This window comes from Halorubrum sp. SD626R (assembly GCF_001261915.1).
GTDB lineage: Archaea > Halobacteriota > Halobacteria > Halobacteriales > Haloferacaceae > Halorubrum.
The window spans coordinates 1-54,923 of record NZ_CVRT01000076.1; the positions used below are offsets into that span (position 1 = coordinate 1).

55 protein-coding genes, 1 tRNA gene and 1 pseudogene are annotated in these 54,923 nt (G+C 65.8%); 17 read left to right on the forward strand and 40 right to left on the reverse strand.

Annotated features, from left to right (window positions below; all coding sequences use genetic code 11):
• From SD626R_RS08020 to SD626R_RS08030, 3 genes are all read right to left on the reverse strand, one after another.
• A partial coding sequence (locus SD626R_RS08020) for a DUF63 family protein (RefSeq protein WP_092565481.1) occupies window positions 1-1,073 on the reverse strand: 1,073 nt, incomplete at its 3' end.
• 64 nt (window positions 1,074-1,137) lie between these two features.
• On the reverse strand, window positions 1,138-1,587 hold the full coding sequence (locus tag SD626R_RS08025) for an Lrp/AsnC family transcriptional regulator (RefSeq protein ID WP_092565483.1): 450 nt from the start codon (window positions 1,585-1,587) through the stop codon (window positions 1,138-1,140).
• Between the two features lie 92 nt (window positions 1,588-1,679).
• The gene (locus SD626R_RS08030) at window positions 1,680-2,444 is read right to left on the reverse strand and encodes a phosphopantothenate/pantothenate synthetase (protein WP_092565485.1); all 765 of its coding nucleotides are present in this window, start codon (window positions 2,442-2,444) and stop codon (window positions 1,680-1,682) included.
• A 112-nt stretch (window positions 2,445-2,556) separates the two neighbouring features.
• Here SD626R_RS08030 and SD626R_RS08035 point away from each other — a divergent pair, with 112 nt between their 5' ends.
• Complete coding sequence (locus SD626R_RS08035; protein ID WP_092565487.1) at window positions 2,557-2,793, forward strand: DUF7999 family protein; 237 nt, start codon at window positions 2,557-2,559, stop codon at window positions 2,791-2,793.
• A 46-nt stretch (window positions 2,794-2,839) separates the two neighbouring features.
• On the opposite strand, the gene SD626R_RS08040 is transcribed toward SD626R_RS08035, so the two are convergent.
• From SD626R_RS08040 to SD626R_RS08085, 10 genes are all read right to left on the reverse strand, one after another.
• Window positions 2,840-4,540 carry an acyl-CoA mutase large subunit family protein gene (locus SD626R_RS08040; protein ID WP_092565489.1) on the reverse strand — a complete coding sequence of 567 codons (1,701 nt, stop codon included), beginning with the start codon at window positions 4,538-4,540 and terminating at the stop codon, window positions 2,840-2,842.
• Window positions 4,541-4,672: 132 nt separating this feature from the next.
• Entirely contained in the window at window positions 4,673-5,521 is an 849-nt protein-coding gene (locus SD626R_RS08045) for a universal stress protein (RefSeq protein ID WP_092565491.1), read from the reverse strand.
• 15 nt (window positions 5,522-5,536) lie between these two features.
• Window positions 5,537-5,980, reverse strand: coding sequence for a universal stress protein (locus SD626R_RS08050; RefSeq protein WP_092565493.1), 444 nt, complete (start codon window positions 5,978-5,980; stop codon window positions 5,537-5,539).
• Window positions 5,981-6,055: 75 nt separating this feature from the next.
• On the reverse strand, window positions 6,056-7,624 hold the full coding sequence (locus SD626R_RS08055) for a TrkH family potassium uptake protein (protein ID WP_092565495.1): 1,569 nt from the start codon (window positions 7,622-7,624) through the stop codon (window positions 6,056-6,058).
• A 140-nt stretch (window positions 7,625-7,764) separates the two neighbouring features.
• The gene (locus SD626R_RS08060; protein ID WP_092565497.1) at window positions 7,765-9,267 is read right to left on the reverse strand and encodes a TrkH family potassium uptake protein; all 1,503 of its coding nucleotides are present in this window, start codon (window positions 9,265-9,267) and stop codon (window positions 7,765-7,767) included.
• Between the two features lie 7 nt (window positions 9,268-9,274).
• Window positions 9,275-10,612: a Trk system potassium transporter TrkA gene (trkA, locus tag SD626R_RS08065; protein WP_092565499.1), complete on the reverse strand. Its 1,338-nt coding sequence runs from the start codon at window positions 10,610-10,612 to the stop codon at window positions 9,275-9,277.
• 74 nt (window positions 10,613-10,686) lie between these two features.
• A complete protein-coding gene (locus SD626R_RS08070) occupies window positions 10,687-11,601 on the reverse strand; it encodes a mechanosensitive ion channel family protein (protein ID WP_092565501.1) in 915 nt (304 codons plus the stop codon).
• Window positions 11,601-11,846, reverse strand: coding sequence for a YhbY family RNA-binding protein (locus tag SD626R_RS08075; protein ID WP_092565503.1), 246 nt, complete (start codon window positions 11,844-11,846; stop codon window positions 11,601-11,603). Before SD626R_RS08075 ends, SD626R_RS08070 begins: the two co-directional genes overlap by 1 nt.
• 56 nt (window positions 11,847-11,902) lie before the next feature.
• Window positions 11,903-12,604, reverse strand: coding sequence for an HD domain-containing protein (locus SD626R_RS08080; RefSeq protein ID WP_092565505.1), 702 nt, complete (start codon window positions 12,602-12,604; stop codon window positions 11,903-11,905).
• A 103-nt stretch (window positions 12,605-12,707) separates the two neighbouring features.
• A complete protein-coding gene (locus tag SD626R_RS08085; RefSeq protein ID WP_092565507.1) occupies window positions 12,708-14,126 on the reverse strand; it encodes a DUF7289 family protein in 1,419 nt (472 codons plus the stop codon).
• A gap of 154 nt (window positions 14,127-14,280) precedes the next feature.
• Between SD626R_RS08085 and SD626R_RS08090 the strand changes: the two genes are divergently transcribed.
• Both SD626R_RS08090 and SD626R_RS08095 read left to right on the forward strand, forming a co-directional pair.
• Entirely contained in the window at window positions 14,281-15,234 is a 954-nt protein-coding gene (locus SD626R_RS08090) for a cation diffusion facilitator family transporter (protein WP_092565509.1), read from the forward strand.
• Between the two features lie 82 nt (window positions 15,235-15,316).
• On the forward strand, window positions 15,317-16,006 hold the full coding sequence (locus SD626R_RS08095) for a YqjF family protein (RefSeq protein ID WP_092565511.1): 690 nt from the start codon (window positions 15,317-15,319) through the stop codon (window positions 16,004-16,006).
• Between the two features lie 530 nt (window positions 16,007-16,536).
• Here the strand turns inward: SD626R_RS08095 and SD626R_RS08100 are convergent.
• Window positions 16,537-17,847, reverse strand: a complete 1,311-nt coding sequence (locus SD626R_RS08100) for a Glu/Leu/Phe/Val family dehydrogenase (protein WP_092565513.1) — start codon at window positions 17,845-17,847, stop codon at window positions 16,537-16,539.
• A 184-nt stretch (window positions 17,848-18,031) separates the two neighbouring features.
• Here SD626R_RS08100 and SD626R_RS08105 point away from each other — a divergent pair, with 184 nt between their 5' ends.
• Window positions 18,032-18,496 (forward strand): PH domain-containing protein, encoded by a 465-nt coding sequence (locus SD626R_RS08105; RefSeq protein WP_092565515.1) that lies wholly within the window; start codon window positions 18,032-18,034, stop codon window positions 18,494-18,496.
• Window positions 18,493-20,433, forward strand: a complete 1,941-nt coding sequence (locus tag SD626R_RS08110; protein WP_092565517.1) for a PH domain-containing protein — start codon at window positions 18,493-18,495, stop codon at window positions 20,431-20,433. The genes SD626R_RS08105 and SD626R_RS08110 overlap by 4 nt, the downstream gene beginning before the upstream one ends.
• Before the next feature lie 18 nt (window positions 20,434-20,451).
• Here the strand turns inward: SD626R_RS08110 and SD626R_RS08115 are convergent, their stop codons facing one another.
• Window positions 20,452-21,642, reverse strand: a complete 1,191-nt coding sequence (locus SD626R_RS08115; RefSeq protein ID WP_092565519.1) for an acyl-CoA dehydrogenase family protein — start codon at window positions 21,640-21,642, stop codon at window positions 20,452-20,454.
• Window positions 21,643-21,838: 196 nt separating this feature from the next.
• Here SD626R_RS08115 and SD626R_RS08120 point away from each other — a divergent pair, with 196 nt between their 5' ends.
• Entirely contained in the window at window positions 21,839-22,906 is a 1,068-nt protein-coding gene (locus SD626R_RS08120) for a phytoene/squalene synthase family protein (RefSeq protein WP_092565521.1), read from the forward strand.
• A gap of 21 nt (window positions 22,907-22,927) precedes the next feature.
• Here the strand turns inward: SD626R_RS08120 and SD626R_RS08125 are convergent, their stop codons facing one another.
• From SD626R_RS08125 to guaB, 3 genes are all read right to left on the reverse strand, one after another.
• Complete coding sequence (locus SD626R_RS08125) at window positions 22,928-24,898, reverse strand: DEAD/DEAH box helicase (protein WP_092565523.1); 1,971 nt, start codon at window positions 24,896-24,898, stop codon at window positions 22,928-22,930.
• Between the two features lie 122 nt (window positions 24,899-25,020).
• Window positions 25,021-25,608 (reverse strand): HalX domain-containing protein, encoded by a 588-nt coding sequence (locus tag SD626R_RS08130; protein WP_092565525.1) that lies wholly within the window; start codon window positions 25,606-25,608, stop codon window positions 25,021-25,023.
• 135 nt (window positions 25,609-25,743) lie between these two features.
• Window positions 25,744-27,231, reverse strand: a complete 1,488-nt coding sequence (gene guaB, locus SD626R_RS08135; RefSeq protein WP_092565527.1) for an IMP dehydrogenase — start codon at window positions 27,229-27,231, stop codon at window positions 25,744-25,746.
• A 408-nt stretch (window positions 27,232-27,639) separates the two neighbouring features.
• On the opposite strand from guaB, the gene SD626R_RS08140 reads away from it, so the two are divergent.
• The 7 genes from SD626R_RS08140 (at window position 27,640) to SD626R_RS08170 (ending at window position 31,953) form a co-directional block, all read left to right on the forward strand.
• Complete coding sequence (locus SD626R_RS08140; RefSeq protein ID WP_092565529.1) at window positions 27,640-27,846, forward strand: DUF8099 family protein; 207 nt, start codon at window positions 27,640-27,642, stop codon at window positions 27,844-27,846.
• Window positions 27,847-28,872 (forward strand): DUF5794 domain-containing protein, encoded by a 1,026-nt coding sequence (locus SD626R_RS08145; protein ID WP_092565531.1) that lies wholly within the window; start codon window positions 27,847-27,849, stop codon window positions 28,870-28,872.
• Between the two features lie 75 nt (window positions 28,873-28,947).
• A complete protein-coding gene (locus SD626R_RS08150) occupies window positions 28,948-29,169 on the forward strand; it encodes a DUF5795 family protein (protein WP_092565533.1) in 222 nt (73 codons plus the stop codon).
• A 137-nt stretch (window positions 29,170-29,306) separates the two neighbouring features.
• Window positions 29,307-29,481 (forward strand) — tRNA-Trp (locus SD626R_RS08155).
• 81 nt (window positions 29,482-29,562) lie between these two features.
• Window positions 29,563-29,778 (forward strand): hypothetical protein, encoded by a 216-nt coding sequence (locus SD626R_RS08160; RefSeq protein WP_092565535.1) that lies wholly within the window; start codon window positions 29,563-29,565, stop codon window positions 29,776-29,778.
• Window positions 29,775-30,113 (forward strand): hypothetical protein, encoded by a 339-nt coding sequence (locus SD626R_RS17195; RefSeq protein WP_241996620.1) that lies wholly within the window; start codon window positions 29,775-29,777, stop codon window positions 30,111-30,113. The genes SD626R_RS08160 and SD626R_RS17195 overlap by 4 nt, the downstream gene beginning before the upstream one ends.
• 172 nt (window positions 30,114-30,285) lie before the next feature.
• Complete coding sequence (locus tag SD626R_RS08170; RefSeq protein WP_241996619.1) at window positions 30,286-31,953, forward strand: winged helix-turn-helix domain-containing protein; 1,668 nt, start codon at window positions 30,286-30,288, stop codon at window positions 31,951-31,953.
• A 482-nt stretch (window positions 31,954-32,435) separates the two neighbouring features.
• Here SD626R_RS08170 and SD626R_RS08175 read toward each other — a convergent pair whose 3' ends face one another.
• From SD626R_RS08175 to SD626R_RS08235, 14 genes are all read right to left on the reverse strand, one after another.
• Window positions 32,436-32,699 (reverse strand): hypothetical protein, encoded by a 264-nt coding sequence (locus SD626R_RS08175; protein ID WP_092565537.1) that lies wholly within the window; start codon window positions 32,697-32,699, stop codon window positions 32,436-32,438.
• On the reverse strand, window positions 32,699-35,575 hold the full coding sequence (locus tag SD626R_RS08180) for a hypothetical protein (RefSeq protein ID WP_092565539.1): 2,877 nt from the start codon (window positions 35,573-35,575) through the stop codon (window positions 32,699-32,701). Before SD626R_RS08180 ends, SD626R_RS08175 begins: the two co-directional genes overlap by 1 nt.
• A gap of 220 nt (window positions 35,576-35,795) precedes the next feature.
• Window positions 35,796-37,055 (reverse strand): hypothetical protein, encoded by a 1,260-nt coding sequence (locus SD626R_RS08185; RefSeq protein WP_092565541.1) that lies wholly within the window; start codon window positions 37,053-37,055, stop codon window positions 35,796-35,798.
• 19 nt (window positions 37,056-37,074) lie between these two features.
• A complete protein-coding gene (locus SD626R_RS08190; protein WP_092565543.1) occupies window positions 37,075-37,845 on the reverse strand; it encodes a hypothetical protein in 771 nt (256 codons plus the stop codon).
• Window positions 37,832-39,517, reverse strand: a complete 1,686-nt coding sequence (locus SD626R_RS08195) for a hypothetical protein (protein WP_092565545.1) — start codon at window positions 39,515-39,517, stop codon at window positions 37,832-37,834. Before SD626R_RS08195 ends, SD626R_RS08190 begins: the two co-directional genes overlap by 14 nt.
• Window positions 39,518-39,664 (reverse strand): hypothetical protein, encoded by a 147-nt coding sequence (locus SD626R_RS16800; protein WP_158298331.1) that lies wholly within the window; start codon window positions 39,662-39,664, stop codon window positions 39,518-39,520. It abuts the gene before it with no gap.
• On the reverse strand, window positions 39,664-40,002 hold the full coding sequence (locus tag SD626R_RS08200; RefSeq protein ID WP_092565547.1) for a hypothetical protein: 339 nt from the start codon (window positions 40,000-40,002) through the stop codon (window positions 39,664-39,666). The genes SD626R_RS16800 and SD626R_RS08200 overlap by 1 nt, the downstream gene beginning before the upstream one ends.
• Window positions 40,003-40,004: 2 nt before the next feature.
• Window positions 40,005-40,337 (reverse strand): hypothetical protein, encoded by a 333-nt coding sequence (locus tag SD626R_RS08205; protein ID WP_092565549.1) that lies wholly within the window; start codon window positions 40,335-40,337, stop codon window positions 40,005-40,007.
• On the reverse strand, window positions 40,338-40,730 hold the full coding sequence (locus tag SD626R_RS08210; protein ID WP_137782476.1) for a hypothetical protein: 393 nt from the start codon (window positions 40,728-40,730) through the stop codon (window positions 40,338-40,340).
• Window positions 40,731-40,769: 39 nt separating this feature from the next.
• Window positions 40,770-41,069 carry a hypothetical protein gene (locus SD626R_RS08215; protein WP_092565553.1) on the reverse strand — a complete coding sequence of 100 codons (300 nt, stop codon included), beginning with the start codon at window positions 41,067-41,069 and terminating at the stop codon, window positions 40,770-40,772.
• A gap of 6 nt (window positions 41,070-41,075) precedes the next feature.
• Window positions 41,076-41,723: a hypothetical protein gene (locus SD626R_RS08220; RefSeq protein ID WP_092565555.1), complete on the reverse strand. Its 648-nt coding sequence runs from the start codon at window positions 41,721-41,723 to the stop codon at window positions 41,076-41,078.
• On the reverse strand, window positions 41,716-42,078 hold the full coding sequence (locus SD626R_RS08225; RefSeq protein WP_092565557.1) for a hypothetical protein: 363 nt from the start codon (window positions 42,076-42,078) through the stop codon (window positions 41,716-41,718). Before SD626R_RS08225 ends, SD626R_RS08220 begins: the two co-directional genes overlap by 8 nt.
• A 3-nt stretch (window positions 42,079-42,081) precedes the next feature.
• The gene (locus SD626R_RS08230) at window positions 42,082-42,531 is read right to left on the reverse strand and encodes a hypothetical protein (RefSeq protein WP_141651427.1); all 450 of its coding nucleotides are present in this window, start codon (window positions 42,529-42,531) and stop codon (window positions 42,082-42,084) included.
• 1 nt (window position 42,532) lies between these two features.
• Window positions 42,533-44,044, reverse strand: coding sequence for a hypothetical protein (locus SD626R_RS08235; protein ID WP_137782474.1), 1,512 nt, complete (start codon window positions 44,042-44,044; stop codon window positions 42,533-42,535).
• A gap of 433 nt (window positions 44,045-44,477) precedes the next feature.
• Here SD626R_RS08235 and SD626R_RS08240 point away from each other — a divergent pair, with 433 nt between their 5' ends.
• Window positions 44,478-44,663 carry an AbrB/MazE/SpoVT family DNA-binding domain-containing protein gene (locus tag SD626R_RS08240; protein WP_092565563.1) on the forward strand — a complete coding sequence of 62 codons (186 nt, stop codon included), beginning with the start codon at window positions 44,478-44,480 and terminating at the stop codon, window positions 44,661-44,663.
• Between the two features lie 564 nt (window positions 44,664-45,227).
• On the opposite strand, the gene SD626R_RS17385 is transcribed toward SD626R_RS08240, so the two are convergent.
• The 4 genes from SD626R_RS17385 to SD626R_RS08260 form a co-directional block, all read right to left on the reverse strand.
• The gene (locus SD626R_RS17385; RefSeq protein WP_092565565.1) at window positions 45,228-45,833 is read right to left on the reverse strand and encodes a site-specific integrase; all 606 of its coding nucleotides are present in this window, start codon (window positions 45,831-45,833) and stop codon (window positions 45,228-45,230) included.
• On the reverse strand, window positions 45,830-46,279 hold the full coding sequence (locus tag SD626R_RS17490; RefSeq protein ID WP_137782473.1) for an HNH endonuclease: 450 nt from the start codon (window positions 46,277-46,279) through the stop codon (window positions 45,830-45,832). Before SD626R_RS17490 ends, SD626R_RS17385 begins: the two co-directional genes overlap by 4 nt.
• 110 nt (window positions 46,280-46,389) lie before the next feature.
• Window positions 46,390-46,641: a type II toxin-antitoxin system HicA family toxin gene (locus SD626R_RS08255; RefSeq protein ID WP_092565569.1), complete on the reverse strand. Its 252-nt coding sequence runs from the start codon at window positions 46,639-46,641 to the stop codon at window positions 46,390-46,392.
• Window positions 46,642-46,902: a type II toxin-antitoxin system HicB family antitoxin gene (locus tag SD626R_RS08260; protein ID WP_092565571.1), complete on the reverse strand. Its 261-nt coding sequence runs from the start codon at window positions 46,900-46,902 to the stop codon at window positions 46,642-46,644.
• A 97-nt stretch (window positions 46,903-46,999) separates the two neighbouring features.
• Between SD626R_RS08260 and SD626R_RS08265 the strand changes: the two genes are divergently transcribed.
• On the forward strand, window positions 47,000-48,049 hold the full coding sequence (locus tag SD626R_RS08265; protein ID WP_092565573.1) for a Cdc6/Cdc18 family protein: 1,050 nt from the start codon (window positions 47,000-47,002) through the stop codon (window positions 48,047-48,049).
• Window positions 48,050-48,110: 61 nt separating this feature from the next.
• Here SD626R_RS08265 and SD626R_RS08270 read toward each other — a convergent pair whose 3' ends face one another.
• Window positions 48,111-49,373, reverse strand: a complete 1,263-nt coding sequence (locus SD626R_RS08270; protein WP_092565575.1) for a pentapeptide repeat-containing protein — start codon at window positions 49,371-49,373, stop codon at window positions 48,111-48,113.
• A gap of 271 nt (window positions 49,374-49,644) precedes the next feature.
• Between SD626R_RS08270 and SD626R_RS08275 the strand changes: the two genes are divergently transcribed.
• A complete protein-coding gene (locus tag SD626R_RS08275) occupies window positions 49,645-49,962 on the forward strand; it encodes a hypothetical protein (protein WP_092565577.1) in 318 nt (105 codons plus the stop codon).
• Complete coding sequence (locus tag SD626R_RS08280) at window positions 49,962-50,750, forward strand: DNA adenine methylase (RefSeq protein WP_092565579.1); 789 nt, start codon at window positions 49,962-49,964, stop codon at window positions 50,748-50,750. The genes SD626R_RS08275 and SD626R_RS08280 overlap by 1 nt, the downstream gene beginning before the upstream one ends.
• A gap of 46 nt (window positions 50,751-50,796) precedes the next feature.
• Here the strand turns inward: SD626R_RS08280 and SD626R_RS08285 are convergent, their stop codons facing one another.
• From SD626R_RS08285 to SD626R_RS17215, 3 genes and pseudogenes are all read right to left on the reverse strand, one after another.
• Window positions 50,797-53,757, reverse strand: coding sequence for a type I restriction endonuclease subunit R (locus tag SD626R_RS08285; RefSeq protein ID WP_092565581.1), 2,961 nt, complete (start codon window positions 53,755-53,757; stop codon window positions 50,797-50,799).
• Window positions 53,757-54,401 carry a restriction endonuclease subunit S gene (locus SD626R_RS17390; RefSeq protein WP_255511530.1) on the reverse strand — a complete coding sequence of 215 codons (645 nt, stop codon included), beginning with the start codon at window positions 54,399-54,401 and terminating at the stop codon, window positions 53,757-53,759. The genes SD626R_RS08285 and SD626R_RS17390 overlap by 1 nt, the downstream gene beginning before the upstream one ends.
• 165 nt (window positions 54,402-54,566) lie before the next feature.
• Window positions 54,567-54,863: pseudogene (locus SD626R_RS17215) on the reverse strand (restriction endonuclease subunit S); the annotation flags it as partial.
• Window positions 54,864-54,923: the final 60 nt, after the last annotated feature.

Here is a 54,923-nt window from a genome sequence, read left to right on the forward strand (position 1 = left end):
GTGTACCGCGGCGACTCCTCGAACATCTCGCCGTTGAACACCCAGACGACGAACGAGGCGGCGACGAGCTTCACGAGCAGGAACGGCCACGCGTCGCCCGTGACGGCGACGACCGAGTCCGGGAGGAGCCGCCCGGTCCAGTTCACGATCAGCGCGTTGACGACGTGTTTCGGGACTAGGTTCGCGGTCCCGGTCAGCGCCGGCATCCAGTCGAGCCCGATCACGTTGGCGGCGCCGTCGACCGCGTGGCCCCAGATGATGACGATCCCGGCGACGCCTGTCCCCTGCCGGATCGTCGGCTCGTACGCGGTCGCGAGCTTCCACGTTATCGCGGTCGCGACGCAGGCGACGACCAGGGTCAACGCCGGCACCTGCGGGTAGAACTCCACGTAGTCGGTCGCGGCCGCGAGGTACGAGAGGTAGCCGACAGAGGCCGCGAGCGCGACTGCCCCCATCGCGAACAGCGGCCGGGCGTAGTCGTCGACGATCCCGCGGTTCGCCAGGCCGTACGCCGCGAGGACGCAGGCGAGGGTGAATCCGAACGCGGTGAAGTAGATGAACGGGCTGATCAGCAGCGCGCTCGCGGGGAAGGGGATCAGGGGCTCGACGCCGGCACGGAGCGCGGCGACCCCCGAGTCCTCGACGGTGCGGAGCGCGCCGCCGAGGAGCATGAACGGGAACAGCGCGAAGAAGAACCGCAGCTCCTCGCCGATCTCCAGCCGGCGGAGCAGGAAGACGACGCCGACCAGCATCGCGAGCAGGACGACCACGTAGCTCACGGTCGAGACGGTGGTGTATCCCGGGGACGCGACGACCTCGCCGGCACCGATGGCCGCCTGGCACGCCGACGAGCTCCCGAGCAGCTCCGTGCCGCCGGCGTCCCGAACGGCGCACTGCGCGCCCCGGCCGTCGGCGACGACCGGCCCCCAGAAGTACCGCCAGACGAAGCGGTCGTACACGGCCCGCGGGAAGACGGCCGACCCGACCGCCAGGAGGAGCGCGAACCCGCCGACGACCGCCGCCCACGCCCGCTCCGGTGATAACCCGAACCGCCGATCGACCCGTGTGCTCATGGTTCCCGTTCGTGGTGTTCCCGAGTTTAGCGTTCCGGTCCCGACTCGGCGCTCCGGAGCCGACTCAGATCGGCGGGCCGTCGGCGTCGAAGTCGGTGCCGAGGATGATCATCGTCTGCGAGCGCGAGAACCCGTCCATCTCCGCGATCTCCTCGAACATCAGCTCTCGGAGGCTGTCGGTGTCGGCGGCGACGACCCGCAACATCACGTCCCACTCGCCGGTCGTCAGGTGGATCTCGCTGACGCCGCCGATGTCGCGGAGCCGCTTCAGCGCGTCCTCCTCGCGCCCCTGTTCGACGCGGAGTCCGACGAACGCGCTGACCCCGTAGCCGACCGCCTTGGGATCGACCTCGGCGTGGTACCCCTCGATAACTCCGGCCTCCTCCATCCGCCCCACCCGGTCGTGGACGGTCGCGCTCGACATGTCGATCCGACGCGCGACCTCCGAGAAGGGGGTACGGGCGTCCTCCTGGAGGATCCTGAGTATTTCGCGGTCGGTCTCGTCGAGTTCCATGCTCCCGTTAGGTCGGGGACGGACTTTGCAGTTCCGACGCTTCGAGGCGTTACTCGTCGCATTTCTAACAGCTCTGCCCAGACGCCGCCGAGTTACGACTCGTCCGGCGTCGCGAACGACCCCTCTCGGATCGCCGCTTCGGCCGCCGCGAGCGCCTCGGCGGCGTCGAACGCGTCGACGATCTCCCGGAGTTCGGTCGGGGACGCGTCCGCGAGGTCGCGGGCGTGCGCCGCGACGGTCGGTACCGCGCGGATCAGGTTGTCGATTATCGGGATGTCTGCGGTCCGCGGCGACCGGCTCCCGGGATTGAGGTCGATCACGATCTCCGTCTTCCCCATCGCGTCGAGCGCGGCGGCCCGGTCGCCGTCCTCCAGCGGGACGACGACGATGTCCGCCGCCTCGATCCCGTCGGCGTCGACGACGCCGCGCGCGTGGTCGAGACCGGGGATCTCGCCGTCGCCGGCGAGCCCCTTCACCTCGTCGGCGCCGTGCTCGCGGAGGTGGTCGGCGATGCGCCGGGCGCGCTCGTCGGTGTGGTTGAAGAGGTTCACCTCCAGGTCGGCGTCGACCGCCTCGGCGAGGTCGACCGTCTCCGCGGGCGCGAGGGCGGCGACGTTGCCGTTCACCGAGATCACCGGGCGTTCGGCCGCGAGCAGCGTCGCCGCGGCGGCGCGCGCGGCGCGGTCCGCGCTCGGGAGCGTCCGCTCGCCGAGGAGGTAGTCGAACGCCTCGCCGCGCCCCTGCGCGATCAGCCCCTGCTTCGAGGTGATCCCCGTCTCGACGCCCGCCTCGATCCGGTGGCGCGTCACGAGCGAGGCGTACCGGGGGTGGTCCTCCGGGACCTCCGTCTCCGTCATACCCGAGCGAGGCGGCGCGCCGGCTAAAGTGAACCGTTCGCGGTCGCCGCGCGTGGCCTCGGTATCCACGCGCACAAATGTTAACATGGCTCTCCTCGTAGCTCGACGCGGGATGGACCGCACTGGCAAGTACACGATCGTCGACGCGTGCAACGACCACGGGGCGATCACGCTCCGTGAATACCCGCGCAACGGGACGCTGTACGTCGTCGAGTACGACGACGCCGACGTGGAAGCCGCGCTGTCGGCGCTCGACGCTGGCTCGGTCGTCGAACTCGACCTCCGGCGGGCGGGCCGCCGCGGCAACGCGTGGTGCGCGGAGTCCGCTCGGCCGGTCGATCCGGCGTGACGCGCCGCCGGTCCGTCCGATTCGTTGCCTCGCTTTTTCGCGCCGCTCAGGCCACCCCGACCCGCTCGCGGTACGTCCCGTGCTCGTCCTCGAACACCGCCATGATCTCTCCCATCGTCGCGTACGCCTTGACGGCCGCGACGATCGCGGGCATGGCGTTCTCCCCGGCGTCGACCGCGTCGCGGAGGTCGTCGAGGGCGGCCTCGACCGCGTCGTCCTCGCGCTCCGCCTTCACCGACTTCAGCCGGTCGAGCTGGCGCTCCCGGGTCGCCTCGTCGACGCGGAGCAGGTCGGTCTCCGGGTCCTCCTCGACCCGATATGCGTTGACGCCGACGACCGTCTCCTCGCCCGAGTCCACCCGCTCCTGGTACTCGTAGGAGGCCTCCTGGATCTCGCGGTGGAAGTACCCCTGCTCGATCCCGCGGAGCACGCCGTCGCGGACGGAGCCGTCGCCCATGTCCCGGATCTCCTCGACGTACGCCGTCGCCTCCGCCTCGACCTCGTCCGTGAGCGCCTCCACCGCGAACGAGCCGCCGAGCGGGTCGACGATGTCGGCCGCGCCCGACTCCTCGGCGATGATCTGCTGCGTCCGGAGCGCGACCCGCACGGCCCGCTCGGAGGGGAGCGCGAGCGCCTCGTCGAAGGAGTTGGTGTGGAGGCTCTGCGTCCCGCCGAGCACGCCCGCCAGCGCCTGGAGCGTAACGCGGACGACGTTGTTGAGGGGCTGTTGGGCCGTCAGCGACTGGCCCGCCGTCTGGGTGTGGAACTTGAGCTGTTTCGAGGCGTCGGCCTCGGCGCCGTACCACTCGCCCATGATCCGCGCGTAGATCCGGCGGGCGGCGCGGAACTTCGCGGCCTCCTCGAAGATCGAGTTGTGCGCGTTGAAGAAGAAGGAGAGCTGCGGCGCGAACGCGTCGACGTCGAGCCCGCGGTCGAGGCACGCCTCGACGTACGCGAACCCGTCGGCGAGGGTGAACGCGAGCTCCTGGACCGCCGTCGACCCCGCCTCGCGGATGTGGTACCCCGAGACGGAGATCGGCTTGAATTTCGGCGTCTCCTCGACCGCGAACTCGATGGTGTCCGTCACGAGGTCGAGGGAGGGCTCCGGCGGGATCACCCACTCCTTCTGCGCGATGAACTCCTTGAGCATGTCGTTCTGCAGGGTGCCCCGGAGCTCCTCGCGCGGGACTCCCCGCCGGTCGGCGAGCGCGACGTACATCGCGTAAATCACGGGAGCGCTCGGGTTGATGGTGAAGGAGGTCGACACCTCCGCGAGGTCGATGCCGTCGAAGAGGACCTCCACGTCCCGGAGCGTGTCGACGGCGACGCCCTCCTTGCCGACCTCGCCGAGCGACATCGGGTCGTCGGAGTCGAGCCCCATCAGCGACGGCATGTCGAAGGCGGTCGAGAGGCCGGTCTGTCCCTCGTCGATCAGATAGCGGAACCGCTCGTTGGTCTCCTCCGCGGTGCCGAACCCCGCGAACTGGCGCATCGTCCACGTCCGCCCGCGGTACATCGTCGGGTAGACGCCGCGGGTGTACGGCTCCTCGCCCGGGAAGCCGAGGTCCTCGCCGTAGTCAAGGTCGGCGATGTCCTCGGGGGTGTAGAGGCGGTCGACCTCGCGGTTCGACACCGTCGCGAACCGCTCCGTCCGCTCACCGCGTCGGTCGAGGGACGGGTCGAGCGTCTCCGCCTCCCACGACGCCTTGGCCTCGCGGATCTCGGAGAGCTCCTCGTCGTCGTACATACGCCCGGGTACCCGCCGAACTCGTATAAATATTCATTATATTTTAAAAGGTGCGCGACTCGGACGACGAAACGTCCGACTCGGACGGCAAAGCGTCCGACCTGGACGACGAAACGCCCGAATCGGACCGCGTTACCGCCCGCCGAACAGCCGCTCACGGAGCGACCGCGACGACGGACGTTCCGCGAGCAGCACCGGCGCGTCGAGGCGCTCGATCGCCTCGGACGCCAGCGACTCGCGGACGATCCGCGAGAGGAGCCCCCGCTCGGTCGCGCCGACGATCACGAGGTCGTACCCCTCACCGACGCGCTCGATCGTCTCCTCGACATCGCCAGTCTCGATCCGCAGGTCGGCATCGCCGAGGCCGTGGCCGTCGGCCCAGCCGACGAGGAACGACCGGCCGGTCTCCGTCTCTCCCGGCTCGGCGACGTGCAGCAGCGTGACCCCCGCGCCGGCGACGTCGCGAAGCGCCGCCGCTACCTCGGCGGAGAGGTCCGAAGAGGGCCCGCCGGCGGTCGGCACGAGCACGTTCCCGGGATCCAGCCGCTCCCCGTCGAAGACGAGGAAGTCGCACGGGAGCTCCCGGGCGAGCTCGTCCAGCGACCCCTCCACGCGCCCGCCGGCGAACCGAGCCCCGCCGTACCCCATCACGACGGCGTCGGCGTCGTTCGTCCGCGCGGCGTCGAACACCTCCTCGATCCCGCGGTGCGAGAGGACCGTCTTCGTCTCGATCGGGGCGTCGAAGGCAGCCGCGTCGGCCACGGCGGCGGAGAGCAGCTCGTCGGACGATTCGTCGAGCCGCTCCCTGTTCTCCGCGGCCTTCTCCAGCGACGTCTGGTCGGGGACGGTGACGACGTGTATCGCCAGCACCCGCCCGCCCTCGCGCTCGGCGAGCGCGCCGCCCAGCGCGACGAGCGCCCCCTCGGTCCGCGGGTTCGCGAGCGCGACCAGTACCGTCGGCCCGTCGCCGGTCCCGGTCATGCGTTCGGACCCGGGTCAGCGCTCGGCCGACTCCGCGCGCGGGAGCGCCACGACCGGGACCGGCGCGTCGGTCACGAGCTTCGCCGACAGGTCTCCCGAGAGGAACTGCGCGAGGCGGTTCCCGCCCCGGGGCCGGTAGGCGATCGCGCTCGCGTCTACCTCGCCGGCGGCGTCGAAGATAGCGTCGACCACGTCCCGGGAGTAGGCGGTGTGTTCCCCGGCGTCCGGGAACACCGTCCGCACCCCGGCGTACGACTCGGCGGCGAGCTCCTCCGACTGCTCGACGGGCGTCTTGTCGGGGACGCCGTCGCCCTTCTCGACGACGTGGAGCGCGGTCACTCGGTCGGGGTCGTACGGTTCGAGCGCCCGCGCGGTGGCGAGCGCGTCCTCCTCGTTGGCGACGGGGAGGAGCGCGTGCGCGAGCAGGTTCCGTCCGTGCGTCTCGTCGTGGCCGGTCATACGCCCCCTAACTCCCGCGTCCGTTAAGAAGATACGTTCCCCGCGTCGAGCCGACCCGCGCTTCAGGTCGGTTCGCTACCGCGTGTCGATCCCGGAAATGAACACCGCGAGCACCGGGACGATCTCCAACCGCCCGATCCACATCAGGAAGATCATCAGGAGCTTCGAGGTGTCCGGGAAGAAGAGGTAGCTCCCGAACGGGCCGAGCCGACCGAACCCCGGCCCGATGTTTCCGATGGTCGCGAGCGACGCGCTGATCGACTCCAGCGCGCTCAGCTGGATCCCGACCCGGGCGGTGTCGAGCGCGATGAACACCGCGGAGAGCGCGAACAGCACGGTGTACAGGAGCGTGAACGCCATGATGCCGCGGATGGCGCTCTCGTCGACCACGTTGCCGCCGAGCCGGACCGGCTGTACCACGTCCGGGTGCGCCGAGGTGAACAGCTCCCGGCGGATCGCCTTCCCCACGACGAGCCAGCGGACGATCTTCACGCCACCTCCGGTCGACCCGGCGGAGCCGCCGATGAACATCGTGAACAGCAGCAGGACCTGCGCGTGGGCGTCCCACTGCGCGAAGTCCGCGGTCGCGAACCCGGTGGAGTTCAACAGCGAGCCGATCTGGAACGCGGCCTGCCGGAGCGAGTTCTCGGCGACGCCCTGCGTCGTCCCGCCGAGTTCGATCGGCGGGGCGGCCCCGCGGAACAGGAGCACGGCGAGTACGGCGGTGATGACGGCGAGGGCGCCGGCGTACGCGCGGAACTCCGCGTTCTCCAGCATCACCTCCGCCTCGCCGCGCAGGACGTGCCAGAACAGCGCGAAGTTGACGCCGGCGACGACCATGAACGGGATGACGATCCACTGGACGGCGGCCGAGAACGCGCCGATGCTGTCGGCCTGCGGCGAGAACCCCCCGGTCGGGAGGGTGGAGAAGCCGTGGGCCACCGCGTTGAACAAGTTCATGTTCGGCGCCATCCCGAGCAGGTGGAGCGCGTACAGCAGCGCCGCGAGCAGGACGGTGAAGCCGAAGTAGATCAGCCAGAGCGCCCGGGCCGTCTCGGCGATCTTCGGCGTGAGCTTCTGGAGCTCCGGGCCGGGCGCCTCCGACTCCATCAGCTGGGCGCCGTTGACGGCGACCTCGGGCAGGATGGCGATCATCAGCACGATGATCCCCATCCCGCCGAGCCACTGCGTGAGCTGTCGCCACATCAGGAGGGCGTGGGAGTGTTGGTCCGTGCCGATCTCGCCGAGGACGGTCGCGCCCGTGGTGGTGAACCCGCTCATCGACTCGAACAGCGCGTTGACGATCGACCCCGTGAGCGCGCCGATCGATCCCGTCTGGAGCCCGACGGTCGACGCCGTGTCGTACCCGGCGAGCAGGTACGGGACGGTGCCGATGGCCGCCGCCGCGAGCCACGCGAGCGAGACGAACAGCAGCGCCTCGCGGGGGCCGAGGTCCGGGTCCGGGTCGACCCGCTCGACCGCGAACCCGATCCCGGCGACGAGCGCCATCGAAACGAGGAACACCCAGATGTCTTCGCCGTACGCGACCGCCACAACCAGCGGTACCAGCATCGTGACGGCGAGGTACTTGATCCCGACCCCGAGAAGCCCCACGCTCGCCTTCCAGTTGAGGGCCACCGACATAGTTACTCGATCGATACGGGAGTCGCCCGTTCGCTGTATTAAACTGTCGAAGGGGGGACGGCGCCGGCGACCTCGGCGCGTCGCCGTCGCGGTCGCGTCCAGGGGCTACGGTCTCGACGCCGATCCCAGATTCCGGCCGGTCACGACGTCCAGAACGCCTTCGTGAACAAGACGAGCACCGGGATGATCTCGATCCGGCCGATCCACATCAGGACGATCATCACGGCCCGCGTCGTCATCGGGAACGTCGCGAACGTCCCGTACGGGCCCGCCGCCCCGAACGCCGGGCCGATGTTCAGGAACGTGGTCGCCGCGGCGCCGAGCGCCTCGAACTCGGTGACGCGGACGTCGGCCCGCTCGGCGTCGACGACGATGACGACGGCGAGCAGGAAGAAGATCACGATGCTGAGGAGGAGGTACGCGTAGATGTCGCGGATCGCGCCCTCGTCGATCGACTTCCCCGAGATCCGGACCGGTCGCACCGCCTCGGGGTGGACGGCGGTGAAGAGGTTCCGCTTGAACGACTTCAGCGCCACCAGCCACCGGAGCGACTTGATCGAGCAGGTGGTCGACCCCACCATCCCGCCGATGAACATCCCCATGAACAGCATGTGCTTCGCCGCGGGCGCCCACAGCACGTAGTCGGTGCTGGCGTACCCCGTCGTCGTCACGATCGACGCGACGTTGAACACCGCGTGGCGTATCGTCGCCTCGGTCGTGAAGGCGACGCCGGGGTCCAGGAACAGCCCGACGGCGACGATCGTCGCGAGCGTTCCCATCGCGCCGAGGTAGAAGTGGAACTCCTCGTTCCGCAGCAGGCGCATCGGCTCCCCGTTGATGGCGAAGTAGATGAGGACGAAGCTCGTCGAGCCGATCACCATGAACGGGACCACCGCCCACTGGATCAGCGGGTGGAACGCCCCCACGGAGTCCGGCTCCGGCGAGAAGCCGGCGGTCGCGACCGACGTGAACGCGTGGGCGATCGCGTTGTACAGGTCCATCTGCGGGTCGAACGCCAGCCCGAGCAGGAAGTAGACGGCGACGGCGAGCCCCGTGAGCCCGAAGTAGATCCCCCAGATGAGCTGCGCCGTCTGCGAGATCTTCGGCGTGAGCTTGTTGACGTCCTGGGTCTGCGACTCCGACTCCATCAGCTGCGCCCCGCCGACGCCGATCTCGGAGAGCACCGCGGTCGCGAGGATCAAGATTCCGAGCCCCCCGAGCCACTGGATCACCTGCCGCCACATCATGACGGATTTCGAGTGGACGGAGAAGTCGCGCAACACGGTCGCGCCCGTCGTCGTCAGCCCGCTCATCGACTCGAACATGGCGTTCACCGGGTGCGCGACCGTGCCGACGCCCGCGACGACGAACGGGATCGCGCCGACCGCGGCGACGAGGAACCAGATCAGCGCCACCGCGAGGAACGCCTCCCGCGGTCCGAGGTTCGCCTCCGGATCCCGCACCGACCGGAACGCCGCGCCGAGCGCGAGCGAGACGGCGATCGCCGCGATGAATGGGAGGGGCGACTCGCCGTAGTAGAGGGCGACGAGCAGGGGGAACGCGAGCGGGACCGGGAGGGCCGCGAGGACGTCGCCGGTGAGCTCCACGCTCGCCCGCCAGCCGACGCGGATTCTGGTGCTCACGACGGCCTCACGCCATCGAAGTGATCGCGCTCACGGAGTCCGACTCCACGAACAGGATGACGTGGTCTCCCGGTTGCAGGACGGTGTCGCCCCGCGGCGTGACGAGCTCGCGGCCGCGGGTGATCGCGCCGATGACGAACCGCGCGTCGCTCTCGGCGACGATCTCCGAGATCGGTCGCCCGACGAGCCCGCACCCCTCGGTGAGTTCGAGTTCGAGGACCTCCGCCTGGTCGTTCTCCAGCACCGCGATGTTCTCCGCGACGCTCTCGTAGGTGAACCGGGTGATCTCCTCGGCGGTCACGGTGCGGGGGTTGATCGCGATGTCGATCCCGATCTCCTCGAAGACCGTGACGTAGTCGGGGCTGTCGACCACCGCGATCACGCGGTCGACGCCGAGCCGCTTGGCGAGCACGGAGATGAGGAGGTTCTTCTCGTCGGAGCGGAGCGCGGTGACGACGATGTCGGCCTCGTCGACGTGCTCGCGCGTGAGGAACTCGGTATCGGTCGCGTCGTGTTCCATCACGACGGTGTTCGGGAGGTTCTCGGCGAGCCAGCGCGCGCGGTCGGGGTCCTGCTCGATCAGCCGCGGTTTGAACTCGCGCTCCTCCAACAGCCGCGCGGTCTGGTAGCCGATCTCGCTGCCGCCGACGACGACGATCTCGTCGGCGCGGTCGGGGGTCGTCTCGGGCGCCACGTCGGTCGCGAACGCCTGGACGCTCTCGGGGCTCCCGATCACCACCGCGCGGTCTTTGACTCTGATGTCCGTGTCGCCCCGCGGGACGATCATCTCGCCGTCGCGGAACAGCCCCGCGAACGTGAGCGACTCGAAGCGGTCGGCCTCCGAGACGGTCTGTCCCGCCACGGGGCTCCCCTCGGCGATCTCGAACTCGGCCATCTGGACCAGCCCGCTCGCGAACGGGTCGACGTCGATCGCGGCCGGAAGCCCGATGACGCGGACGATGTTCTGCGCGGTCAGCAGGTCGGTACACACCATGAAGTCGACGCCGAAGGCGCCCTCGTTGCCCTCCCACGTCCGGAGGAAGTCGGTGCTCTTCACGCGGGCGATCGTGAACCCGTCGCCGAGCGTCTTCGCGGTCCCGCAGGCGACGAGGTTGGTCTGATCGTTGTCGGTGCAGGCGATGACCATGTCCGCGCGGCCGACCTCCGCCGCCGTCTGGATCTCGGAGGTGGTGCCGTCGCCGGCGATCGTGAGCACGTCGAGCTCGTACTTCAGCTGTTCCGCGCGGTCCGGGTCGACGTCGACGACGACGACCTCGTGGTCCGACGCGAGGCTCGAAGCGATGCTCGTCCCGACCTCGCCCGCCCCGATGACGACCACGTGCATGGGCACACCCAGTTACCGAACCCTGAAGTTCGTTACTATCGCCGCACGAGCGAGGCCGCCGCGGCGGCCTCGGATTACGACTCTCCGCCGGCGCCGCCCCCTTCCCCGCCGAACGACGAGGGGTCCGTCCACTCGTTCCGCCCGGAGACGGTCCGCTGCGGGAACGGGATCGAGATGCCCTCCTCGTCGAACCGCCGCTTGACCGCCTTCACGTAGTCCGCGCGGGCCTTCACGAAGTCGGCCCGCGACGGGTCGTCGATCCAGATCCGCGACTGCAGCCCGACGTAGGAGTCGGCGAGCTCGGTCAGCCGCACCGACGGCGCGGGGTCGTCGAGGATCGCGTCGCTCTTCTCGGCCTCCTCGACGATGATGTCGGTCGCCTTCTCCACGTCGTCCTCGTAGTCGATCCCGAAGACGAACTTCAGCCGGAGCGTCCCCTTCGCGACCGGGTTCTTCACGACGTCGCTCGTCAGTGCGTTGTTCGGCACCGTGAGCAGCTCGTTGTCGAACGTGCGGACGCGGGTGACACGGAAGGAGATGTCCTCGACGATCCCGGAGTTCCCCTGCCACTCGATCCAGTCGCCGATGCGGAACGGCTTGTCCGTGTAGATGAATACCCCCGCGACAAAGTTCTTGATCACGTCCTGGAGGGCGAAGCCGATCGCGAGCGTTGCCGCGGCCGCGACCGTCGCCAGCGAGCGCAGGAATCCCTGGTAGCCCGCCGCGCCGAACGCGACCGTGACGCCCGCGAACAGCACGAGGAACGCGACGATCTTCTGGAGCGGGCGCCGCGCGTGCTCGTCGAGCCCCTGCCTGTCGAACACCCGCCGGACGAGCGGCGCGATGACCGATTTATACAAGAGATACGTCGCGACGACGACGGCGAGGAAGATCGCGGCGTCGACGGCGAGGTCGGTCGCCGGACCGAGGTACGGCTCCAGCGTCCCCGCGATTGCGACGACCCCGCCCGTACCGCCCGCGGCGCTCATCAGTGGAGCACCGCCGTGTTCCCGCGCGTCTCGACGAGTTCGGCATCCGCGGCATCGGCGAGGTCGGCCGCGAGTTCGTCGGTCGTGGTCCCGCCCCGCGCCGCCCGGAGGAACTTCACCTTCACGAGCTTGGCGTCGTCGAGCTGGTCGGCCGTCTCGTCGACGACGGCGTCGACGCCCTTCTTGCCGACCCAGACGGTGACATCGAGGTCGTGCGCTTCCTTGCGAAGCTGTTGGTCGCTCATACCCCGTTCACTCGGTCGCGGCAGTTGAAGCTTGAGGTTCGCGGGCGGCGCCGCGGTCAGCGCTCGGTGACGCCCTCGGCGTCCATCCGGCTGACCTCCTCTTCGAGCCACTCGCGGATCCACTTCACGCGCTTGATGCGCTGGTGCGCGATGCCCTCGGCGGTGTCGGAGACGACGCGCTCGGTGTGGTCGTGCGCGCGCTGGAGCACGCGGTCGACCATCTTCGCGGCGTCCATGTGCGTGCGTGACTCGTACCCCATCCGCAGCAGCATCAGCACGGCGCCGTTGGCGCCGACCTTGTCCAGCAGGTCGGCCTCCATCAGACACCGGCTCTCCAGCGGCACGTCCGCGAGGTCGCCCGTGTACGAGTGATCCGCGACCGCCCCGCACACCTCTTCGATGAACGACTCGGGGTAGTCGCCGCGGCTCTGCAGGTACTCGCGGGCGACGCGGGCGCCGGCCTCGGCGTGGACGTCCTGTTCCGCCTCCAGCTTCGCGACGTCGTGGAACACCGCGGCGACCCGGACCACGTCGACGTCGGCGCCCTCCGCCTCCGCGATCTCGGTCGCGAGGTCGACGACGTTGACGATGTGGTTGAACCGGTAGTCCGCGGAGTGCCACGGGTACCACCGCATCCGACCGCCGTCCTCCTCGCTCTCGACGCTGGCCGCGAGGTAGTCCCGCACGAACCCCTTCATCTCCTCGAAGTCCTCGTCGCTCACCTCCGTTTCCTTAATCTCGACGCCCACGGGGACCACCTCGGGCGAAAAACTCGTGATTCATTACCGTAACCGAGGAGCGTTTCGTTCTTAGTCGTTACGACGGACGGCGATCCGCGGCGATCGACCCCCTACGAGCCCCTCACCGGTCGAAGTCGACCTCGACGGCGTTCTCGCTCACGTGGAGGTAGGTGATGGGATTCTGGCCGGCGCCGCCGGTGATCGTGATCTCGCGACCGAGCAGCGACTCGTCGTGTTCGACGCTGAACGAGCCTTTGGTCGTCAGGCTGTTGAACGCGAACCCTCCGCGGAGGGCGACGTTCCCGCCGATGTCCGTGTCCGAGTTCGGCGCGTACACGACGGCCTCTATGTCGACCGTCCCCCCTCCCGGTTTCTCTTCGAGGAAGCCGTCCCGCACGTAAACCTGGTTTCGGTACGCCTCTATCTCCTCGTTTACCGTCCCGATGGCGCCGTTCCCGCTCGCGTACACCGACCCGTTGACGTAGTACTTGACTGCGTTGTCTCCGGAGTCGGTCACCTGCAGCTCGTTGTTGTCGATGTCGAGGTCCCCGTCGACGACGATCGTGACGTTCCCGTCGCTCGTGTCGAAGTCGACGCCGTTCTCCAGATTAACGTCGCCGGACGCGAAGTACGTCCCGTTCTCACAGGCCGCGCCGTCGAGGCAGTCGGAGAAGTTCGCCCCAGAGTCGGCGGCGCTCTCCACGTTGGATTCGATCAGCGACTCGATTCCGGGATGACTGTCTCCCTCGGAGTACTCCGACTCGTCGAGTCCCCCGTTACCCGAATTGTGCGTGTATCCGCCACCGCCGAGCGAGACGGCCCGGTCGAACGCCACCTCGTCCGGCACCACGAGCCGGGCCGTCGTCGTCCGGTTCGCGTCGTCCTTCGTCACGGAGCCGTCGGCGCGCTGGCTGAAGAAGTCGTACCACCCCTCGTAGTAGTCGCTCTGCACCTCGACGACGACCGTCCCGTTCCGCAGCGGGTTGTCGGTCTCGGCGACCCCGGAATCGCTCGTCGCCCGCCGGACGACGCCGGTCCCGCTCGACGGGGTCGACTCGTCCCCGGTCAGCCGGACGACGGGGAACGTGAGCGTGCTCTCGCGGTAGTGGTACTCCGGCGGGGATATCATCTGCCCCCGACCGTTCCGACTCGACCAGACGCCGCCGCCCTGGAGCGCGACGGTCCGGTCCCCGTCGACGTATTCTAGGGTCCCGATCGACCCGTTGTACGTCGTCTCCGTCTCGTTCGGCCGCTCGATGCGCACCTCCACGCGTCCGGCGTCCTCGTCGAGACGGAGCTGCCCGCCGTCGACGGAGCCGAGGTCGAACCGCCGGGCGTCCGTCTCGCCGAGGGCGACGAGGCTCGACTGAGAGCTGAGCTGGGACATCCCGTTTTCCACGCTCGCCGAGCGCGCCTCGTCCGTGACCAGACCGAGCGCCGCGCTCCCCGTCGCGACGGTGGCGGTCACGGCGGCGATCGTGATCCCCAAGAGGAGCACGGCGCCGATGACCTCGCTCTGGGCACGGTCACCGCTGTCCATATGGGCTCTCCGTCGGTGAACTATTTAAACTCCTACCGCCGCGAATCAGTTCTGATACGTCGGGCGGACCCGTCTCCGGCGTCGCGCCGACCGAATCGCGCCTCCGTCCGGAAACGGCGGGCCTATTAACTCCGGGCGGCGACGACCCGGACGTATGTGGCACCCCTGGGGTGACGGCGAGAAGGCCCGCTTCCGGCTGGCCGCGGGGGCGAACATCCTCGGCAACGCGCTCAAGATCGCGGTCGTCGGGGCCACCGGGCTGGCGTTCGGGAGCGTCGCGCTGCTCGCCGACGCCGCGCACTCGGTCGCCGACCTCGTCGCCAGCGCGGTCGTGTTCGTCTGGGGCGGCGCCCGCTACGACGACGCCGACGAGACGCACCCCCACGGCCACCAGCGGATCGAGCCGCTGGCGGCGCTGTTCGTCGGCGCGACCATCGTCCTGCTCGGCGTGCTGCTGTTGCGGGAGTCCGTCTCGGAGTTCCTCGGATCGCCGGAGATCACGGCGAGCCCCGTCCTCGTCGCGGCGCTGGCGTTCGCGCTCGTCGACATGTACCTCCTCTATCGGTACACGGAGCGGATCAACGCGACCCTCGGGTCGACGGCGCTGACCGCGCTGGCGGCCGACTGCCTCAACGACATCTACACCACCGTCGCGGCGCTGGTCGGGGTGGTCGGCGCGCTGTTCGGGTTCCCCCTCCTCGACCCCGTCGCCGGCGCGCTGGTCAGCGTCCTCGTCGTCTACCAGGGCGTCGAGATCGGCCGCGAGAACGTCACCTACCTCGTCGGCGCCGCGCCGCCGGCCGGCGACCGCGACCGCGTGATCGAGGCGCTCCGCGAGCACCCGGCCGTCGAGGGCGTCCACGACCTGACGGTGTTCTACGACGGGACCGACCTGGAGGTCGAGGTCCACGTCGAGGTCGACGGCGAGATGATGCTCCGGGAGGCCCACGACGTCGAGACCCAGCTCGTCACCGGCCTCCGGGACCTGCCCGATGTCGGCGACGTCCACGTCCACCTCGACCCGTCCGGCCTCGGCGAGTGGAAGGAGGCCGACGACGCGGGCGGCGAGTCGGGTCCGGTCCCCGAACCGGGGACCCGGGACGCCTGACTCGGACCGGAACGGGCGGCCGAGGCCTCCTCGGTCACTCGTCCGCCGTGCGGGTTTTGCCCGTCGCGCCCCTACCGCGAGTATGTTCGGACGCCGCTGGCTGGAGATGACGTGGCGCGACGGGCTGTTCTGCCACTGGCCGGTCGATCCCGCGGTCGTCGACGAGACGCTTCCCGAGCGGCTCTCGGTCGCCACGCACGACGGCGACGCCTACCTCGGCGTCGTCGCGTTCGTGATGGACGAGATCCGACCGCGGGGGTCGCCCGTCGGGCTCTCGTTCCCGGAACTCAACCTCCGGACCTACGTCGAGGGCCCCGCGGGTCCCGGGGTCTACTTCTACAACCTCGACGCCGACGACCGCCTCGGGGTCGCAGTCGCCCGGCGGCTGTTCGCCCTGCCGTACTACCGCGCCGAGATGAGCGCGACGCGACGCCGACCCGGCGGGGACATCCGGTTCCGGAGCCGTCGGACGCACCGCGGCGTCCCGAGCGCGCGGTTCGACGCGACCTACGAGCCGACCGGCGAGGCGTTCGCGGCCGAGCCGGGGTCGATCGACGCCTTCCTCGTCGAGAACTACCGGTTCTACGCTCACGGGGACCGCCTCTACCGCGGCGAGATCGCTCACGAACCGTGGACGCTGCGCGAGGGGACCGCCGAGGTCCGCGCGAACACGCTGTTCGAGGCGAACGGCTTCGGGCGCCCGGACGGCGAGCCGATCGTCCACTGCGCCGACCCGATCGACGTGAGCGCGGACCGGCTCCGGCGGGCCTGACAAATTCGCGTTCGAAAGGCGTTTTCCCGGCCGAAACGGCCGATCACCAAAGCCCACTCTCGATCGATAGCGGGAGTGAATATTGCAGATCGTCGGTGGCAAGACGTTATTTAAAAAGAGGTCAGTGATAGTTACATTCATTTATAAATAGGTGCGTTGTGGCGCGCGCCTCCGAGCGCCCAGCGGGCGCGAGGAGAGCGCGCGAGGGAGTCGCGAGCGAAGCGAGCGACGAGGTTGGGGAGGTGCGAGGTGCGGTGCGGAGCGGTGCGGGGTGGGACCCAAAGGGGCAGTCGCGAGGGCGAAGCACGGCGACGCAAGCACTGGAAGGAGCGAGCGTAGCGAGCGACTGAAGCGCGCAGCGAGCCGCGCGAGCCGTCGCGGCTGGGGCTTTGAAAGTCCTCTCCGCAGAGTCGTCGATCACTTATAAACAGCCGACAGCAACACCACTGAGTCATTTATAACTGGCCTCACTCGCGACGTACGATACTCACTCCCGCCATCGCTCGCCTATTACGCGGATTCTGCGCGATTCACGGGAAGAGCCCGCGGTACTCGTGGGCGCTCGCCGTGCGTTCGAGCGCGAGGGTGTATGCGGCCGTCCGGAGGTCCGGAAGCCCATTCTCGTCGTACTGGTCGATCGTCTGGTCGAACGCCGTGCCGATGCGGCGCTCGAGCTCCGCGTTCACCGTCTCGAGCGGCCACGAGAACTCCTGAGCGTTCTGGACCCACTCCAGGTACGAGACGATGACGCCGCCGGCGTTCGCGAGGATGTCCGGCACCACCTGCACGTCGCGCTCGGTCAGAACCTCGTCGGCGGCCACGGTGGTGGGGCCGTTCGCGGCCTCGACGATCGCCGACGCGCGCAGGTCGTCGACGTTGTCGGCGGTGATCACGCCCTCGACGGCGGCCGGGATCAGGACGTCGACGTCGAGCGTCAACAGCTCGTCGTTGCCGATCGCGTCGGGGTCGTCCCAGCGGGTCCCGCCGTCGGCCGCCCGACGGTCGTCCGGGGACGCGCGCAGGTCGCCGGCGACGTACTCCTCGATCAGCCCGCCCGCGCTCACGTGGGCCGCGAGCGCCCCGACGTCGAGCCCGTCGGGGTCGTAGGCGGCGCCGCTCACGTCGGAGGTGGCGACGATCCGGGCACCGGACTCGTCGAGGAGCCGGGCCGCGTTCGACCCGACGTTGCCGAACCCCTGGATCGCGACGGTCGCGTCCGAGAGGTCCCGGTCGAGGTACTCGAAGAGCCGTTCGGTGACGATGGAGACGCCGCGACCCGTGGCCTCGACCCGCCCCGGGGTCCCGCCGATCTCCAGCGGCTTGCCGGTGACGACCTGCGGGACGGAGTGGCCCTCGTACATCGAGTAGGTGTCCATCATCCACGCCATCGTCTGCGGGTTCGTGTTCATGTCCGGGGCCGGCACGTCGGTCTCGGGGCCGATCATCCGCCGAATCCCCTCGGTGTATCGGCGCGTGAGGCTCTCCAAGTCGTTCTGGGTGAGGTCCTTCGGCTCGCAGATCACGCCGCCCTTCGCGCCGCCGTACGGGAGGTCGACGAGCGCGGTCTTCCACGTCATCCACCCCGCGAGCGCCTCGACCTCGCGCTGGCTGACGGTCGGGTGGAACCGGACCCCGCCCTTGAACGGACCGCGCGCGCTGTCGAACTGGCAGCGGTACCCCTCGAACACCTCGACGTCGCCGGAGTCGAGCTCGACGGGGAGCGTGACCTTCAGCGTGCGCTCCGGGTGTTTGAGCCGCTCGAAGATACCGTGGTCCACGTCGGCGTACTCCTCCGCGCGGTCCATCTGTGCGAGCATGTTCTCGAACGGGTCGTCCGCCATGCTCGCCCCGACTCGATCCCGGGTGATATCGGTTTCGGCAATACTTGGGTTCGGTAGGAAATAGCACGCAAGCGATTCGACGGGCCTCGTCGCGCCCGGCGGCGACGCCGATTTCGCCCGGACTTATACGTCGGGGTCGACAACGGCGGCGTATGACACGCGGACACGCGTCGGGGGCACGCCGATGACGGCACAGTCGTTACACCCCCGGGTTCAGGTCGTGTGGGTCCTCCGCGCGGTGCTCGTCGCCGCGGTGCTGTCCCTCCCGTTCGCCGGCGCGTTCTACCTCGACCGGCTCCCGCGGTGGGCGCCGGTCGCCGCCGCCGGCGTCTTCCTCGCCCTCGGCGTGACCCACGCCGTGCTCAAGTACCGGCGCTGGAGCTACGAGATCCGCGAGGACGCGCTGTACCTCGACCGCGGCGTGGTGACGCAGGTCCGGACGACGGTGCCGCTGGTGCGGATCCAGCACGTCGACTCCCGGCGCGGACCGGTCGAGCGGGGCGCCGGGCTCGCCTCCTGTGTCGTCTACACGGCCGGCTCCCGCGGCGCCGACGTCCGGATCCCGGGACTGACGCCGGACGGCGCGAGCGACCTCCGCGAGGAGCTGAAGCGACTGGCGATCCGCGCGGACGGGGAGGACGCGGTGTGAAGCTCGCGCCCCGGTCGGTCCCGTACCGCGCGCTCCAGAAGGTGTCGGGGTTCGTCGTGGTCGCCGTCTTCCTCGTCAACAGCAACGACTTCGGCCTCCCGATCGCGGTCGGCGCGGGCGGGGCGATCCTCCTCGCCGCCCTCGCGTACCAGGTCGCCTACTACCGGCGGTTCGAGTACGAGCTCACGGAGGACACGCTCGACATCTCCTCCGGCGTGGTCTCGCGCCGCGAGCGGGAGATCCCCTACCGGCGGATCCAGAACGTCGACGTGAGCCAGAGCGTGATCCAGCGGGCGATCGGGATCGCCGCGGTCGACCTGGAGACCGCGGGCGGCTCCTCTACCGAGGGATCGATCCGGTTCGTGATCCCCGACGAGGCGACGCGGATCCGCCGCGAGGTCCAGCGGCGGAAGTCCGGCTCGTCGCCCGCCGAGCCCGGCGAGCCCGGCGGAGCGGAGGGCGCCGACGGCGCGGTCGGCCCGGCCGAAGAGGAGCTGTTCGCCATCTCGCCGGGCGAGCTCGCCTTAGTCGGCGCGCTGTCGTTCGACGGCCGGCTCATCGGGCTGCTGGCCTTCCTGAGCTCGGGGTCGGTCCCGGTGCTCTCGGGGTTCATCCCCGAGACGTCCGCCGCCGCGCTCACCGCCACCGCGGTCGTCGCCGTCGGCGGGCTGTTCCTCGTGTCGTGGGTCCTCGGCGCGGGCGTCGCGTTCTCGAACTACTACGGCTTCCGGCTCTCGCGCGCCGGCGACGAGCTCCGGTACGAGCGCGGGCTGTTCCGGCGGTACAGCGGCTCCATCCCGACCGAGAAGGTCCAGACGCTGACGATCTCGGACAACCCCGCGAAGCGGGCGCTCGGCTACGCGAGCCTCTCGATCGAGACCGCGGGCTACGCGCCCGGCCAGTCCGGCGACGACGGGAGTCAGGCGGCGGTCCCCATCGCGACCACGGACCGCGTCTACCGGCTCGCCCACGAGGTCGAGTCGTTCGGCACGCCGACGTTCTCCCGGCCGCCGAAGCGGATCCGGTGGCGCTACGTCGTCCGGTACGCGATCGCCGTCGCGCTCCTCGTCGGCGTCGCCCTCGCGGTCGACTGGTTCGTGGGCCCCGACCTCCCGTGGTACGGGCCCGCGGTCCTCCTGCTCGCGGTGCCCCCCGCCGCGCACCTGAAGTGGAAGCACCGCGGCTACTGGCTCGGTGACGACCACCTCCTCACGCGCAACGGCTTCTGGAACCGGACCGTGACGGTCGTTCCGTACTACCGGATCCAGACCGTCATCGACAGCCGGACGATATTCCAGCGCCGGTGGAACGTGGCGACGGTCGTCGCCGACACCGCCGGGGGCAGCTCGCTCTCCGGCACGTCGGCCGCCGCCGTCGATTTCGAACTCGACGAGGCGATCGAGCTCCGCGAGACGCTACAGGAGCGACTCCAGTCGTCGCTCCGGGAACAGCGCGACCGGCGGGACCGCTTCGAGTGGTTCGAGGGCGATGTCGACAGCGAAGACGCCGAAACCGGCGTCGACATCGCGGACGCCGAAGGCGACGCCGACGGCGACACTGACGTCGCCGGGGAGAACGCCCCCGACGGGGACGACGACGCGGGCACGGAGATCCCCGACGACGGCGTCATCCGCCCCGACTTCTCCACGAGCGAGCGGGACTACTCCGAGCCGGCGGAGCGGATCGACACCGGCGAGTACGCGGTCGATCGGTTCCCCTCGGACGCGGACGTGGCGCACCGGCCGGGGCCGGACGGGGGAGCGTCCGACGACGGGAGCGCGGACGGCGACGAGGTCCGGGACGATCCGGTCGAGAGCGGCGACGAGCCGGACGGTGACGACGCCGGAAGCGACGACGCGGCGGTCGACGATGCCGCCGACGACGACACGGCTGGCGACAACACGGCTGACGACGACGCCGCGAACGACGAGACGTAGTCGGCCTCCGCGCCCGCCTCACTCGTCGAGCAGGCGTTGGGCGATCGTGTTCCGCAGGACCTCGCTGGTCCCCTCGTAGATCTCGGAGAGCTTCGCGTCGCGGTAGAAGCGCTCGGCCGGGAAGTCCTTCGTGTAGCCGTAGCCGCCGTGGATCTGGATCCCCTCGTTGGCGACCTCGCGGGCGATCTCCGAGGCGTACAGCTTCGCCTGCGCGGCCTCCTTGACGTACTCCTCGTCGCGCATCTTCAGGTCCGCGGCCTCGTGCATCAACAGCTCCGCGGCACGGGCCTTCGTGTCCATGTCGGCGAGCTTGTGCTGGATCGCCTGAAAGTCGGCGATGGGACGGTCGAACTGCTCGCGCTCCCCCGCGTACGACTCCGCCTCGTCGAGCGCGGCGCGCGCGATGCCGACCGAGCGCGCCGCGATCGTGATCCGGCCGCCGTTCAGCGTCTTCAGGGCCTGTACGAACCCCTCGCCCTCCTCGCCGAGCCGCCGGTCCTCGGGGATCCACATGTCGTCGAAGCGGAGCTCGGCGGTCGGACACCCCTTGTCGCCCAGCTTGTCCTCGGTGCCCTCGACGACGAAGCCGTCGTCCTCCTCCGGCCGGACGACGAACGAGGTGATGCCCTTCCGGCCGGCGTCGGGGTCGGTCTTCGCGAACAGCGTGACCGTGTCGGCGACGGAGCCGTTGGAGATCCAGAGCTTCCCGCCGTTGACGAGGTAGCCGTCGCCCTCGCGCTCCGCGGCGACGCCGCTCCGTTCCGAGGCGCTCCGCGCCCCCCGCTCGGCCGTGGTCGACATGGCCGGCACGTCGGAGCCGGCCTCGGCCTCCGAGAGCGCGAAGGCGCCGATGTCCTCCCCGGTGTTCAGGGCGGTGAGGTACTCCCGTTTCTGCTCCTCGTCGCCGAACTCGTAGAGCATGTTGCCCGCGAGGGAGGTGTGGGCGGCGACGACGGTGCCGAGCCCGCCGGAACCGCGGGAGATCTCCGCGAGACCGATCGCGTAGCTGTGGTAGTCGAGGCCGGCGCCCTCGTACTCGACGGGGAACGGCATTCCCATGAGCCCGAGTTCGGCCATCTCGTCGACCAGGTCGGCCGGAAACTCGTCGGTCTCGTCGATCTCGGCGGCCCGCGGAACGACCTCCTCGTCGACGAAGTCCGCGACGGTGTCGCGGATCTGACGCTGCTCCTCGGAGAGCGCGAAGTCCATGCCAAACACTCCGTGCACGGCGACTTATCGGTTTCTACACGATCCCACACGGGTGGGCGGTTTTCTGCCGCCGACCGCGTCGCGGTCGGCCGGTTCGCTCCCGGGACCACCGGGGCGCCGTCACCGCGCGGCTCGCGGAGGCTTGCGGCGTTCCACGAGGCTTTTTATGCGTTGTGCCGTAAGTGTCGGTAACCGAATGAGCGGACGAGCACACGGTCCCGTCGAGCCCGACCTCTCGTGGTGTCACGAGGCGGTCCAGGGCGTTTCTCGGACCTTCGCGCTGACGGTCGACGTGTTGGAGGAGCCGATGGCCTCGCAGATCTGCGTGGGATACCTCCTCTGTCGAGTCGCCGACACCGTCGAGGACGCCGGCCACATCCCCCCAGAGGCCCAGAGCGACGTGTTACGCACGTACCGCAACGCCGTCGACCCCGACTCCGACGTCGACATCGCGGCGTTCCGCGAGGCCGTCGACGAGTGGCTCCCCGCGCCCGCCGAGCGCGACGAGGACTGGGAGGTCGTCGCCGAGGTCCCGACGATCGTGGCGACGTTCGAGGATCTCGATCCCGAGGCCCGCGAGGCCATCGTTCCGCCCGTGCTGGAGATGGTCGACGGGATGGCGATGTTCGTCGACCGTCACGCCACCGAGGGCGGCCTCCGGATCGACGACCGCGACGAGTTAGAGCAGTACTGCTACTACGCCGCCGGCACCGTCGGCAACCTTATCACAAACCTGCTCACGCGGGGCGACGTCGGCGAGGACCGGGCGCAGCGGCTCCGCGACACCGCCGAGGAGTTCGGGCTCCTCCTCCAGCTCGTCAACGTCTCGAAGGACGTGTACGACGACTACACCGAGGAGAACAACGTCTACCTCCCCGCCGAGTGGCTGGCCGACGAGGGGGTCGACCAGGAGCGGGTCGTCCACCCCGAGAACCGGGAGTCGTCCGCCCGCGTCGTCGGTCGTACCGCCGAGTACGCACGGTCGTTCCTCGACGACGCGCAGGCGTACCTCGAGACGATGCCGCTCTCGAACGGGAACACGATGGAGGCGTGGACCGTCCCGTACCTGCTCGCGGTCGGCACCCTCCGCGAGCTCAGCTCCCGCCCCGAGGACGCGCTCACCGAGACCGGCGTGAAGGTGTCCAGACAGGAGGTGTTCGCCGTGATGTCCGTCGCCGGCGACGCCGGCCGCGACTCGCTGGCCGACCTCCGGCGGACGATCGCCCGAACGCCGTTCCACCGCGCGGTCGAGCCCGCCGACTGATTCACCTGGTCGCTGTTTTCGTCATAAACGAGCTCGCGCCCGCGAGACCGCCGGCACGCTCACGCCGACAGTCTCCGCGAGCGCCTCGGCCGCGCTCAGCAGCCACTCGGCGCGCTCGATGCGCGAGTCGAGGTCGCCGGGGCCGATCCGGTACGCCTCCACGAGCTCCTCGACGGTGGCGCCGCCGATCCACTCGTCGAGGATCCGGGCGGTCTTCACCGACTCCAGCCACTCCTCGAAGTCGTCGGGCTCGTCCATGGCCGTGGTCAGCTGCCCCGCGTTAGCCCGGGCGAACCGGTAGATCTCGGCCCGCTCCTCGTTGCCGAGGTAGGTGTCCTGCATGTCGGGCGTGTCGCAGATCACCTCGAAGACGGTGAGCGTCGTCGCGTCGGCCATTCCGGCGGCGGTCCGCACCCCCGCCACGATACGCTCGCCGGTCTCGGGCCTGACGTACTGCTTCGAGGTGGTCTCGCCGACCGGCGTGGCGATCAGCCGGTAGTCGTCGACGCCCCCGGTCTCCCGGCGGACCATCCCCGCCGCGACGAGGTCGTCGACCGCGACGGCGACGGCGTCGGCGAGGCCGCCGGCGCCCGCCTCCCGGGCGTAGAAGGTGCCCTCGAAGACGCCGAGGATCTCCTCCTCCGTCTCGGCGAAGCCCGTCGCGACCGCCGAGAGGACGTGCGTGCGGAGCGACGCGGGGTCCGCAAGCGTCGACTCGACCGCCTCCGGCTCGCCCTCGACGTAGCGCTCGACGAGCTCGGCCTCGCTGTCGGCGTCGCCGACGAGCACCGCCTCGCCGTGGGGGTCGAGTCCGGGCCGTCCCGCGCGGCCGCACATCTGGTGGACCTCCAGCGTCGGGAGCCACTCCATCGCCGACCCGGCGTAGCGCTTCTGGTCGCGGACCACGACGCGGCGCGCGGGGACGTTGACGCCGGCGGCGAGCGTCGGCGTCGCGCAGATGCAGGCGACGTCGCGGTCGCGGAACGCCGCCTCGACGACCGAGCGGTGCCCCGAGCGGAGCCCGGCGTGATGGAACGCCACGCCCGACCGGAGGCAGTCGGCGAGCTGTCGTCCGGTGACGGTCCCGTCGACGCCCTCGACCTCGTCGGCGGCGTCCGCGGCGGCCGACTCGATCCCCATCTCGCCCGCGAGCCCGTCCTCGGCGAGCCGCTCGGCCAGCGCGACCGCCTCGGTCCGCGACCGCACGAACGCGAGGCACTGGCCGCCGTCGGCGACCGTGTCGGCGACGAGCGCGGCGGTGACCTCGGTGTCGTCGGGGCCGTCGTCATTGCCGTCCTCCCCGTTCCCGGGGACCGCTTCGCCCTCGACCCCGACGTCGATCGCCGTCCCGTCGTCGAAGTCGACGCGACCGCCGACGGCGACGCCGGTCCGGAGGTCGACGGGACGCCAGTCGGACTCGACGAGCGTCGCGTCCAGCCACCCTGCGATGGCCTCCGGGTTGTCGACGGTGGCCGAGAGCGCGACGACCTGCACATCTGGGTTCCGGCGGCGCAGCGTCGCGAGCGTCACTTCGAGCGTCGGGCCGCGGCGCTCCGCGCCGAGGAGGTGGACCTCGTCGACGACGACGCAGGCGAGCTCGTCGACCCAGCCGGCGCCGTTGCGGATCGCCGAGTCGACCTTCTCGCTGGTGGCGACGACGACGTCGTTGCCCGCGAGCGCCTCTCCCGCGGCGTCGAAGTCGCCGGTGGAGATCCCCACGTCGACGCCCGGGAGCGCGGCGAACGCCTCGTACTTCTCGCGGGCGAGCGCCCGGAGCGGGCAGACGTACAGCCCCGGCCCGTCCGCGGTCAACAGCCCCAGCTCGGCGACGAACGTCTTGCCCGAGGCGGTGGGGATCGCGGCGACGACGTTCTCGCCCTCGCAGACGCCGGCGTCGACGGCGGCCGCCTGCGGCGGGTACAGCTCCCGGATCCCCCGCTCGGCGAAGTGGTCGACGTACGGCTCCGCGAGCGGGAGGTCGCTGACGCGCATTCGGTCGTCGGTTCGGTCGGACCGTATTTAAATAGTCGGCGGGCGCGGGACCGGCGGCCACGTCGGGCCACGAACCGCGGGCTCACGTCGACGCCCGCCGGGACCGGGCCGCGGCCGGCCCGTCACTCCCCGTCGTCGAACTCCTGGAACAGCTTCTCGAAGTCGTCGTCGTCCTCGGTCACCGCCTCCAGCGACTCGTCGGCCCGCGACCGAAGCTCCTCGATCCGGTCCGTGAGCCGCTGGTACTCGTCGTTGTCGGCGAGCTCGGTCGCGCTCTTCTCCGTCTCTAACATCGCCTTCTTGGAGGTCAGCGAGAACAGCTCCTGCATCTCCGTGTCGTACTCGCCGCGTCGCAACAACCCCGAGACGGTCTCCTTGAGGGTATCGCTGGTGACCGGCTTCACCAGGTAGTCGTCGAACCCCATCTTCAGGATGTCGAAGTCGGGCTCGACCGCGGTGACCATCGCGACTCGGCAGTCGATCCCGCGCTCGCGCACCGCCGACAGCACCTCGTCGCCCGAGAGCCCCGGCATCCGCCTGTCGAGGAGAATCGCGTCCACGTCGTCGTCGGCTTCGTCGAGCTGCTCTAACGCCTCCTGGCCGCCGTACGCGGTCCGGACGCGATACTCGTCGCCGAGCCACGCGGCGTACAGGTCGGCCAGATCCGGTTCGTCCTCGACCACGAGGACGAGCGGCGGTTGCTCACTCATGGATTGCCGGAGCGACGAGGTATTCGCTCACACGTTTCGTCTCTTCGCGGACTATATTAAAATACCTCTTCGGGCCTACACCGCCGCTACCGAATCACGCCCGCTCGGCCCGCCGCTCGCCCGACCGGCGGGCTGTCACTCGTTCGGGCTGTAGTTCGGGGCCTCGTCCGTGATCATCACGTCGTGCGGGTGCCCCTCGGTCTGCCCGGCGCTGGAGACGCGGACGAACTCGGCGCGCTCGTGCAGCTCGGGGACGGTCTCGGCGCCGACGTATCCCATACCGGAGCAGATCCCGCCGGTGAGCTGGTGGAGCTCCGAGGCGAGGCTCCCCTTGTACGGGGTCGCGGCTTCGACCCCCTCGGGGACGAACTCCTCGTCTTCCTCCTCCTCCTTCAGGTAGCGGTCGCCGCCGCCGGACTTCATCGCGCCGACCGATCCCATCCCCCGGTACTGCTTGTACTTCTTCCCCTGCATCGTGATGACGCGGCCGGGGGCCTCGTCGGTGCCGGCGAAGTACGAGCCGAGCATGACCGCGTTCGCGCCCGCGGCGATCGCCTTGATCGCGTCGCCGGAGTAGCGGATACCACCGTCGGCGATCACCGGCACGCCGTGTTCGGTCGCCACGTCCGCGACCTCCGAGACCGCGGTCATCTGGGGCATCCCGGCGCCGCTCACGACGCGCGTGGTGCAGATCGATCCCGGCCCGATACCCACCTTCAGCCCGTCGGCGAAGTCGACGGCGGCCTCGGCGGCCTCCCGCGTGCCGACGTTGCCGACGACGACGTCGGCGTCCACGGTCTCCTTGATCGCCCGGGCGGAGTCGAGCACGTTGAGGTTGTGGGCGTGCGCGCAGTCGATGAAGATTACGTCGACGTCGGCCTCGTCGGCCGCGATCGCGCGTTCCTCCTCGAAGGGGCCGACGGCGACGCCGGCCAGCAGGCGACCGTCCCCGTCGCGGGCGGCGTCCTCGTGCTCGCGGCGCTGGAGGATTCCCTGCATCGTGACGAGCCCGACGAGCCGGTCGTCGCCGTCGACGATGGGGACGCGCTCGATCTTGTGGTCGTACATCAGTTCGAGCGCCTCGCGGGCGTCGACGTCCTCCGGCGCCGTGATGACCTCGTCCGTCATCGCCTCGCTGACGGCGTCGTCCTCGCCGACCTCCAGATACGGGCGGATGTCCGTCCCGGAGATGATCCCGAGGACGGCGTCGTCGCCGTCGACGACCGGGGCGCCGGAGACGCCCTGACGCTCCATCACGGCGTCGGCCTCGCGCACGGTGTCGTCGGGCGAGACCGTCACGACGTTCTCGCGGCGGATGACGAGCTCGTGGGCGCGCTTGACGCGCTCGACCTCGGCGGCCGTCTCCTCGACGGTCATGTTGCGGTGGAGGACGCCGAGCCCGCCCTCGCGGGCCATCGCGATCGCGAGGTCGCTCTCGGTGACGGTGTCCATCGCCGCCGACAGCACCGGGACGGTGAGTTCGACGTTCTTCGAGACGCGCGCGGAGAGGTCGGCGTCATCGGGCTCCACCCGGCTCTCCTTGGGGCGGAGGAGCACGTCGTCGAACGTCAGCGCTTCCGGCACGTCGAGCTTCGCAGAGAATCGACCGGAGTTTGTCTCCATATAAACCGTCGTGAGTGCCGAATAAAAAACGTTGCGAGTCAGCACGGACGTGCACGTCGTTCCCACTCTCGACAAGAGGATATGCGAATTCGTGGATCATACCGAGCACAGCGAGGTCGATCTCGACCGAGACTACCACCGGAATTTTCCCGTCTTCGACACCGTCCGCGTTCGGTCCTCGATGCCGTCCGCGCTCGCTCCCTCACTTCGACCACCGTTCCGACCCCGCGCCCGCGGTCCGATCCGCGATTCGGCGCTCGGACGCCCGAAGCGGCGACGGATCGTCGGCGAATCGGGTGATCGGTCGTCGGTCCGCACCCGCGATTATAAATGGATACCGGTGATCGTCCGTGTCGTGCGGACAGGTCTCACACAACCTTTAACGCGACCGAAACGCGTATACAAGGTATGGACTCCGACAGTTCCATGAACGCGCGCACCGCCGGCCAGCCGATCCGCGTCCTCGGCGCCCCCTTTACAGCCGGCAATCCGCGCAAACTCTTCACATGGGCTCGTCGGGCCGCCTTCGGCTTCGACTCCGCACGCCGGGCCCTCGGCTATCGCGGGTCGTCCGCTTCCCACCGTCTCCCCGTCGGTCAGGGACATCGCCCCTGAATGAGCGTCTCACGCCACCCGATAGCGCTCCGCTTAGAGCAGCAGGTGGGTAGCGCGACGAAGCTGCTCGCGACGGTCATGGTCCTGCCGCTGATCGACGGCATCTTCCCAGCGTTGATAATCGCCGGGGTCATGAGTACCGCGACCGGCGTCGTCGAGACCGGTATCCTCATCTTCGGCGGGTCGGCCACCGCGGCCGTGATCCTCGCCGAGATGGACGGCAGCCGCCGCGAGATGGTGACCTCGGTGCTGCTGATCGGTGCGGTGGTCATCCCGCTGGCGGCGCTCGAAGCCGCGTTCGCCCCCACGTTCAAGGGCTTCCTCAACCTCCCCGTCTTCGAGCGGTTCGCCGGACTGGTGATCCTCACGATCGCCGCCAAGACGGCGAGTTCGGAGATCGGCGAGTTCCTGCCGAGCCCCGGCGTCATCATCGCGCTCGGCCTCGTCGCGAGCTTCGACCCCAGCGGCTTCGCGATCGAGACGTCGCCGGAGTACGTGGTCAACGGCGCCGCCGCGGCGGGCGTCGGCGTCGCGTTCGCGCTGTCGATCGCGCTGCTGTCGCCGCACCTCCGCGGCCGCGTCGACATCGACCGCTTCCGCTTCGGCTCGGCGGTGGCGCTCGGCGTGCTGGCGCTCCCCATCCTGCTCGGGCCGTTCGACCTGATGCAGACCGAGGCGCCCATCGCGCTGGCCGTCCTCGCCGTCACCACGCTGTTCGCCTACGACCCGAACGCCGGTCCCGTCGCGGACGCCGACGGCGACTCGCCGGACGACTCCGATGCCGGCGGTGACCCCGCGGGCGACGGTGACGCGGATGGCGGCGACGCGGACGGCCCGGCGGGCGACGAGACCTCCGGAGGCGAGGAGCTCGATCCGACCGACCCGCCGCTCGACACCCCGCCGGACGCTCCCGGTCCGATCGTCAACGACGACGTGGCGGCGCTGGCCAACGGCGGCGAACGCGACGCGGGCGACGACGACGCCGACCCGTTCACCGACGACGACTCCCGCGCCCCCTGGCTGTAGGCGTCGCCGCTGGATCGATCAGCCGCCGGTCCGGCGTGTCGCCGGGGTTTAGGTGCTCCGTCCGCTACGCGGTGTATGTCCAATCGCGTCGTTCAAGGGCGGATGGTGACGCCCGAGAAGCTCGCCGAGCTGGTCGAGGGGGAACCGGTGCTCGAAGCCGAGTCGATCGCCGACGCCGACCGCGACTGCCCGGAGTGCGGCGGCGACGTCATCACCGTCGGCTACATGCCGAGCGTCACCGAGTTCGTCACCGGGTTCAAATGCCAGGAGTGCGACTGGAGCGACGACGACCGCTGAACGAGGCGCGCCGTCGATCGCGATGGTCGCGCACCGCCCGGCGTCGGCGCCGCTCGTGTCGCCGTTCCGTCCCTCGATCGCTCGCGATCGAAACCCCTTTATCGGTCTTTCGGTAAGATTCTGATGCGATACCGAGTGGGGCTGTGGCCAAGCCAGGCATGGCGACTGACTCCAGAGGTTCGCGCCCGGGACGACGCTCCAGACTGATATACCGAGCGGGCGACTGATCATCGCTCGCGTTGACGACCCTCTGGAGTTCCGAGGCGCACCGGAGATATCAGTCGATCGGGGGTTCAAATCCCTCCGGCCCCATAGCAGTCTTCACTCTAACTTATCACTTCTTAGTAATAGATATTTAACGAAAAACAGGTCCACCAGTGGAGGTGTCGGCGCGTGAGCCTCGGCTACTCCGGGAGCTTCACCGCCGAGAAGGACCGCGAGTTCTTCTGCGACACCTGCGGCGCCCGCTGTACGCGCAGCATCAACGGCGACCTCGAGTACGGCCACCTCATCGAGTGTCCGCACCGCCCGAGCAAGTTCTCGAAAGGGACATCCGACTCCGAGAGGCGCTACCGTCCCGAGGACATCAACGGGGGTGAGTCGGCTTGAGCGACGACGATCTCGGTCACGCGAGGGCCGTCGCCGAACAGCTCCGGCTCGCCGAAGAAAACGGGATCTCCCCGACGAGCTCGACGACGACCAGGAGGAAGACGAGGAGGTGGACGATGTCAAGTGAGCGAGCCACCGCACCTGGCGTGGGCCACGCTGGTCCGCGCGTCTCGGCTCGCTGTACGGGTTGCGGGAAGACATCGGAGAAGCGGACCGCCGAGATCGTCGGTGACCGCTCCAGCGGGTCGTTCCGTCACGTCTGTCACTCGTGCAAGGGTGCCACGTGGTGGAACGTCCTCGAGCCCGTCGAGGCCGGAGCAGGAGGTGAGCGATGACGGGGTGCCCACACCCCACGCAGCGCCGGAGCGGTGTCTGTGAAATGTGCGCGGTCGAGAAAAAGTTCGACGGCGTTGACCTTGACACCCTTGGAGAGTACGAGTGTCCCGAGTGCGGCCGCGGGACGTCCGGTCGCGACGTCGTCTGCTACCGATGCCGGGGTGATGACGCGTGAGCGTCGACATCCCCAGCACGCCCGACGCCACGATCGGGACGCTTCCCGACCCGCGGATCGAGGATCGGGTCGCACCTCGCCCGGCGGCTCACGGCGCCGCCACGCAGGCCGTGTTCAACGATGTCGATCGCGACCTCGCGCTCTACTCTGCCGTCCATCAGCTGTGGTACGATGTCGTCGGGGACCGCGACGAGGAGCCCGGGATCGCCGCTGTGGTCGATCACCGGGATCTCTCGTGGCTCGAGGCTCCGACTTCGGGCCGCGAGTGGGTCGTGAAGCTCACCTCGTCGCGCTGGAAGGCCGGCACCGGGACCGGCGACGACTACTCGGCGTACTACAAGTACGACCTCACGCTCCGCGAGCGAGACGACGAGGGCGACCTCCACAAGACCGGGAAGGCGTGCTCGCTGCGCGTGATCCCACAGTTCGCTGACCTGAACTACAAGGATGGGTCAGAGCTCACCCTCCAGTACGGCGAGGGGTCGCTCGTGCGGTGTTCGACCACGTGGGCCGACTCCGCCGACGAGATCGAGGGCCGGATGCTCGACGTCCTCGAGCTCGTCCTGGATGTCGACCGCGGTCGTCTCCTGGCGGACCGCGACGCCGACTCGCGGCGCCTCACGAAAGCCGAAGCGCATCACCGGTTCGACATCGGCTGGAAGCGCCAGGTGATCGAGGTGATGGATCAGACGCGAGACCTCATCGTCTATGGCGGGATGTCCGAGATCGAGGCGCACCAGTACCGCGTTCGCGAGGGATACCTGGAGGCGCTCCTTGACGCGGACCGCTGGCACCTCCTCGGTTTCGAGCGGACCTCCTACGATATCGAACTGAAGTGCTACCAGAACGCCGGCTGGAGCGAAATCCCGCGGGAGGATCCGGCGCACCATCCGAAGCTCGAGGCGTCGTTCGCTGGCGTCAACGGCGACGGCGCGCTCCCTCACGTCGACGACTGGGACGAGGTCATGTCCGTGCTCCGGTCGGTCGTCTCCGCACACCTGGAGTGGGCCGGCGTCGATCGCGAGGAGCTCGTCGCTGATGACTTCCAGCCCGGGCCGGCGAGCCCTGAGTACCGCTACGCGCACCCCTGCGGGCGTCGTGAGCAGCTTCGCGAGCGTTACGAGGCCGTCGGGACGGAGATCCACCGCGAAGCGCTGAAGGCGAACACCCAGGCGGTGTACGACATCCTGCGTGTCGTCGCGACCGAGTCGGGCGCGTCCTACGACGTCCTCGAGGAGCGGACCGGGCTCGCCCGCTCGACGATCCGGTACCACGTCTCCCGGCTCGTCGAGACGGGCGTCTGCGAGAAGGTCGGGAACCCGGTGCTGGTCGTTTTCCCCTCGCTCGCGGTTCTCGACGAGGCCGAGGAGATCCTCCGCCGGATCTATCCGGACGACCAGGTGGACGACATGATGGAACGCGCCGAGCAGCGGCGCGAGCGTCGCGAGGAGCGTGACGATCCGAACTCCGTCGACGACGGCGATCAAGAGGCCAGCGACGACCAGGAGGACGCCGGCGACGGAGATCGTGGTCGGAGCTCGGAGTGGGAGTACTTCGAGAACCTTCGGCTCGAGACGCACCAGCTGGCAACCGCGCTCGAGAAGGAGTACCTGGAGGGTGACGAGGTTCGCGTGAGGACAGATCGCCGAGACTGGGTCGAGTAACGGCGCTCGACGCGCTTCGGTTTGCTGCGGTCGGTAGCTTCGCTTCTATCTTTATGTCTCGTTTTGGGCTCACTTCCGCGCGTCTCGCGCCTCGTTTCCGGTGAAACCTCGAGTCGCCGGCGTCGATCGCGGCGATCGCCGAGTTACGGTGCGGTTCGAGATGGATTTTAGAACATAATGGTTCTTAACTCATTATCACCGATCGTGCTTTTTGAGGTGTTGAGCGTCGCGAGAGCGGCCGGTAGAGCGTCCGCGGTGCGTGGGTAGGTTAGCAGGGGACTCTACGGGTGTAGCCCCTAAGGGGGCAGACAATAACGGCCGGAGCCAGAACGGCTCCGGCCTACCGCAACGTACCGCCCCGCACGTGGAACCTACAAAATAGTCGTAGGACGCCCTCTCCGCGGTGAGAGTGCCGGTTGTGCGTGGACATAACCCCGAGAAGGAACCTTATCACCTCGCCTTACATCCCCAAAACCGAGTAGTCAGACTGGAATCGATGGCACCGCCGGGAGCGACGCCACAGATATCCACCCGGCGCCGATCGCGACGAGCACGAGCAGCCCGACGGCGGCCGCCGCGATGAACCCGATCCGAATCGTCTCCAGCGCCGACTGCAGAATCGCAAGCACTCGATGTCCGCGCCAAATAAGCAGCAGCGCGGTCGCGATCATCCCGGTCTGGATACCGTTGCCGGTCGCGAGGCTGATCGCCGCGTCGACGCCACCTGCGAAGGGAGCGGGCAGCATCAGTCCCTCCGTGTGACGACATTGAACACCGGCCTATCTGACTGTCGAGCGCGGTACCACAGATACCCCCCGCCGGCGGCGACGAGGATCAGAAGCGGTGCCACCTGCTCGCTCGTCAGCTGCTCGATCGCCGTCTGGATTGTTCCCGGGGCGACGAACTCTAAGCCGAGTACGACCGCCACGAGCGTCGACGCGAGCCAGACGCGCTGGCTCACCGCGTCCGAGCGGCGCAGCACGAGGTACGATGCGATCGGAACGCCTGAAACCACGATCAGGATGCCGACGCCCTCTGGAAGCTGGAACAGTCCCACCCGTGCCGCGACGATCGACGCGATCACGCCCGTCGCGGTCGACGCGCGCCGGTTCGAGGTGACGAGGCTCACCACCCGGCCCATGTAACCGAGCAGTCCCTGCAGTCCCGAGAGCGCGCCGCTGCCGGTCTGCTGTGCGACTCGCTCTCCGACATCGACACCGCGGCCGCCGAACGGTTCGAACCGGCGGAAGGCAACGACTCCGCCGAGCCCTAGCAGCCCGAGTAGGAGCAACTGGCCACCGCCGATTCCGGACGGCGCGCTCACGCTTCCGACCGCGGTGCCCGCCCGCTCGCGGAACTGACCGATTGCGCCGCCCGAGTCCTCTCCTCCGCTCGACATCCCGGAGTCACGAAGGATCTGCCACGTGTCCTCCGAGTCGTCGTCTTCGAAGATCGCGGGAGACTGCGCCACGTCGCTGTCAACGACGATTGACCGCTTGAGGCTGTTCAGGAGGTACTCGACGCCAGATTCGGTGTTATAATACTCGACGGTCACGGGGTCGCCGTCGCCGCCGGGACCGGGGGATACATCGATCTCAGGATTCTCGCCGGGCTCGACGACATCAATGCGCACGTCACCTTGTTCGGCGACCACGCGCGTCTCCAAGTGCTTCACGCGGAAGGTGTCGCCCGTCTTCGAGTTCGGGAGGTACATCTTCTGAGCACCGCTCGCATCGATGACGACGTAGTCCTCGGTCGGGAAGACATCCGAGTACGAGTAGTGCACTCGGTCGCCGTCGTCAGTCGGACCGACATTCACGTGGAAGTCCTCGCTCCGCTCGTCGATTCGGAGCTGCGTGTCGAGCTCCTCGTGGGGCGCGGTCGGGTCGGTGATCGTGACGGCGCCGTTTCCGACCGACATCTTCCGGCCGGTCGCCCTCACGTCGACGGTTGAGCCGGCCGGCACCGAACCGCCGACGGCATCACTCACGTAGACATCGACGGTGGTACCATCGAACCGGTAGTTGTCCGCTCCGACCCGTTCCCAGCTGCCACCGTCGATCTTGTACTCGACGTTCTTCACACCGACTACGCGTGAGGACTCGAACGGGATGGTGACCTGAGCGTCTGAGGTTTCAGCCGCGTAGGTGTGGCTGACGTTGTAGCTCTCCTCGAACGTCGTCGCGGAGTAGCCGACGGAGATCTTGTCGGAGGCCTCGTGGCTGGCTTCGATGTCAGCGCGCATCTCCGGTGCGTCAGCTGACAGCGACCCGTCTCCGAGTGAGACGTTCAGGGTGTTGGTCCCCTGTTGCAGCTGGTCTTTCGGAATCGTGGCCGTGGCAGTCTCGCCGTCGGCTAGCGTCCCCGAGTGGATGGTCGTGGTTTGACCGTTCAAGTCCACGACGGGATCTTGTGTGAGAGTCGTTTTATTATACTCAAGCGACCATGAATTGATCCCGTCTCCGGTGTGATCGATGGTAATCGAGTCGTCGCTTTGAGCGATCGGGATCCCGGTCGAGCCCGAGTCGGTAACCGTGGCTGACGCGCCTGAAGGTGTAGAAATTGTCGTTGAGCCCTGTCCGGGAGCGGTTATGCCGTTGTAATTATACTGTACGATCGACCCTGTATCAACTGAGACAGTTATCACATCGCCCTCATTAAGCGTCACGTCCTCTGCGCTTCTGCTTCTCTCTCCCCCGTCAACAAAATCTTCCTCTCTATGAAAGACCTCACCGTTCCTTGACCATTCAAACGTGACCGTCAGACTATTCGTGCCAACATCGACTCGTTGAGTGATATAGTCGACCGTCGCACCATCATATTTCGCCGGCACGGTGTAACTTTCTGAACTTGAGTCGCCCGGTGGATACAAATTCTCATCAGTATTCACTTCACCCAGATCGACAGTAAACTGGGGATCGCCACCGTCCGGGCCTGACGGGTCCGCATCTCCGGGATCAATATTTTTCATTCCACCTGACGATCCGATTTCCGTAACCGTCCTGGTGTTGGCGGCACCCGTCGTATTGATCGTCACGTTTGAGACCGCATCGTAGTCCGACAGCTCCCACGTAGCAGTCGTCCCGGAAGTTGCGGACTGAAGCGACACGTCGACGCGACCGCTGAACGTCACCGTGTTATCAGAGAAGTGAGGAGCGTCGAACACGAGGTAGCCGTCCGTGTACTCCGCGCTCGCGGTCCACTCCGAGCCGTCCTCGTGTGTTCCGTGAATCGCTCGCGGCTGGTATCCGAGCGCCTCCTGAATCTTCCCCGCGTCGAGCGCGACCTCGCGGCCGGCTGACTCCTGATCATCCCGGAGCACGACCGCCATGCCGTCGCCGGTGACCGACGCCGCGTCGCCGTTCATCACCGTCGGCGCATGGTCGGCCGTCGTCAGGATGACCTCCAGCGAGTCCGCGTGGTCGCTCGCCAGCACGCCGCCCTCCAGCTCGCTCGCCGACAGCGCGAGCGTGTCTCCGTCGGAAACGTCCTCAGCGACGTTCGCGTCCGGGATCGTCGCCATCCCTGCCGGCGCGGCCGCAGCTGGTCCCACCGCCGCGAACGGGACGGTGGGTGCGAGTACGAGGATGACCGCGAGCGCCGGCACGAGTGCGCGTTTCACGTGCGCTCACCTCCGCTCGACTGCGCGCGAACCCCACGCGCGGGCAGGCCAGCGCCTTTCGCACAGGCGGGTACACCGGTGGGGTTCACGCGGATCCCCCGGGGGCACGCATGCGTCGGACTCCGGATACGCGCGCGTATGAGCAGCGCCGGCCGCCGCCGCGCCGCCGCGATCGCGGTCGCGACGCTCGAACCCTTGCCGTCTCGCGATGTCAGCTGCATCACTCGCTCACCTCGTTGAGCTCGCGCTGCGCTTCGTCGATGTCCGGTTTTGACGTCGGCTCACCGAGTCCGAGCTTCAACACCCCCTCCCCATCATCGGTCGCTTTGATGTCGCTCCACTGGTAGAGGCTGAAGTTCCGCTCGTTGAACATCAGCGCCTCTCCGACATTGCGGTCCGACATGATGTCGCCGATCATCTGGACCGTCGAGAACCCGTGCGGGATCGACCGCTTCGAGTTCCGCCGCGGATTCGGTGTCCCGTCGGGCATGTCGACCCGCCACATGTGCTCTTCGCGAACCCGCCAGTTGATCTGGCTTTCTCGGTGGATCGAATTGTACACCGAGAACTTCTCCCGCCGCGAATCCTGCATCAGGTTCCGATACAGCATCAGCTTCGAGTGGGTGCGGTGTTCGTCCTGCTCGACGCTCGGTGGGACCAGATCGGCCGCCTCGTCGAACATCCACGACCACCAGCCATGGGAGTGTGCGAATTCGATTCGACCGAGCATGAACGCGAACCACCAGTGAGTCAGCGGTGTCGGATTTTCGTCCGCGCCTGCCGTCCATTCGGGTACGAACGGGAGCGTCCCCGAGACGCGGCTGCTCGCACGCGTCAGCTCTGTGCATCCACTGAACGAAGGATCGGGGTAGACGACGTTGAACGTCCCCTCCGGGTGATCACCCAACTGATCGATGAGGTCGCGGACGTCGTCGTAGTACCGCACCGTCCGGACGATCTCGGAGAGGTCCGCCACGTGTTCCGGGTCGCGGCCGTCGTCTTCGAATACCCAGCGGGCATCGACGCTTGCGTGGCTCGGCAGCCACATCGTGGTCCAGTCTGCGAACGGCGTCCACTCCGAGCGGTTCGGTGAGCCCCGCCAGATGACCTTCTCGTCGTTTTCGTCCATCAGGCGGAGCGACCAGTGCAGATTGTCCGTCGACTTCCCACACCCCCGCTCGCCGACCTTCAGCCAGTCTGTGCCGCCCGCGCTCGATGTCTGATCGGCCGGCTTCTCGTGGATCAGCACGTCCGGATAGACGCCGTATTCGAAAGCATCAGGGTCGAACTGAGGGATCCCGAATCGCATCCGCATCTCGTAGGCGTCGGTCCACCACTCCGGTGCGGGCTCGTCGACATCGGGGCGCCCCTGCTGAGTGCCTTCGCCCCAGCTGTATCCCCACCGCTCCGGCGTCCACTCCGCGTTGCTGTTCGTCGTCTTCGTCTCTCCGTCCGTCGTCTGAGTTTCTGACTTGCTCATAATTATCCCGGGCTGGCATTCAGCCCATCCGAGGTGTGTGTCGCCAGTTCTCCCGCTTCGAGCCGTTTGATACCGTCCGCGAAGGCGGGGAGCAGTTTCGCGACCGCGAACCGCTCGCGGTACTTCCGGGCCAGTCGCTCGGCTTCGAAGGCGCTGTCAGCGTCAACTCGTCCGAGAAAATGCTCGCGAGCAACCGGATCCCGGCCGACCCGCGACGGCAGCGCCTCGTGGAGCGCGCCGTTCGTCGGTTCGGAGAGATCGTGGAGCCACGACTGCAACTCCTCGACCGAGTCGAAGCCCCCCACAGCCGCCTGAGCGCCGCCCGTTGCTGCTGGTCGGCGACCTGAAACGCGGGGCGCATCGCGACGAAGTCCTGCCCCTCCGGGTCGTGCTCCTCGCTGCGAACGTCCTCCGGGTACTCGCCGGCCGACTTCCGCAGCGCGTTGTACGCGAGGTTGAACGCGGGCAACACGAGAACGCGCTCAAGCCGCTGGCGGTACTCGCGGCCTGTCTCCAGCGAGATCGGGTCATCCGCGAACCGCTCGCGTTCCGGACCAACAACGAGCGCTGTCAGCAGCGTCCGATCCCGGAGCAAGGCGACGGGGTCCCAGCGGTCCGTGATATGCCCGATCGTCCGCACGATTGCGGCTTGGTACCACTCGATCGCGGTCCGCCGGTTCGGGAAGCCGTCTCGAAGCCCGTGGTCGAGTCCGTCGCCCGGCTGCGGCTCCAAGAGCGCCCGCTGGTCGCTCTGGAGCGTCGGGAGCGCCGGCCGACTAGTCGTCGTCATCGGCCATCCCCCTTCGCTCGGTCGTCTCCGGGTCGACATCGAGATCGTCCTCGATGCCGAGTTCCGCGTTCGTCAGCTCGCGCGTCACCGACGAGTCGAACTTCTGCTCGATGTTCCGGGCGTCGAGGGGCGTCTTCATCCGCTCGCGCCACGCGATGTCACGATAGTCGTCGAGCAGCTTCGCGTCGGCGTGCTCGCCCGCTTCGAACGCGAGCGACGCTTCCGCCTGCGTGAAGTGGTACGGCGCCGGCTCGGACTCAGCACCACCGTTCTCGACGCGGTAGATGAACGGCAGGCCGAGGACCGCGCCCACAACGGCGCCGAAACCCGGAATCCCGAGCATCGCATCGGCCGCAAACCACCCAGCGACTGCGCCGCCGCCCACCGGCAGCACGACGCCTGGATTCGGAAGCGTCGTCATGCCGATACCCGGAACGTCGACCTCTCGCGAGAGCGGGAGCCTGACCAGTTCCGGTGGTCGATGTACGAGCGCGTCCTGCAGATCCCACTCGGGATCCAGCTCGATCTCTAGCTCGTACGGCGACTCTTTGCCCTTCTTGTGGGTCTGGATGTCTGAGACATCGAGCGTCGCCAGCGAGCCCCGGAGCCGGGCGATGTACGCCGGCAGCCCCTTTCGGATCAGGACGAGCTCCTGGTCGGCTTCACGTCGAAGGCCGGTTTTCACGACGTGGTCGACGTACCGCGAGTCGTGCGTGTCCTCTCCACGTGGAGATTTCGCATTTTCGAGGTCTTGTCGTCGGAACAGGAATTTCTGCAGGTTCGACGGGCCAGACCCCTCCAAGACGAGCGCGTAAGCGAGCACTCCAAAAACGACCGCTATCCCGGCCGGGAGTCGGGTCGCGAGTACCGCGCCTTGGAAGGCAAAGAACGACGCGAGCAGTGCTATCGGGACTGTCACCGCGGCTCCCCACTTGAACAGTCCCCACTGTGGACCGGCGATCGCCTTATCGTGGTGTCTTCTGCCGAGAGAACCGCCGATCAGCATCGCTGGCAGCGCGAACACACCGATCTCCCAGAATAGCGTGGAGAGGAAGTCCCCCCACGAGTTGATGTTGATACTGCGCGCCGTCGCGATCGTCCGATGGTTGAACGTCCATCTCGCGTCTGGATACTCCTCGACCCACATGGTGATCCGCTGGTTCTCGCCGAAGCTCGACGGCAGCGGCACCTCAGCGCTGTCGTAGCCGTGTCCCAGCTGCGTCGAGACCGTCGTCGCTGTCACGTTCTCCGCGACAGGCTCGGTCGTGGTCCCGTTCTGGGTCTGGACCGTGCGGGTGCCACTCTGCCAGCCGACTACGTTGACTGTCAGCTCCTCGTTAGGCTCGCCGAGTCGGATTGTCCGCAGCGTCACCGCGTTCTGTTGAACCCGCGTGTCACGGCCGACGTACTCCCAGTCCGACGAGCCGAATCCTACTGGTTCATGCCGGAGCGTTGCGCTCCCGTACGAGCCGAGGAAGCGCATCGATGGCGGCGCGCCCTCTTGGGTGGTTCCACCGCCGCGGAGCTCGTCGAGAGTATAGTCGATGTTGCTCTGCTCGACAGTCGTGTTCGACGTCGGAGCTGTATCTTGGGCCGTGGCCGGTACAACTGCTATGACCGGCGCGACGAGCAGGAGCGCCGCTATGGAGAAGAGAAGTATCCGGCGGCGCATCTACGGGAGCACCCCCAGAAGAGCTTCTTTGATCCCGACGAACGTCGACGCGGCCTGGTCAGGCGCGACGTAGAACCAGATTCCGAGGATCACCGCAGCGAGGATTAGCACGGCCGCCTTCTCGTCGATCTGTAGGAACATCGCCATCAGCTATCAGCCTCCCAGCGGGCGGTTTCCTCCCAGCACGAACGACACTCGTGCTCGGTGCTGATCTGACACTGGAGCTCGTCGGTCGCGATCAGCGCTATGTACGCGAACGCCGCTGTTGCGAGCAGTACCAGTCCAGAAAACGTGGTGTCGCCTGCGATCAAGGACTCCGCAGCTACACCTGCAAAGACTCCTGTGCTCGCGAAGCAGATTAGTGAGACCGCAGTTATCGCTCTGTGCTTCGGTTTTACCGCGTCCCGAAGCCGAAGATCTCCCTCTTGCTGGCTCCACGCGTCTTCGACCCAGTCCGGCTCAGATTCGGTATCGATCACCGCCATGGCTATTCACGCTCCTCCTTCTCGACAATCCAGTGTGCGACGACGAGCCCACCGAGACCGAGCAGCACCGGGCGGGTCGCGTCGACGACCGGGCCGCCGGCGACTGGCGCGAGTAGCACCGCGCCGGCGACGACGGCCAGCGTCATCACCGCCTTCGACCCGGACAGCAGGATCGACGCCGACCCCGTGTCGCTCGACATCGACGAACGGAGCACGGGATCGGCACCCTCGCCGACGAGCCGCTCGTACGTCCAGTACAGCAGGACGGTGATGACGAGCGCACCAGCGATCGAGCGGCCGGCTGCGATCGGAATCGCGTCGATCGGGAGTGCCATCTAGATCCCCCTCCCGCGGGTTGTTGAGGCCCGCCAGATCAGCGCGATGACCGTCACGACCCCGAAGAGGGCCAAGAACTGACCGTTCGTGATCAGGCCCTGAAGACCGAGCCATCCGAGGAAGCCACCGACGATGTGGCCGACCACGACCGGCGCGTCGATCATGCCGATCAGGTCCGTGATCAGCTGGATGATCTGGTCGCCGATGGTCAGCAGGACGCCCACGGTCACGACGATCGCCGAGCCCGAGCGGTTCCCGACGCCCTCGACGAGCTCGTTGATGTCCTCTGCATCCCGCCACTCGTCGAGGACCCAGTAGATCAGCGCCATCACGCCGATGACGCCGATCACCACTCCGAATCCCCAGAGAGTGACTGTACCGAGGATGTTCATCGCTGATCACCCCCTGCTCGATACACCTTTGTTTCCGCGTTAGCTATCGCCATTGTCGAGTTTCTGTTTGAGTTGGTCTGAAAGGCTATCCAGCAGTTTCACCACGTAGACGGCCGCAGCGAGCAGTGTCAGCTTCGTCAGCGCTCCTTCGGGAATCCACGCCACCTCCGGCGCGATTGTGAAGCCGCTGATAGACAGCGCCGTGAACACCGTTCCGATGTTCGCGACCACGACGCTCGCGACCGGGTCGAGCCACGTTACCCCCAGCAGCTGCAGTAAGGCTCCGCCAGTCGCCGTCGCGACCGCCTTCGGCTCCGTCAGTAGTTCTCTGAGTTCCATTCGTAATCACCCGAAGAGGAACGTCTCGACTCCACTCACGATCGGTATCGCGTCGGCGATGGCTCTCGCGAGCCTGATGCCTAAGATAACCAGACCGTATGCGGAGACGATTACCAGTGCAGCCGCGATGAACGGCTGAAGCGGTCCGAACGGCTCCGATATCCAGACGATCGTCGCGGAACCGTTGCTCACCACGTTTCCGACCGGTCGTGTAACCGCCTGCGTTGCTGTGCTCACCGAAGCGCTCGCAAGGTTAAGCGAGCCGAGCACGGCTTCGAACGGCCGGGAGACGATATTCGCGAGGTCGAACGTGAACCCGAAGATCGCACCGAGTATCGGCGGAATCGCTCTCCCTCGAAGGAACCGCAGTGGGTTACTCGCGAACGAGGCGAGCGTCCCGACGTAGTTTTTGAGCGGCTCAAGATCGAATATCCAAGTCGGAAGTGAAGGTCCAGAGGAACCACTACTTCCGCCTCCGCTCCCACCGCCACCGAAATCACCGCCGGAGCCGATGTCACCCTCACAGTAAAGCGTGAGATCGACCGGCGGTCCCGTGCTGGTCACTGGATCCGGCGTCTGATCTGGAAGCGCGTGGTCTGCGAGCGTGAGCCAGCCGATGAGGACCGCGATCAGCCGATGAAGGTGATCAGTCATCGCGAATCACCTCCACGGCTTGAGCGAGCAGGTATCCGCCGGCTGCGACGAGTACCAGGGCGCCGACTATCCCGGTATCTGACGCGAAGCTCCTCGCCGCGCCGAACGAGAGTGCCTTGGATCCACCAGCGAACAGGTCGTTTACGTAGCCGGTATACGCCGTCGAGATGTCGTTCGCACGGTCGATGACGAGCACGTCCCACAGGGTCGCGATTGTCGCCGCGATGTTGCTGTAGACGGATGTGAGCACGGCGCCGAGCGATGCGAGCCCGACGTCGGTCCAGTCGACGCGTCTGCCCTCCGCAGAGCTGATGAACGGAAGCCCGCTTTGCCAGAAGTCGTCACGGGCCGACATCTGTTAGCCCTCCTCTGGGTCTTCCTCGACGCCGAGGAATGGGATGTCCGTGAAGCTGAACGGGATCGTGTCGCTTGTGTCCTGACGCGACAGGTACCACGAGAGCACGAACGCGCCGGCGAACACGACCGCCAGCGACACCGGGAAGCCACCGATCCCGAAGAGCGAGATGTCAGCCTGCGACGCCTCGGCACCGGCTTCGATGATCCCGGCCGCGCCATCGCCGAGCAGCGATCGGACGATCGATTCAAGACCGCCGGCGAACGCACCGAGCGGATTGATGAAGACGTTGCTAATCGCCTCGACAGCGTTCGCGGCCTGAATGAAGAAGGCCGCTATCGGCAGGAACAGCAACCGGGTGAGCGCACCGTCGATATCATCGACTTGACCCACGCGATTGAGCCGGCTGATCCAGTTGGTTCCGCCACCGGCTGATCCGGCGGATGCAGCCATCTCAGATCAGCCCCCGGATACGGGCGAGGAACCCGCCGCCGAGCAGGCCGGCGATGGCACCGAACGGTGAGACGATCATGTCCCACAGCCCACCATCCGAGCTGGAGAACTGTCCGACTCCGCCGCCGATGTCCTCCACTGCGCTCTTCTCGTCGCTGGTGACGAGTACGGTCGCGTGGTAGCCGATCTCCTGACCGGGCTGAATCGTATTATCGAGCGTCACGGTATCGCCCTGTGAGCCGAGCGAACCGAGGACGCTGGTCCAGCCGCTGATCTCGGAGAAGTCGGTGTCAGACGCACCCTCTGAGACCTCGACGGTCTGGTACCGAGAGTTCGGGACGGTGACATCCTGTTTGAGTTCCGCATTGGCGTAGCTCACGTCGTAGGCCGACGGCAGTCCGAGCCGGTAGTAGGCCTCCATCCGGTGCTCGAAGCTCGGGTACGACTCTGCCGCCTCGAAGCTCACGTTGACTTCTTGTTCGTCGTTCTCGAGGTCCGAGGCACGGAACTCCATCGGCATTTCGAGACCCGAGATCTCCGCGTTCGCGAAGGCCGACCCGAGCGTGCCCATGTCGTAGACCTGCACCGCGCCCGGCTCGCTCACGTCGCGAATCGTCTCGGTCTCGAAGTCGTCGTCATCGTCAGTGTCGACCCGCTTGTCACCGAACGACCACTCCGAAGTCTTGTCCGCATTCAGCGCCGACAGCGTGACCGTCGCGTCGCCATCCTCGACGACGATGTCGATCGACTGGATCTCACCCATCGTGCCGTCGCCGCTGCCCTGCGTCGTCAGGGCGCCGACCTGCTCTTGGATGACGTAGCCTTCTCCCGTTCCAGTCCCGATCACGTCGTCGTCACTGGCGGTCGCGCTAGCGTCGACCATCGTGGTGACGTAGTCGCCGTCAGCGTCGACAGCGCGGATCTCGACCGTCGCACCGGAGTCGAGGGTGTCCACGTCGAGCATCGCCTGCAGGTACCGCTTCTGCGCGTCGCTGGTGATGCCCACGTCTGAGAAGCTCGCCATCGCCGTGTCGCCGCTCGTCTGCGAGCTCGTCGAGACTTCGAGCGCTTCGACGCCCGGCGCCGTCGACGAGTCAGAAACGGTCAGCGTGCCGGCCGATCCGGACTCGTCGACGGTCCATCGCGACTCGTTGTGGACCGCGCTGACATTCTCGTCAGCGTGCGGGAACGCGGCGCCGTCCTCGAAGTCGACATCAGTCGCAACGAATCCGTACGGGTTGACCGTCCCAGTGCCGATGTCGTCGACATCTTGGCTCTGGTCAACGGTTGCGGGTAGCGTCGCGATCTCGCCGGAGTCATCTTCGTACTGACCCGGCTCCATGGTCGCGCGGTCGAAATTCTCGACCGTCACGTCCGCCTCGATGTACGGGTTCTGCGCCGCGCTCGCGTTCTCGTTGAAGTCTGGTGCCGCCATGGCCGCTGGCGCCGCCAGTGACGTTACCAGCAACGTCGCGAGCAGCCCGATAAAAATCCGTTTGACAGTGATGTTCATGCGATTCCTCCGTAACTACCGCTGGTCCATCTTCGTGTCATGAGAGTGTGGTAACAGCCGTGTTTGCGTGCCAGTTCGACGTCGAGCGGGTACGCCGCGCGGAACTCATTAAGATAGGACGCGAACGCCTCCGAGACCGCGATCCCGTCGGGAACGCGGCTCACTCGCAGGCCCCCCGCACCCGGGTTGGGGTCACGCCGACCCTCCGCGGTTCCGCCAGTCGATCCACCGCTTCGACTCGCCGTCGGGCTCTTCCTCAGAGCCAGTATCGTCGTCGTTCATACCTTCCACAGCCGAACCGGTCCGATGGCTCGACATCGGGACGTCGCGGCGCCGTCGTCTAAATCACAGAAAATTCGGAGGTTACAGGGACCTATCTAAGGGATTCTGGTGGGTTCTGGTGATTTATATTCCAACCGACGGCTGAGTTCGTATGGGCATTCAGAACCGATTCGCCGACTGTCGCACCGCACAGGAAGGAGACGGTAGTGTGACTGTGACTATTCCGCGACCGCTCGCGGAGGAGTGGGAGATCGAGCAGGGTGATCAGATCCCGTTCTACGTGGAGGAAGGATCAGATACGGCGGAGATTCGGCGGCCGGCAAAACGAAGCGACTGATAGACTGTTTTTGAATTGAATTTGAGTAGGGTGGCTCTGTTAAAACCCTTGAGTAGTGATATATTTTGGAGTGTTTGCTGACTATAGAGGGCGGGCCTTGTTTAGACGCTCCTGATTTCGTGGGCTAGTGTCTGTATCAGCTGAACAGGATCAGTGTATGAAGGCCTCTCTGTTCGATCTCACTCTTCAGACAGCGACCATTCCGTCCGGTCTACGCTGCGTCTAAACAAGGCCCAGAGGGTGAGTTCAGCACGGCCAATCGGTAGTTTGGTCAGAGATTGGGTCAGACGAGACCAGTTCCCTGAGCAATGAGAAACAGTGAGACGAGGATACCGAGGAGCCCGAGGAGAACCGAGAGACGGCTTTTCTGGTTTATGCTCAAATTCATTATAGACACTCAATTGTCAATAGTGTTACGACAAGTGGCCTGTATGTACACGCAACTTTTCTACTACCCTTTTGTGTTCGCTGAAGCAGATGACTGACTTGCGCGTTGTATTCAGCAAGCTGTTTGTATCAGCCGCTGAGGATTTCAATAGATCCAGCGAGGTAGGTTTCTGAGTTTTACTCGAATCCAGCCTCTTCGAAGGCATCGTTTACGACCTCAGGCGTCGGTGCGTTCAGGTAAGGCTCGATCGCTTGGAACGAATCCCACCCGCCGACAGTCATGACGACACGGGGGTTCATTTGCCGGTCAACCAAGAGCCGCTGCGCGAACCGGCGCCGAAGGTCGTGACTCGAGACGTGACGGAAGTCCTCGTCGCCCGTCGCATCGGCCGCGCGTTCGGCTGTGCGTTTGACGACCGCTCGGACGCCGCTCTCGGTGAGGTCCACGATCGGCTTGTGGCGGCCGACGTCTTCCGACCGGACGTACCGGTGGATGTCGCCCTCGACCTCCCGCGGGAGGTAGGCGTCGCGAGGCTTCCCGCCGCTACCGGTCGTGTCCTTGCCCTCGGGGACGCGGAGCCGAAAGTGGTCGCCGTCCGGGGTGCGTTTGACGTGCTTCGGCGCGACCTGCGGGATCTCGAAGGCGCGGAGCCCGACGAAGCCGCCGAGCTGGATCACGAGGTCGTCGCGGTGACTCCCCGCGGCCCGCCGCAGCTCCTCGAGGTCGTCGTCCGTGAGCCAAACACGGTAGACCTCAGAGTTTCGTGTTGACTCTAATCTCATTTCGAAGACCTCTCCTTGTTGTGATGCGCCGAATGTTCTCCACGAGACATTACCTCAATATTCGATGGACGGTTATCCCACGGAATTGTGTTCTTGTGATGTACAACGTTTCCAGAAACCTTCTCAGCACCATATTCTGAAATCGCTAGCAGACGATGGATTCTGACAGAATCGACCCCTCCATTTGGGTTACTTGACCGTGCCCTTGGATATCCGCGAGATGTATCGTACGTTACGCGGTTTACCCGCCTGGCTTCAGCCATTTCTGCCGGACCGGCATCAGTACGAGTGGGTATGTCAAACCGGTGTAACCATCTCTTTATTGTGTCCTGACCACATCCCAAAATCTCAGAAATTTCTCTTTGAGTCCTTTGCTCATCGATATACAATTCTTCTAAGCGGTCGCGATCTCTCCAGGGATACTGACCTTCTTCGTGGTTACCCATGTGAGCTTCCTAAACAAGCTCTCACTTAATGCGGCAGAACCCAGCCGGTGATCGGCGTGATCGGGCCGCTTTCGGGGGTTTGTTTATCGACTTGTATAACAAGTCGTGAATCAACGATGCTCGTCGATCCACTCGCACCACGCGTGGAAGTCGTCGGCGCCGCACTGGTCAGCGATCGACTGTAGTGTTCCGGTAGGGATCTCGTCTTCGGACGCCATCGGAACAGTCACGATCCGAACCTCGCCCGTGTCTGGTGACTCGTACCGCATCTTCAGGTGACTGCCGACTCGACCGACGCGCTTGTAGCCGAAGTCGTGGAGTACCGACGCGATCTCACGTCCGGAAAAGTTCGTCCGGACCATTCACTCCATGAACTCAGGAAGATCCTCGTCGCCGGGCTCCGCGTTCTCGAGGCCCCACTCTTCGAGGTCCTCTTCGGTCACGGGCTCGCCGCCGCCTTCGTGAAGCTCGATCGCCTCCGCGAGCATCCGGAGGGCTTCTGCCTTCGTCTCGCCGAACGACGCGACACCAGTCTCGATGTCCTTCGCGGTGATCGAGCCGTCATCCTCGTGAATGAACTCGACCCCCTCTCCGTTGGACGGGTCGCGTGTCGCACTCGCCATACCCCTCTTTCGCGGACCCCTCGAATAAGCGTTCTGTCGTTATTGAATCATCCGGAACCGTTCGGAACACTCGGGGGTCGGCTTATGTTTCCCCGCCATGACCGATTCAGACGTGATACGCGACGGAAGGATCTTCGGCGACGATCACCTGCCCTCCCCGATTGTCGGCCGGAATAGCCACATGAATGAGGTGACGAACGCCCTCGCGCCGATCGAAGACGGGCTTCGTGCCGAGAACTGCTTCCTGTTCGGCCCCTCCGGTGTCGGGAAGACGACCGTCGCGAGAGCCGCCGTTCGCGAGCTCCGGCAGGAAGTCCTCGAAGTCCCCCACGCCTACGTTAACTGTTGGCGGGACTACACTAGGAACGCGGTGCTTGAACAGCTCGCTCGGGACCTGGTCGGCGCGGCGCTTCCGCGATCGTCCTCGACCAGCCGGCTCATCGACCTGATCACGAACAACCTCCGCGGCCCGGGCGTCGTCATCCTCGACGAGGTCGACCAGCTCCGCGGGACCGAGGTGCTCTACGACCTCCACGATATCCACGGACTCTCGTGGATCGGCATCGCGAACCGCGAGGTCGACCTCCTCGCCGACCTCGACGACCGGATCACCTCGCGGATCAGCGTCGCCTACCGAGTTCGGTTCGACACCTACGGCGAAGACACTATCACGAAAATCCTCACCCGCCGAGCTCGCGGGGGACTCAACCCCGGTGCCGTCAACGAAGACATTCTTAGGCGTATCGCACGCCTCTCTGAAGGAGACGCGCGCCAGGCGATCACAGCGCTGCGAGTTGGGGCGCAGATGGCCAGTCGCGAGGGGCTCTCGACGATCCCCGCCCGACTCGTCGATGACGCGGTCGCCGACGCCGAGCAAGAAGTCCGCCAGAAAACGATCTCAAAACTGAACACCCATCAGCGGGCACTGTACGAGGTCCTCGCCGAGGAGGACGGCCTCATACAGAAGGAACTGTACGCGCGGTACCAGGAAACCCACGATGACCCGGTGACACTACGGTACCTCCGGGAGAACCATTTACCGAAGCTAGATCACTACAACCTCGTTGATGTCGAGCAGCGTGGCGGGACGAAGCGCTACAGTCTCGTGGGGGTTGACAGCCAAGACGATACTCTCAGCAAATCCTAGTCATGCAATGATTCTGGTTCTGAGTCTTCATTCCAGCTGTGTTTGCATAACCCGCGGGCGGTTATACCTGCTCGCGGGCGCCTAAGACGTAGCCGAGGAACACAATCATCGTTGTGCCCAAGAAGGTCTCAATTCCGGCGACTACACGCATCAGACCCGGATCTGGATCTCCAGGTGGTGACGTCGTAAATGTAACTACACTGTAATATAGGCTTCTACCGAGACTCATCTCACTCGTTGAGTACACCACTGCTGAACCGAGAAACAGCGCTATCATGACGAGGATCACCGGACGTAAGTCCACACCATAACCGGTTGTCAACCGCGATAGAAGCGATCCCAGCCAAGCTACTGTGCCTTGAATTGTATCATCAGCCTTGGCCTCACGGCGGCGAGCACGTCGCTCTCGCGAGCGGGCTTTCCTAGCTTGGCTAATGAGCCCGTTGTTACTGTACACAGTTTTGAGTTCGTTATTTGCCCTCGCTATCGCATCATAACGATCAGTGGGATCGGTGAGAGAATTCGTCTCTTCGTCATCTGCTAGTTGTTCAATACGTTCCTTCGGCGCATCAAACGCGGTTTCTCGGGAGACTAATACTCCTGAAAGAGATGTGTTCCATAGAAGCACATCCTCTAGCTGAGAGCGCGTTAGATTGGCCGTAGAGATGTCTGCACCAGCTATGTCGGCCTTCGAAAGGTCGGCGTCACGAAGATTGGCACCCACGAGGTCAGCGTTTCGCAAGTTGGCTTCTATGAGATCGGCGTTGCGAAGGTTCGTCTCTGAAAGACCAGTACGGGAGAGATCAGCCTCCGAGAGGTTGGCATGATAAAGATCGGTTTCAAAAAGATCGGCTTTACGGAGGGTGGCTTCCGAAAGGTTGGCGTTACGCAGAGTAGCTTCTGGGAGGTCAGCGCGGTATAAATCAACCTCTGAAAGATCAGCACCAACTAGTGTGGCCTCCGAGAGGTCTGCATGATACAGATCAGCATCTATAAGATCGGCTCCTTCCAGAGTGGCCGCAGAGAGGTCTGCATCAATTAGGTTGGCCCCCGAAAGATCGGAGTCACGCAGATCAGCATCCGCCAAGTTGGCTCGATATAGATCAGCATCTGTGAGATCAGCACCTGATAGAGTGGCCCCAGTGAGATCGGCCTCAACTAGGACAGAACCCGTGATATCCGCATTTCGCAGGTCGGCTTCCGAGAGGTTTGCTCCCATAAGCGCGGCATCCGAGAGATCAGCGCCCCCGAGGTCAGCACCTGATTCAATATCCCCGGGTGACACAGCCGAATCGTTAGGGATCTCATACTCGGAGCTGCCCATACTCACATTTCACTCAGGATCACAATAATAACCTAGGGTATAATTCGACTGAAATATATCTCCGAGTTTATCGGCCGATCACGTCAGCAGAATGTTGTGATCAGTGGGCGTCATATAGCGGGACTAACACAATACGATGTCGACCGGTTCGGACATCTGGAACCCATCCCGAAGACGACAAACTACATGACCGCGTGCCGCTTACCGGCGTCCGGAACCGTCCGGAACCGTCCGGGTCAGACTAAACCGGAACCGACAACCAGCGAGCAGTATGGCTTCGAAGCAGCCGGTTCACGACGGTAACGCACAGACGACGGAGTTCGACGTCAACCTCGCCGACGAGCGGATTCGCGGTCGCAGCCCCAACCACGCTCGTGCGGTCGTCAGCGTCGACGCGAACTCCACGCTCCGCGTCGAGATCGAGGCGGCGAACCAGCTCGACTGGCAGCTCGACGCGCGGATGGTGAACGGCACGCTCGACGTCACGCGGACCTTCTGCGAGGGCCACAGTGCTCACGACGTCGACATGCCGGAGTGGGTGGAGCGCGTCGCGGACCTAGTCGGCGAGCGGCTCGACGGGGGCACCTGATGGCAGACGCCGTATTCCCGTTCCCCGGTGGGAAGAGTCGCTTCGCGTCGTGGATCCTCGACCAGGTCCCGGAGCACGCCTGCTTCGTGGAAGTCTTCGGGGGCGCCGCCGGCGTGCTCGCGAACAAGGACCCAGACACGAGCGACGTCGAGGTGTACAACGACCGCGACGGCGACCTCGTGCAGTTCTTCGAGGTCCTTCGCGACCGCTCCGGAGAGCTGATCGAGTGGCTCGAAGCGACGCCGTACTCGCGGGAGCTCCACGACGAGTGGGCGCACAAGTTCTACCACGGCTACCGGCCCAGCGACCCGATCGAGCGCGCCGGGCAGTTCTTCTACCTCCGGTATACGCAGTGGGGCGCGAAGTACGAGGCCCCAGCCGGGTTCGGGACCTCCAAGGTCCGAAGCCGGGCTCTGTCGTACGCGAACAAGGTCGACCGCCTCGACGAGTTCGCGGAGCGATTTGGGGACGTGGTCGTCGAGAACCTCGACTGGGCCGACGTCTTCGAGAAGTACGACAGCGAGGACACCGTATTCTACTGTGACCCCCCGTACGTCGGCTACGAGGACTACTACCTCGTGAACACGATTGACCACGAGGCGCTCGTTGACGGGCTCGCAGGGTTGGAGGGCGACTGGATCTGTTCGTACGAGGACCTACCGGAGACGTTCGAGGACGTGTACGTGCTCGACCGCGACGAGAAGCGGTTCATCAACAGCGGGAAGCGTGGCGAGGCGAAGGACGCGAAAGAGCGGTTGGTGATAAATTTCGACCCGGAGGGGGTGTGAACCAAGAAGAGACGTGCTGAGAGGACGAGACCACTGTTCGACTACCCTACCCTTCCGCCTGCTGACTTTCCTGATACACCTGCTGACGAAGATGCTCCGTGATGACCTCCTGAACTTCGTCGTTGTCCATGAATTCAGCGAACAGCTCTTCGTTTTGGTCCATCCGGTCGATGAACATGTCCGTGAGTGCGCTGTCAAACTCTAGTGCGAAGTTCTCGCGACTGTTGACCCGCGCAGACCGACGGAGGTGATCGTCTTCGAGTGCATCCTCTTTCAGCTGTTCGAGGAAGAGCTGATCTGCTTCGGTGAAGTCGGTGCCGAGCTTCTCGTTGATCTTCTCAACGATGGTCGAAAGCTCGACCTCGTCATCGTCACCTCCTCCACCGGTTCCGGTCTCGGTCGGACCTTGTACCTTCCCGTCGGTCGTGTCGATATCGATCTCTCCTTCCTCCGACTTTTCGAGCCGGTAGTATTGGAGCGCGAGCTCGTCGTCAAACTCGACATCGGGCTGCCCCGACCCCTTCGGCAGCTCCTTGTAGAGGAACCGTCCGAAGGTGTAGAGCTTCTCTAGGTGCGTATCCGCGTAGCTGACGATCTGTGACTGGAACTTGTAGAGGCGAAGGAACGAGCGGAGCGTCGATCGGAACTCCTCCTGCGTCTCTACGTCGGACGTGACAAACTCATCGCGCGCTGGTTGGACGAGACTGCTCAGCTTCGCGTGTGCCCCCTCAGTTCCGGTGTTTTCGGGATCAAAGAACACTTCGGCGAACTGGTCGACGGTGCTCTGGTCGAAGATACGGAACGACTTCACCTCACTCGCCAACTGCTGGAGATGTTGCGGATCAGTCTCCTCGGTAACTGTTGTCTTCCCGTAGAATGGCTCGAACGCTTCTTTAATATCGGACTGCTCGTTCTCGAAATCGAGGACGAACGTATCCTCCTTGCCGGGGTGCGTCCGGTTCAGACGGGAAAGCGTCTGGACCGCCTGAATCCCGGAGAGCTTCTTATCCACGTACATCGTGTGGAGCAGCGGCTGGTCGAAGCCGGTCTGGTACTTGTCGGCGACGACGAGGACCTGGTGCGCTTGGCTGTCGAAGGCGTTCGGGAGCTCGGACTCCTTGATCCCGTCGTTCATCCCCTCCTCGGTGTAACTCTGGCCGTCGTCCTCAACTGTGCCCGAGAACGCCACGAGCGCGCTCAGATTGTAGCCGTTCTCCTCGATGTACTCGTCGATGGCCTTCTTGTACCGGACGGCGTGAGAGCGCGAGGAGGTAACGATCATCGCTTTCGCCTTCCCGCCGATCTTGTGCCGCGTGTTGTTCCGGAAGTGCTCGACGATGATCTCGACCTTCTGTGAGACGTTGTGCGGGTGGAGCTTCAGGAACCGCGAGATGGCTTTGACCGCCTTCTTTTCGGGTACCTGCGGGTCCTCCTCGACCACCTTCGCGACGTTGTAGAACGTCTCGTACGTCGTGTAGTTCCTGAGCACATCGAGGATGAAGCCCTCGTCTATGGCCTGCTGCATCGAGTAGAGGTGGAAGGGCTCGTAGCCGCCGTCCCCATCAGGCTCGCCGAACATCTGGAGCGTCTTCGCCTTCGGCGTCGCGGTGAACGCGAAGAAGCTGAGGTTCGGCTGTTTGCTCCGGGCTTCGGCACTGGCGACGATGGCGTCTTCGGCGTCCTCGATCTCCTCTTCGTCCACGCCCGAGAGGATCCCCTTCATCTCGGCGGACATCTCGCCGGTCTGGCTGCTGTGTGCCTCGTCGACGACGATCGCGTAGTCTCGCTCGGGGAGCGACTGGGTGTGTTCGATGACGTACGGGAAGGTCTGGAGCGTCGTGATGATGACCGGCTTGCCGGCTTCGAGCGCCCCCGCGAGTTCCTCCGACTTCGGCCCCTTTTCGCCGGTGATCCCGTGAACGACGCCGGTCTTGTGGTCGAGCTCGTAGATCGTGTTCCTGAGCTGTTCGTCCAGAATCGTCCGGTCGGTGACGACGACGACGCCGTCGAAGACAGCCTCATCGTCGTCGTTATGAAGCGAGACGAGGCGGTGAACGAGCCACGCGATGGACTTGCTCTTCCCGCTTCCCGTAGAGTGTTGGACGAGGTAGTCCTCGCCCGAGCCCTCGCGTTTCGCGCTGTCCACCAGTTGGCGGACGCATTCCAGTTGATGGTACCGCGGGAAGATCAGCGTCTCGTCCTCCTCGACGGTGACGCCGTCCTTCTTGATCTCCTCGGTATCGATATGGATGAACCGCTGGATGATGTCCATCCAGCTGTCTTTCTCCCAGACCTCCTTCCAGAGGTAGGCGGTCCGGTGGTCGTCCTCGCGCGGCGGGTTCCCGCCACCCTTCTCGTGACCCTTGTTGAACGGGAGGAAGTTGGTGTCGTCGCCGTCGAGTTCGGTCGTGTAGTAGACCTCGTTCTGGTCGATCGCGAAGTGGACCAGCGCGCCGCGCTTGAACCGGAGGACCGGCTCACTCGGGTCGCGGTTCTTGTACTGTTCGCGGGCGTCTTGCGACGTCTGGTCGGTGAAGGTGTTCTTGAGTTCGGCGGTCGCGACCGGGATCCCGTTGATGCTCAATGCGAGGTCGACGCTCCGGTCGGGGTTCGTCGCGGAGTGGTGGAGCTGCTGGGTGACGCCGAGGACGTTGGCGTCGTACTTTCGCTGGAGTTCGGGGTTGATCCCGGTGTTGGGCTGGAACGTCGCGAGGTCGATCTTCGTCCCCGTCGTGTGAAGCCCGTGTCGAAGCAGTTCGAGGGTCCCTTGGCGTTCGATCGCGCTGGTGAGCTCTTGGAGGAAGCGCTGGCGGGCGTTACCCTTGTGTGCGGTCTCCAGTTTTTCCCATGCCTCTGGCTGGGTCTCCTTCACGAACGAGACGATCTGCTGGGGGAAGAGGCCGCGTTCAGCGTCGAACCGATCGCTCGGCATTTCGACGTAGCCGCGATTGAGGAGGGCGGACGCGATCTCGTTTTCAAAGGCCTTCTCGTCGTAGGGTTTACTCATTAATCGTCGCCTTGAGTAACACCTTTTTCCTTAGACATATCAATTTGACCCGTAACTGCGGCGGTGATGAGAGCTTGGCGCTTTTCTTCAAGCAAGGTCTCAATACGGTCTAGGTTAGCTTTCGCTGACTCAATTTTTTCTACCGTATTCGATAGTCTACTTACTATTTCTTTTTGCTGTTCGTAAGGTGGTACGGGAATCTCTTGATTGCTTAGCTTTTCTACCGTGACATGTTCAATTGTACTTTGGTTGGTCTTTGAAGAGAATATATCCTTTTTCACGGCAAATTCCATAAAGTAGCAGAAAAACTCAGGGACCTGCTCGCTGTTTCGCGGTCTTACCCTGTGTAGAGCTTTTTGATAAAGTATTTCCTGATCGGATCCCTCCCAAATAGCACTGCGGCCGGCTTCACCACCTTCACAGACCAATATATCCCCTTCTTTCAGTTGGTATTTGGATTTCTCTTGTTCGGTGAAATCCATCTGAGGAAGGTCCTCTGTATTAATTTCCCACCACTGAACGTCTTTGTTCCGAAGATACGGTTCTAGATTATCTCCAACGATCTCAGATTCATCCAGCATCTTTCCCAGTTGGATATCATATTTCCATCCGATTTTCGCCACACCCCAATCTTCCGGGATCATACCCAACCATGGAATTTCAGTCTCATATCGCTCTTTATCGGTGGGCTTAGAGTGTGTGATCTCCTCCCAAATCTGCGTTACTCGTTTCTCATCTAGGCTCTTTTTCAAGGAATTAACCGCTGAAATAGATTGATCTATCGCGGACACTTTGTCAGAGCAGTAGTTTATGATTTCTTTCTGGACGCTCTTCGGGGGTACTGGGAATGGCGTCTCTGAAACGGAAAGAGAATTTAAGCTCTGTACTGTTGCGCCTTGTTGTCTCCACAATTTTAGCAGTGGCTGCTCATGTCCAATAATCACATCTCGTAGAAACCGGACTTGAATTCTATCCTCTTGTGGTACATATGCTCGGATGTCCTGATTGATCGCGACTTCTTTCGTGGCCACTGCAACGGGAATAGTGTGTTCAAGGATTCCAGATCTAGAAACGATAAGAAGAGTTCCTTCCGGGACAATTTCTGTAGATGTGGCTCTGTTGAAATCCTCAGAGAGTTACATGTTCGTCCTGTAATTCGACGAGAT

Bases quoted from the DNA above. Each gene is read 5' to 3' on its own strand.
- SD626R_RS08265 (WP_092565573.1), top strand. From the start codon at position 47,000: ATGACCGATTCAGACGTGATACGCGACGGAAGGATCTTCGGCGACGAT.
- SD626R_RS08255 (WP_092565569.1), bottom strand. From the start codon at position 46,641: ATGGTCCGGACGAACTTTTCCGGACGTGAGATCGCGTCGGTACTCCAC.
- SD626R_RS08195 (WP_092565545.1), bottom strand. From the start codon at position 39,517: ATGCGCCGCCGGATACTTCTCTTCTCCATAGCGGCGCTCCTGCTCGTC.
- SD626R_RS08240 (WP_092565563.1), top strand. From the start codon at position 44,478: ATGGGCATTCAGAACCGATTCGCCGACTGTCGCACCGCACAGGAAGGA.
- SD626R_RS08190 (WP_092565543.1), bottom strand. From the start codon at position 37,845: ATGACGACGACTAGTCGGCCGGCGCTCCCGACGCTCCAGAGCGACCAG.
- SD626R_RS08045 (WP_092565491.1), bottom strand. From the start codon at position 5,521: ATGACCGGGACCGGCGACGGGCCGACGGTACTGGTCGCGCTCGCGAAC.
- SD626R_RS08100 (WP_092565513.1), bottom strand. From the start codon at position 17,847: ATGGCGGACGACCCGTTCGAGAACATGCTCGCACAGATGGACCGCGCG.
- SD626R_RS08095 (WP_092565511.1), top strand. From the start codon at position 15,317: ATGTTCGGACGCCGCTGGCTGGAGATGACGTGGCGCGACGGGCTGTTC.
- SD626R_RS08205 (WP_092565549.1), bottom strand. From the start codon at position 40,337: ATGGCACTCCCGATCGACGCGATTCCGATCGCAGCCGGCCGCTCGATC.
- SD626R_RS08235 (WP_137782474.1), bottom strand. From the start codon at position 44,044: ATGAACATCACTGTCAAACGGATTTTTATCGGGCTGCTCGCGACGTTG.
- SD626R_RS08285 (WP_092565581.1), bottom strand. From the start codon at position 53,757: ATGAGTAAACCCTACGACGAGAAGGCCTTTGAAAACGAGATCGCGTCC.
- SD626R_RS08275 (WP_092565577.1), top strand. From the start codon at position 49,645: ATGGCTTCGAAGCAGCCGGTTCACGACGGTAACGCACAGACGACGGAG.
- SD626R_RS08035 (WP_092565487.1), top strand. From the start codon at position 2,557: ATGGACCGCACTGGCAAGTACACGATCGTCGACGCGTGCAACGACCAC.
- SD626R_RS08140 (WP_092565529.1), top strand. From the start codon at position 27,640: ATGGACTCCGACAGTTCCATGAACGCGCGCACCGCCGGCCAGCCGATC.
- SD626R_RS08215 (WP_092565553.1), bottom strand. From the start codon at position 41,069: ATGGAACTCAGAGAACTACTGACGGAGCCGAAGGCGGTCGCGACGGCG.
- SD626R_RS08145 (WP_092565531.1), top strand. From the start codon at position 27,847: ATGAGCGTCTCACGCCACCCGATAGCGCTCCGCTTAGAGCAGCAGGTG.
- SD626R_RS08280 (WP_092565579.1), top strand. From the start codon at position 49,962: ATGGCAGACGCCGTATTCCCGTTCCCCGGTGGGAAGAGTCGCTTCGCG.
- SD626R_RS08120 (WP_092565521.1), top strand. From the start codon at position 21,839: ATGAGCGGACGAGCACACGGTCCCGTCGAGCCCGACCTCTCGTGGTGT.
- SD626R_RS08210 (WP_137782476.1), bottom strand. From the start codon at position 40,730: ATGAACATCCTCGGTACAGTCACTCTCTGGGGATTCGGAGTGGTGATC.
- SD626R_RS08055 (WP_092565495.1), bottom strand. From the start codon at position 7,624: ATGTCGGTGGCCCTCAACTGGAAGGCGAGCGTGGGGCTTCTCGGGGTC.
- SD626R_RS08070 (WP_092565501.1), bottom strand. From the start codon at position 11,601: ATGAGCGCCGCGGGCGGTACGGGCGGGGTCGTCGCAATCGCGGGGACG.
- SD626R_RS08125 (WP_092565523.1), bottom strand. From the start codon at position 24,898: ATGCGCGTCAGCGACCTCCCGCTCGCGGAGCCGTACGTCGACCACTTC.
- SD626R_RS08090 (WP_092565509.1), top strand. From the start codon at position 14,281: ATGTGGCACCCCTGGGGTGACGGCGAGAAGGCCCGCTTCCGGCTGGCC.
- SD626R_RS08225 (WP_092565557.1), bottom strand. From the start codon at position 42,078: ATGTCGGCCCGTGACGACTTCTGGCAAAGCGGGCTTCCGTTCATCAGC.
- SD626R_RS08030 (WP_092565485.1), bottom strand. From the start codon at position 2,444: ATGACGGAGACGGAGGTCCCGGAGGACCACCCCCGGTACGCCTCGCTC.
- SD626R_RS08150 (WP_092565533.1), top strand. From the start codon at position 28,948: ATGTCCAATCGCGTCGTTCAAGGGCGGATGGTGACGCCCGAGAAGCTC.
- SD626R_RS17390 (WP_255511530.1), bottom strand. From the start codon at position 54,401: ATGATCCCGGAAGATTGGGGTGTGGCGAAAATCGGATGGAAATATGAT.
- trkA (WP_092565499.1), bottom strand. From the start codon at position 10,612: ATGCACGTGGTCGTCATCGGGGCGGGCGAGGTCGGGACGAGCATCGCT.
- SD626R_RS08260 (WP_092565571.1), bottom strand. From the start codon at position 46,902: ATGGCGAGTGCGACACGCGACCCGTCCAACGGAGAGGGGGTCGAGTTC.
- SD626R_RS08050 (WP_092565493.1), bottom strand. From the start codon at position 5,980: ATGACCGGCCACGACGAGACGCACGGACGGAACCTGCTCGCGCACGCG.
- SD626R_RS17490 (WP_137782473.1), bottom strand. From the start codon at position 46,279: ATGGGTAACCACGAAGAAGGTCAGTATCCCTGGAGAGATCGCGACCGC.
- SD626R_RS08115 (WP_092565519.1), bottom strand. From the start codon at position 21,642: ATGGACTTCGCGCTCTCCGAGGAGCAGCGTCAGATCCGCGACACCGTC.
- SD626R_RS08230 (WP_141651427.1), bottom strand. From the start codon at position 42,531: ATGGCTGCATCCGCCGGATCAGCCGGTGGCGGAACCAACTGGATCAGC.
- SD626R_RS08185 (WP_092565541.1), bottom strand. From the start codon at position 37,055: ATGAGCAAGTCAGAAACTCAGACGACGGACGGAGAGACGAAGACGACG.
- SD626R_RS08175 (WP_092565537.1), bottom strand. From the start codon at position 32,699: ATGCTGCCCGCTCCCTTCGCAGGTGGCGTCGACGCGGCGATCAGCCTC.
- SD626R_RS08130 (WP_092565525.1), bottom strand. From the start codon at position 25,608: ATGAGTGAGCAACCGCCGCTCGTCCTCGTGGTCGAGGACGAACCGGAT.
- SD626R_RS08075 (WP_092565503.1), bottom strand. From the start codon at position 11,846: ATGAGCGACCAACAGCTTCGCAAGGAAGCGCACGACCTCGATGTCACC.
- SD626R_RS08270 (WP_092565575.1), bottom strand. From the start codon at position 49,373: ATGGGCAGCTCCGAGTATGAGATCCCTAACGATTCGGCTGTGTCACCC.
- SD626R_RS16800 (WP_158298331.1), bottom strand. From the start codon at position 39,664: ATGGCGATGTTCCTACAGATCGACGAGAAGGCGGCCGTGCTAATCCTC.
- SD626R_RS08085 (WP_092565507.1), bottom strand. From the start codon at position 14,126: ATGGACAGCGGTGACCGTGCCCAGAGCGAGGTCATCGGCGCCGTGCTC.
- SD626R_RS08200 (WP_092565547.1), bottom strand. From the start codon at position 40,002: ATGGCGGTGATCGATACCGAATCTGAGCCGGACTGGGTCGAAGACGCG.
- SD626R_RS08040 (WP_092565489.1), bottom strand. From the start codon at position 4,540: ATGTACGACGACGAGGAGCTCTCCGAGATCCGCGAGGCCAAGGCGTCG.
- SD626R_RS17385 (WP_092565565.1), bottom strand. From the start codon at position 45,833: ATGAGATTAGAGTCAACACGAAACTCTGAGGTCTACCGTGTTTGGCTC.
- guaB (WP_092565527.1), bottom strand. From the start codon at position 27,231: ATGGAGACAAACTCCGGTCGATTCTCTGCGAAGCTCGACGTGCCGGAA.
- SD626R_RS08025 (WP_092565483.1), bottom strand. From the start codon at position 1,587: ATGGAACTCGACGAGACCGACCGCGAAATACTCAGGATCCTCCAGGAG.
- SD626R_RS08220 (WP_092565555.1), bottom strand. From the start codon at position 41,723: ATGACTGATCACCTTCATCGGCTGATCGCGGTCCTCATCGGCTGGCTC.
- SD626R_RS08105 (WP_092565515.1), top strand. From the start codon at position 18,032: ATGACGGCACAGTCGTTACACCCCCGGGTTCAGGTCGTGTGGGTCCTC.